This window comes from Cutibacterium sp., from assembly GCF_030525615.1.
GTDB lineage: Bacteria > Actinomycetota > Actinomycetes > Propionibacteriales > Propionibacteriaceae > Cutibacterium.
In genome coordinates this window covers 230,686-288,356 of the sequence record NZ_JAUNEJ010000001.1, presented here as the reverse complement: position 1 = coordinate 288,356, position 57,671 = coordinate 230,686, and the positions used below count along the sequence as shown (strand labels likewise).

Below are 57,671 nucleotides of genomic sequence, written 5' to 3'. Positions count from 1 at the left end.
GAATCGGCGGTGTCGTGAACGTCTGCACCCCCCAGAACCGAAGCGGGAGTGAACTGAGTGCCATGGGCGAGATCCGCCACCTCGGCCTCAACCTTGTCCTTAGCAATGTCGTACAGGGCAACAAGGTCAGCGGACCCGCGAATAAGGCAGGCGTAGGCCAGCGAGGAACCAACCGAACCGGCGCCAACGACGGAGATCTTGGAGGCGCGATGAGTGACGTCAGAAGTGCTCATGACGGCTATCTTAGGGTGGCCTCGCACCTGATCCCCAACGGTGCGCACCAGAGCCGCTCATCTGAACAAGATGCCACCTCAGATGGCCATTTGTGCACGCCTTGACGATCAGGGCATGGCCTTTATTCGTCAGTTCTTATTCCTTGGCTTTGTGCCACGCTTCGACGAGTTCCCGCGCACTGGATTCAGGATCTTTACTGCGACAAATCGCCGAGACGACACTCAGACCGTCACACCCCACCCGAACCACATCGCGGGCATCGGCAGCACTCACCCCGCCGATGACACACACTGGCCACGGGCTGGCCTTGACGACATCGCCTACTTTGGCCAGGCCGAGTTCCCCAGCTTCAGGCTTCGTTCCAGTGCCATGCAGGGCCCCGACTCCCACATAGTCGACCACGCGACGACCGTGGGATAGCGCAGCCTCCACCTGCGCGGGGGTCTGGGCAGACAAGCCGATCAGCAGATCGTCGCCCAGAATCGCACGGGCCTGGTCGACCGGCATATCAGACTGTCCAACATGGGCACCATCGGCTCCGATTGCACTCACCAGATGAACCCGGTCGTCAATAATGAGGGGAACGCCGCTGCACTCTTCTCTTATCCGTCGCCCCAAGGTAACGAATTCGTCGTCGGACAGATCATGGTCGCGGAACTGGACCATTGTCACCCCGCCGGCGATAGCACGCCGCACAGTCTCGACGACCCCATCAGGGCCACCACATTGGGCGGTGTCTGTGACGAGGTACACCGACATATCGAAATCAGGCCGTGACATCGCGAAGCCCTCCTCTCTCGCCAACCTCGTCGGGTGAGACCAGGAACAATTCATCCATGAGAGCTTGCGCAAAGCCTCCCGGGCCGACACTGCGAGCCGCCGCTCGTTCGGCGGCCACACACAGCATGGCGGTCGCGGAGGCGGCGGCAATAACGTGATCGCTCTGCACGGCAGCGAAAGCCGCCGTGAGGGCTCCTAGGGAGCACCCAACCCCCGTCACCCTGGTCATCCACTCATGCCCCGATGAGACGGTGACATGGCGGTGTGCGTCGACGATGTGATCGACAGGACCACTAATAGCGACCGCGGTGCCGTAGCTACGCACAAGCTGAGCTGCGGATGCCAAAGCACCTTCAACGGTGTCTCCTGCCTCCGGACCACGCGCAGAGGCAGCAGTACCAGCCAATGCCAAGACCTCAGAAGCATTCGCGCGAATGACAGCGGGAGCGCCGACGCTTAGAGCGTCAAGAGACACCTGGGTACGCCATGGCATTCCCGCAGCCACCGGGTCAAGCACCCACGGCGTGCCGCTGCTGGCCGCTCCTCGCGCCGCAGCGACCATGGCTTCGGCGGTCTCTCGATACGGAGTACCCGTATTGACGAGAACACCGTCAGCTGCCGAGGCGAATCCTTCAGATTCTTCGGCGTTGTCTACCATGGCGGGAACAGCTCCGGCAGCCAACAACACATTTGCGGTGATATTGGCAACCACGATGTTTGTCAGACATTGCACCAACGGATTATCTCGGCGTAGTCGCTCCACCGATTCGGCCACGAGATTCGACAATTCAGTCACATTAACCACTTCCTTCGCCGGCATAACCCGGACAGGTTCAGGCGGTCGGTGCCTTCCCGGCACCCTCTCAGCCCACAGCGGGCTCCCGCGTCGTTAAGCCATACTCTAGCGCCGCAAGGCGTGCTGGCGATGCCAGGCCCTTTCCGCTCCGATGGAACTGGGGTCCTACGCTACATAACGTTGCTCACCGGACTAGCGAAGGCTTTCAAGTCATCCCAAGAATCAGCACGGGCGGTGTCTTGCTCGTAGGCGATCAGATAGCCCCAGTGCTGACCGGCGTAGGCATTCTCGGCAATCAGGCGGCGCACCAACGCCTCGGCGGCTTTACGCTTGGCCTGCACTTGGGCGTCATCACGGCCCCGCTCTGATTTGCCTTCGATGATCCAGTGCACCCCGTTGGTGTCCAAGGCCACGAAGTCTGGGTAGTAGCGATCTTTCGCGTTGTAATACACGAACGCCTGGTCTTGCGAGTGCAGGCGATGCCACCACACGATCCCCGGCGACGTGTTAAGCAGGCGAGCAAGCTGGTATTCACCGGTGAAGGAATCGAAGGATTCTTCAGCGAATAGCGACTTAAACCAGCCCCGATAGACCCGGCCTCGCACGAACTGGTCACGACTCTCGATCTGGTCATGAATTCTTTCGCCGAGTGGGAGTGTGTAGCTGTCACCGGGCATCAACTTGGGGTGAATGGTCGGTACCTCGCGGGTGGCTCGCAGGGTCTCGGCTGTGTAGTTCTTTATCAGCCCCGCTAACTCATTACGGGCCGAGTCGAGGGATTTGGCGGTCCAGCCAGTGAACGTCACGGCGCGCATGAACTTCGGCACCAAGAACGTGGCGACGTAGCGGGCAGTCTGCTCGGTTTTGGGCACCAGCGACATGTTAATAACCAGTTTGACCAGCGCCTCCTCGGCGTCGACATCGTCGACGTGGACGGAGTCAACTTCGGCGCTTTCTCGATCCTCGGCCCGCAGTTTCTTGCCCCGGGCGGCAATGATCTCTTTGCGTAGCAGCACATCCCCAGCGGAGGTCACTCGCCGGGCGGCTTGCTCAACCTCGGCGTCACTGATTTCTGACAGGTCAATGGGCGGCTGCTGCACTGTCATCGTCGTCACCGGGAACTGGTAGGACACCTCAGCGAAGCTGGAGTTGCGTCCGATCGACACCAACTCCCAGGCGGGCTGATCCTCCTGCTCGGTGATGGTACGAACCCCGACACTAGGCAAACTCGCGCCGGTGTTATCGCCGCTGACGGGAACGGTTCCCGGCCGCGGAGCCACACCACCGGCGACCTCACCACTGACACCGGTACCCGGTTCACAACCGGTTGTCGTCGTTGGTTGGTCACCGCCGGTCGTGGGCGTACCTGTATCCGTGCCGGACTCTTCGGCGGCTTTGCGGATCGCCTCCTCAACCTTGGCTTTGTCGGGTGCGGCGACGGCTTCGTCCAATCCGAACTGCTGCAGCACGTTCTCCGCGTTGAGCAGCTCGGTGAAGGATTGGTGGGCGATGATGTCGAGCTGGTCAATCTGGCCCACACCCGTGTACTTACCGAACGGCAGCCGCAGCCCGCGCCCCATCGTCTGCTGGGTCAGCACCTGTGAGGCCATCGCCCGCAAGGTGACCACGACGGCGATGTTCTTGACATCCCAGCCTTCTTTGAGTTTGTTGACACTCACCACCGCCAGTACCGGCGATTCGGGGAGGTCGAGCTGGTCGAGGCGGCACTGAGTCAACTCATCCTCATGCTTAGAGTCCACCTGCAGCACGGCCTCGTCGTGGCCGAGATATTCAGGGGTACGCAAAAGCTCGGCAACCTGGGTGGCGTGCTCCACATCCGAGCAGACCACGAACGCCACCGCATTCACACGGGGGCGGTTCTGGGAAGCCGCATACGAGTCGTAGTAGACCTGCTTGAGGGTGCGCAGCTGCAGCGCGTCGCGCAACTGTTGCTCCTCGGAGGCTTCATCGGTGCCATATCCAGTCTTGCGGAACGCCAACACGGGGGCCTTGACGTACTTGTCCTGGATGGCGCGGTAGAGCGGGTACTCGTAAATCACATGATCGGTCTTCTTGTCCACCGACGCGGTCAACCCGATCGCCGCTGCCGGATCAAGCTCCTTCAACGCTGCATTGAACGCGACCGCACTGGCCCCGTACAGGTGGGACTCGTCCGCGATCACCACCAGATCATCGAGACCCTTGAGGTAGTCGAAGAGCACGCCGGCATTCTCATCAAACCGGCGCGGCTTACGACGCATCGCATCCTGCGTAGCGCCGTGGGTATCACCCTCAGCGTCCTTCGGGGCGATCAACTGCTGAATGTTAAAGATGAACGCCAACATCGGGGTCTCCCGCCCGAACGCGAGCTGAACCGGACCGTTCTGCCGGGCGATCCACGCCGAATAATCCTGCGGGGTCACTACCTCGGGCGGCACCGCCGCGCCGGTGATGTAACGGGACGAACCAGGCGTGAAATTCTGCACCGTCTTCGCCTGCACCGTCTTGCCTGGGGTGACGATCACGACGTTGCCGACCCCCTGTCGGCGCAGGTACTCCACAAACGCCGCCATCAGAAAGGTCTTACCCACACCGGTCGCCAGGTTGAGCACCTGCATCACAGCCGGGTCATAATCACCATCAAGGGTGAGCACCAGTTCGCGTAGCGCTTCCTTATTCGGGGCACGCAGATCGAACTCGGCACTAATCGACTCCAGCATGTCGGAATCACAACTGATGTTGAGCCTGGCCGCCATCACAGCTCACCACCCTCGCTGTAGCGAAACACATCATCCGGCAGGGCAACCACTCGCGACCCCTTCACCAGTGTGCGTAGATGCTCACGTACCCCGTCCATCACGATGGTGGCGGCCAGTACGATCGTCTCCCCGGGCTTGCTTTGGGAAGCAAGCCAGTCAACGATCTCGGTTGTGGCCGCACCCTCCACCACCTTCAACAAGGCATTGCCACGGCGGGCATCAAAGACGTAATCATCATCCGGGTGCAGCAGTGTGAACCCGAGATTGGCGGCCACCGACTCGATTAGAGTCTGTCCGGTCGCTGCGGCTGTCAGCATCACCCGACCCAACTTGGGGTCATAATCAAAACAGGCCGGCGACAGGTGCGCGACCTGGAAACCACCCCCACCCCGCCAATTCACCACATCTTTCGAACGCTTGGTCTTAGCAGCAGCCTTGAGCGCCTTAATACGAGGATCGTTCTTCGCCTCAGGGTCATCCTTGACCAACTTGTTCAACACGCTCGTGAATTTCGCCGCATCATCCGGGCTCACACCATCAGGCAGTTCCACACCATCAGCAGCAACACGCTGGCCCTTACAACGGGTTACCCCCCCCGATCCTCATCATTGACTACTTTTGTCAAACGCGGCTTCGTAAACCGCTCAAACGTGTCCGCCACCAACTCACACGTCACCCAACGCCGCCCCATCTTCTGCGCCACCGCAGCCGTCGTCCCCGACCCAGCAAAACAATCCAACACAATATCGCCAGGATTAGAACCAATATGAATAATCCGCTCAAGAAGACGCTCAGGTTTGGGAGTGGAGAACGGCACCAGCCCAGGGAAGAGTGCCTTTACCTCCTCTTTCCCTTCTTGGCTGTGCCCGGTTTCCATAGAACCCCACAGGGTCTCAGGTGGGCGCGTATTTGAGGATTCGGCATACTGGCGCAGGTAGGGCTGAAGCCCGTTCCCTTTATCGAGCCAGTCAATCTCAGAGTAGTCAGCCTGAACCTTTTCTCTCTTCCATCGCCAATTGCCTTGCGTCCCATCTGGTTTAATAGGCCAAACCTCCTCCCCGTGAGGGTTACAAATCGGGTACCAGAGATTAGGGCGATCTTCTCGGCGACTGTTTTTGCCCCACTTTCGGAGAGGGTCGGATCTGTAGTGCCGACCGTCTTCATCGACTAGCCGGAATTGGTCAAGATTTGCAGGCTTCTCTATTGCGTTTAAGGAAAACTCTTCGCCTGCGCGATAAACCAAAATTGTGTCGATTCGCTTACTAAATTCCTTTGCATCGCCTCTTGGAGAGTAGACCTTCTCCCATGCCACTTCTGCGAGGAAATTCCCGGCTCCGAAGACCTCATCCATCAGCACGCGCATCCGGTGAACCTCCACATCATCCAGATGGACCCATATAGACCCGTCATCGGCAAGTAATTTCTTCATGTGGAGCAGCCGGTCGCGCATCATGGTCAGCCAGATGGAGTGCTCCAAGTTGTCTTCGTAGCTCGCGAATGTTTGCGCGGTGTTAAACGGCGGATCAATGTAGATGAGCTTGACCTTGCCTACGTACTTGTCAGCCAGCTCGGGCACCCGCGTAAGGGCCTCAAGAACGTCGCCGGATTCGCCGAGTATGAGCAGGTTATCGTCCTGAGGTTCCAGATCGGCGCGCTCGGAGTAGGCGAACTCGTCAGACTTCGGTGTCTGGCTACCTTGCACATAGTCGTCCATCACGAGGGTGTGGGTTTCGCAGTAGCGCGGATCAGAAGGGTCAACCCACGTGTAGCCGTACTTGCCGGTCTCAGTGGGGATGAGAGCCTTGTCCTTGTTGTACCAGGTGAGCTGGAGACGTTGAGCGGTCATCTAGTCAGTCTCTCTCTTCATCTCGGTGGGGACGACCTCGCAGATGTCGGCGATGTCGCAGTCGAGCGCTTCGCAAATCTTCACGAGGACGGTCGTGGTGACGTTTTCGTCGCGGCCGAGCTTGGCGATGGTCGCTCCCGAAAGCCCGGTCATCTTGCGTAGGTCTTGCTTTTGAAGCTCTCTATCAATGAGCAGTTTCCACAAGGGCTTGTAGCTCACCGCGATCGCGGGAGGCTTCGTCATGACTGCTCCTCTTCTGCAACATCGTACACATCGTCCAGGTAGCCGTAACGTCCCCGCATGTTGTTGGAACTCTCGGTAATACGAAGGCCTCGATGTGTGAGTTTAACGCGTGGACACGTACTGGTTGTGGTTGGCGGGCTTGCCCCCGTTGTGATTGGCTGGTTGGCCTTAGTTCCTATGTGATTGAGGTCAGCGAGCCACACAACGACCAATGGAGTGCTGGTCATCGAGTCGCCACCGCATAGGCGGGGGTGTTCTGTCTGTGGGGTGGTCGCACACCCCGAAACACACGCAGTGTCAAACTCGTCGATACACCCTGTTTCGACCAGCCCCAGTACCACTAGTGTGACGCAAGCGAACCTGGCGGCGTGTCGATCCAGCCTGCAGAGTGAAAAGACGACAACCTCGCCCACCCTATCCCCAGATGATTCCGTAACCGCCACAACGGCAAATCGAGCGCTACCAACGACTGTTGAGCGACGAGTGTCTTTACGCCCGCTGCTACACATCCGAAGCCGAGCGCCGCGAAGCGATCGCTGTGTGGGTCCACCACGACAACTATCATCGACCCCACACCGCCTGCAGCGATCAACCCCCGGCCTCACGCCTCCACACCGGCGTCGATAACGTCATGACCAACTACAGCTAGCATAGATATCTGAGTTATGTCCTGCCCGCCTAGGCATTTACGACCTCATGCACGAAGGAGTGCCAGTCATGGCCAAGCTCTCCCTGCCCTCTTGGCTCAGCGCGCCACCGCCGGCTCCGCGCCTGCCCGAAGCCGAGATCGCGAAGCAATACCCGCGCCTGCGATTTCAGGTGTTCATGGGTATCTTCCTCGGATACGCGGGCTTCTACCTGGTCCGAAACAACATCTCCCCGGTGGCGACTCTCCTCATCAAGGACACCGGCATCGACACCGTCGGCATCGGCATCATCGCCAACGCTGTACTGTTCGCCTACGGTCTGTCCAAGTTCTTCTCTGCGATGCTATCCGACCGGGCCAACGCGCGCTACTTTCTGCCACTGGGACTGGCACTGTCGGCCATCGTAAATCTCTTCGTGGCATTCGTGCCGTGGGTCACCGCCTCCGTCGGCATCTTCGCCATCTTCATGTTCATCAACGGGTGGTTCCAAGGCATGGGCTGGCCGCCGTGCGGTCGCGTCCTGGTGCACTGGTTCTCCACCAACGAGCGCGGTTGGAAAACCTCGCTGTGGAACACTGCCCACAACGTCGGTGGGGCCGCACTGCCATCCCTCATCGGCTTGGGCCTAGCCTGGACCGCTCAGGACTGGCGCGCCGCCTTCTGGGTCCCGGCCGTCGTGGCCCTCATCGTCGCCATCCTCGGGTTCTTCCTGGTGCGCGACACCCCCGAGTCCGTCGGTCTGCCTGCCATTGAGGATTACCGAAACGACCCAGCCAAGGTGGAGGTCAAGGAGGACTCCGGGATCTCCGGCCGTGAGCTGCTGTTCAAGTACGTCCTCATGAACCGCACCATCGTCATGCTGGCCGTGGCCAACGTGTTCGTCTACGCCCTGCGTTACGGCGTACTGAACTGGATCACCGTCTTCCTCTCTGAGAAGCACCACATCAAGATCGACGGCGGCCTTGTCGGCTTCGCGGCCTTCGAGCTGGCCGGCATCCTCGGCACCATCCTCTGCGGTTACCTATCTGACAAACTGTTTAAGGGCTACCGCTCCGGCGCCGGAATTCTCTTCACCGCGCTGACTGCCATCGCCATCGCCGCCTACTGGCTCGTCCCGGTCGGCACCCCGCTGCCGGTCCTCATCATCCTCGTCGCATGTATCGGCGGCCTGATCTACGGCCCGGTCATGCTCATCGGCCTGCAGGCCATCGACCTGGCCCCGCACAACATCGCTGGTACCGCCGCCGGCTTCACCGGCCTCTTCGGCTACCTGCTGGGCGCCACCCTGGCCTCCACCGGTGTTGGTCTCATCGTCAAGTACGCCGGATGGGACGTCACGTTCACCGTGTTCGTCATCTTCGCCGTCCTGACCATGATTCTCTTCGCAATCATCGGTCGCGACGAGAAGGAGATCATCGCCAGCCACCACGCCAAGACCGGTTGCGTCCGCTAGTGTGGTGCATCATAATATGAAACAATCTATTGAAAGTTCTTCAGTCAAGACCAAGCAGTATCTGGGGGAGATTGGCTCGGATGGGCGCCGCCAGATGAATGATTTTTAAGATCATCAAGAGAGGAATCGCAATGAAAATAAAAAAATCATGAGCCTGCTGGCTGTGTGTGCGCTTGCGCTTGCAGGCTGTGCTGGCGGAAAAGAGGAGTCTAAGGTGCCTGAGGGCTGGGTGACGGATACTGTGGCAGATTTTGTAGAGTTTGCGTATCCGGAAGATTTCGATTATCCCACTCCACAATTTTTTGGTTGGACGAATGCTCATGCTTCGCAGAATCGTTCGAATTATGTAGCCGGGAACTATTCTGCGGATTTTCCGGAGATTACTGCTGCACAGGCACAATTTGTGGCTCAAGGACTCACGGCGAATATGGCTCTTGGGAAACATGAAGATTTAGAGATCAATGGGCGCAAGACGAAAGCAATTGATTATACCGTCACCACAAATAATTTCCCTGGGCGTGTGTGGTTTATTCAGATTGATGACACAACTGTGGTGAGTATTGCAGCATTTTTTGAGGAGTCTCGTAAGGCTGATTTGGATAAGGTGGGCGAGTCTATTCGTGTGTTGAAGTAGTTCGTGGGTTGTGGAGCTCTGTGAGGGATGAGTATGTGGAGGGGCTTGGTCGGTTGGCGTTGAAGGATGTGTATCGGCCTCGTGGTGAGCGTGCTGCTTTTAATGATCGGCGGTATGTTTTGTGCCTGATCTAGGAGTGACGCCTGCTGCAGGGATTGCGCAACGGTAAGTTTGTGTAGTTTTTGAGTGCTAATCCAGAGAATTTTCCGCTGGTAACGTCCCACACCAAACCTTTTGACGGAGTCCCTGAACAATTTGACGACGCCCGATACTTTTTGACGATGCCCCATACATTTTGACGCGCTTAGGGTCGGGGCGTTCCGAGACGTCTCCCGGAGCCGAGATTGACCACTCGGAGCGCGCCAACGCACCACCCACTGCACCCACCCAGCGGCCAGCCACTCCCCCAGAAACCACCCCTGGCAAGCCAAAACGCTGCCCGTCCGGGCAAAACAAAAAGAACGCCCACTTTGTATCAAAATGAGCGTCCTAGTGGTGGAGCATAGGGGATTCGAACCCCTGACCTCTTCCATGCCATGGAAGCGCGCTACCAACTGCGCCAATGCCCCAAGCGACCTTGTCAGGCCTTCGACATGATCCCCGCCGCAGCATTCACCGCACCGGAGCACCCTGTCTGGTGGAGCATAGGGGATTCGAACCCCTGACCTCTTCCATGCCATGGAAGCGCGCTACCAACTGCGCCAATGCCCCGAAAACAACCCTTAAGGTCATCGTCAGCATTCGCCCGACTGCCCGGGCGACCCGCTAAACATTACCGGACCTTACCCACTTACGCCAACTCAACTCCTATCGAAAAGCCGCAACCACCCAGCAGGACGAACTCAGCCGACCCGCAAAACCGCTACCAATGCCCTCACATCACAGTGGCGTTATACGTCCTCAGCCGCCACCGATCATCCATCCCGCGTCGGTCAGCCTCACCGGAACCAATCCGGTCCAGCACGGTCCACGAGCAGTTCCCCAGCCCGCCGAAGCGCAAAAACTCCGGATACCCGCCACCGAGCAACCACACCACAGCAGCCCGCAGAGCAAACCCGTGAGACACCAGGCACACTGTCTCGCTCGTGTGCTCATCCACCGCGTCCTTGACAGCCCCTATAACCCTCTGAGCAACCTCGGCGGTGGTCTCGCCGTCAGAGCGGCGGAAATCCTCACCAGAAGCCATCAATCGGGTGTAATCAGGATCGTTGCGGTGCAGATCGGGAACAGTCTCCCCCGCCCACTTACCGACGTCGACCTCCTTAAGCCGATCATCAACGTCGACCTCAACCCCGGCAGCCCGACCAATCGTCTCAGCCGTCGCCCGGGCACGCACCAACGGTGAGGACACTATCGCCACCGGATTCATCCCAGCAATCACCGGTGCAACCGCCTCAGCCTGAGCAACCCCCACCTGGGAAAGCGGAATGTCCAGCTGTCCTTGCAACCGTCCGTCGGCGTTGAATTCCGTTTCGCCGTGTCGAACCAGAACGATACGGGTCGTCACATCTGGTCCCAGTCGAGCTGTTCCTCAGGCAGCTGCACATCAATGGCCGGACAATCCTTCCAGAGCCTCTCCAAGGAGTACAGCTGGCGTTCCTCCTGATGCTGCACGTGCACCACGATGTCCACATAGTCGAGCAGCACCCAACGGTTCTCGCGCGCCCCCTCGCGACGGGCGCGGTGAGCCCCGTGCTCGTGCATAGCCTTGTCAATGGCGTCGACGACAGCCGACACCTGGCGTTCGCTGGCTGCCGAAACGACGACGAAAATGTCAGTAATGGCGAGGTGCTCTGAAACGTCGAGAGCAACGATGTCGAAACCCTTCTTATCGAGGGCGGCGTGTGCCGCCACACGGGCGAGCTCGATGGCCTGTTCGGTGGCGCTCAATGATCCTCCGGATTGATCGTGATGTTGTCGCGGTAGAGGCCGCGCTTGTTGATGTACTGCACAATGCCGTCAGGCACCAGGTACCAGATCGGCATGTTCTCTGCGACCCGCTGACGACAATCGGTCGACGAAATAGCCATAGCTGGAACCTCGAGAAGAGTGACCTTCTCGGCTGGCAAATGGGAAATATCCTTGGCTCCCAACGGCACCCCAGGACGTGACACCCCAATGAAATGCGCCAGATCAAACAGTTCCTCAGCCCCACGCCACGTGAGGATGTGACTCAGCGCGTCGGCACCTGTAATGAAGAACAGGTCAACGTCACTGCCACGCTCTCGGCGCAAATCCTTGAGCGTATCGACGGTGTACGTGTCTCCTGGACGGTCAATGTCGACCCTCGACACCGAGAACGATGGGTTCGAAGCCGTCGCAATGACCGTCATGAGGTACCGATCTTCGGCCTGCGAAACTTTGCGTCCCTTTTTCTGCCAGGGCACGCCGGTGGGCACGAAGACGACCTCGTCGAGGTCGAACCTTGCCGCAACCTCCGAGGCTGCCACGAGGTGTCCATGATGAATGGGGTCGAAGGTCCCGCCCATCACCCCGAGCCGGTAACGGCGTCCGTTATGGACCCGCGCCAGCCCCAACTCAACGCTTGGCATCAGGAATGCGGCCGACCTTTGCCAATACCACGGACAATACCGAGCGCAATCAGCAGCACCAGCAGCGTCAAGATCCCGACAACTACAGCCGACGACTCCATAAGAAGAGGAACCATGCTCATGGCGTCTCAGCCTATCCCACAACCACCCAACAACGGCTGTTAACCGATCAAGGACGGGTCTGGCCGTCCCCTCGCAGTACATAAGTCGTCGTCGTCATCTCGCGCAAACCCATCGGTCCGCGAGCGTGAAGTTTCTGGGTGGAAATACCGATCTCGGCACCAAACCCGAACTCGCCGCCGTCGACGAATCGACTAGAGCAATTCACCAAGACCGCCGCAGCGTCAACGCTTGAGGTGAAGAATTCTTGGGAGGCGATCGAGCGGGTGACGATGGTCTCAGAGTGGCCCGAACCGTGCTTGGCGATGTGGTCGACGGCCTCCTCCACGTCATCGACGATACGCAGCGCTAGATCCAGGGACAGGTATTCGTTGTCATACTCGTCGGGGGCCGCCGGAACGATGCGAGGATCGAGCCGGATACTGTCCTCGTCGCCATGCACCGTCACTCCGCGATCACTCATGGCGTCGACCAGCAGCGGCACCGCAGTATCGGCGATTCCCCGATGTACCAGCACCGTCTCGATGGCATTGCACACGCTCGGACGCTGGGTTTTGGCGTTGACGGCAATCCTGATTGCCATCTCCACATCGGCACTGACATCGATGACGAGATGGCAATTACCAGTTCCGGTCTGGATGACGGGCACCTTTGCCCCGGAAACGACGGCGTTAATCAGCCCAGCTCCACCGCGCGGAATGAGCAAGTCGACATATCCGCGCGCAGCCATCAACTCGTCGGTGACCTCGTGGCCACCCTCCACGAGCTGCACTGCTTCGCGAACGTCCTCAGGCAACCGGGAGCGCATCGACGAGATGACGGCCCGGTTGGACTCCAGGGCCGACGAGGACCCTCGCAGCAGACAGGCATTGCCAGACTTGAGGCAGATACCAGCGGCGTCAGAGGTGACATTCGGACGAGCCTCATAGATGATCCCGATGACGCCAATCGGCACCCGAACCTGCTCGATCTTGACTCCCAGCGGAGTGTGCCAACCACGCACGACCTCACCGACGGGGTCGTCGAGACGGGCAACATCTTCCAGGCCGGCTGCCATTGCCTCGACACGTTCGCGAGTCAGAGTCAGCCGGTCAACAAGAGCCGCGTCCATCCCCGCTTTCCGGCCGCGATCGACGTCGGCACGGTTGGCGGCAAGAATGTCAGCGAGGTTGTCGCGCAACCCGGCGGCCATGGCCATCAGCAGGTCGTCTTTGTCGGTACGTCGCAACCGACGCAACACCGTGACGGCAGATCTGGCAGCTGTGGCCTGTTCCATGACTCGCGAACTCATGGCCACATAGTATTCGCGTGGTGGTCACCGTCACGATGATGACCACAGACGATGAGTTACTTCTTGCGGCGACGGGTCAGCACCATCGCGTCGCGATGGATGATCTCGCGGGAGGCCGCTGGACCCATCTCGGCGGCCAGCCAGGCACTTGACCGTCCCCTCATGACGCGCACTTCGTCATGAGAAAACTGGGCAATTCCACGGCCCACGACACGGCCATCAGGGGCGAGAATCGTCACGGGATCTCCTGCCTGAAAATCTCCGTGGACCCGAGTGACGCCCACCGCCAGCAACGAGGAATGGCGTGTTGTGAGGGCTTCGACAGCCCCCTCGTCAATGACGATCTGGCCCTGCGGAGTAGCAGCGTCGGCCAGCCACAGCAGTCGTCGGGACCGTCGCGTAGCTGTCGGGCGGAAGAATGTACCGACGGCAGCCCCGCCCAAGGCAGCTCGGGCATCTGCAGCCGACGCGAGCACTACCGGAATTCCGGCGCAGGTGGCTATCCGCGCGGCTTCAAGCTTCGTCGTCATGCCACCAGTACCGACCCCAGACCCGGCCTTGTGAGTGTCGACATGCAAAGCGTCGATGTCTTCGACAACCTCCACACGTCGAGCGTCCGGGGAATCCGGGTGGGCGGTGTAAAGGGCATCGACATCGGACAACAACATCAAGGCCTGGGCCCGCACCAACTCAGCCACGAGGGCGGCAAGTCGGTCATTGTCGCCGAACTTAATTTCCCCGGTGGCAACAGTGTCGTTCTCATTGACGATCGGCACGACTCCCAACCCAAGCAGCGTGTCGAGGGTGGACCACGCATTGCGATATGAGGTGGGGCGGACCAGATCATTGACGGTCAACAGCACCTGCCCCACCCGCAGCCCGTGGCTGGCAAACCGCGATGTGTAGTGCGCCAGCAAAATGCCTTGTCCGACCGAAGCTGCCGCCTGCTTGCCAGCCAAGGTTCGTGGGCGGTGGGTCATACCCATCGCAGGAAAACCGGTCGCAATCGCCCCCGAGCTGACCAAAACAACACGTTTACCGTCGGCTGCCCCCTCGCTGAGCACGTCGACGAACTCATCGACGCGACGGACATCGATCCCTCCCCCGGGCAAGGTCAGCGAGGACGACCCGACCTTGACAACGATAATGCTGGCCTCGGAAATGGCTCGACGCTCATCAGTCACGGCTCTCGAACCACTCCTCCTCGGCGGCACGGGCACGCCACGACTCTCCTCGCGGATCTCGGCCGACCTGGCCGTACTTCTCGCGGGCTTGATGGTATTGGCGATCCATCTCGCGGCGACGGGTGGCTGAAGGCCGCTCGGTCTCCAGGCGTTGATCCTCCCCGCGACGAGACAACAGCTCGGCACCGGATTCAATCTGCGGGGCGAAGTCGAAGATGACGGCGTCCTCACCACCGACAGCAACGGCGTCACCTGCAATGGCGCCCATGGCCAGCAATTCCTCCTCAACACCGAGACGATTGAGGCGATCCGAGAGGTATCCGACGGCTTCGGGGTTGTTGAAGTCGGTCTGGGCGACCCAACGAGTCGGTTTGTCTCCGGTCACGCGCCACAAGAAGCCACCCTCGCCGTCTCCCTGACGTTTGATGGAGAAGGCTGGACCCTCGTTCTTGGGCTTCGGTCGAATGACAATGCGCTCCGGTTCAGGCTCAGGCTCACGTCCGCGAGCCTTCTCAACCAGGTCGGCCATGGCGAACTTGAGAGAATTGAGCCCCTCCCCCGACTTGGTCGACACACGGAAGACCGGCCAGCCACGCTTGGCAACGTCGTCAAAGACGATATCGGCCAGGTCGGCGGCGTCTGGTACATCAACCTTGTTGAGCACTACCAGACGCGGACGATCTTCCAGGCCGCCATGGGCAGTCAGCTCCCCCTCAATGACGTCGAGATCAGTGAGCGGGTCTCGGCCCGGCTCGTAGGTGGCGCAGTCGATGACATGGACGATGGCTCGACAACGCTCGATGTGACGCAGGAAATCGAAGCCGAGACCTTTACCTAGAGAGGCTCCGGGAATGAGGCCGGGCACATCTGCAACGGTGTACGTCGTCTCCCCCGCGACGACCACGCCCAGGTTCGGCACCAGGGTGGTGAAAGGGTAATCGGCGATCTTCGGCTTGGCCCTCGAAATCGCAGCGATGAGGCTGGACTTCCCGGCGGAGGGGAATCCCACCAGACCGATGTCAGCGACAACTTTGAGTTCGAGCACAACTTTGCGCTCCTCGCCAGCCTCGCCGAGTAGGGCAAAACCAGGAGCTTTCCGCGCCGAGTTAGCCAGCGCGGCATTTCCCAAACCACCACGGCCGCCGGCAGCGATAACCAGCTCGGCTCCCACCCCAACGAGGTCTCCGAGCAGCTCGCCGGAGTTGGCGTCAGAAACGACCGTGCCATCTGGAACACCCAGAATGATGTCGGCCCCATTCGCCCCGGTTTGATTGTCGCCGCGTCCGGGTTCACCGTTGGTGGCTTTGCGAGTGGACTGCCAGTGATAGTCAACGAGTGTCGTCACCTGGGGATCAACGCGCAGGATCACCGACCCTCCATGACCGCCATTGCCACCATCAGGCCCACCCAACGGCTTGAACTTTTCCCGCTTGACGGAGGCGCAGCCGTGTCCCCCCTTGCCCGCCACGGCGGTCAGCGTCGCGCGGTCCACGAAGGACGGGATGGCCATGTTCTGCTCCTCAAAGATGGGGTCGGACCCTCTGATCCACGGGATCACAAGTTTAGACGCCGAGACGCGCCACCCCGTTCAGGTAGCGCGTCTCACCCTGTCAGGCCTGGGCCGGTTGTTGCGGTCCAGCGGCTCGACGTGGCGGGGCAGCCTCAGGTTTCGCGGCATTTGTAGTGTGTCGCGGCTTGTCAGCGTCCTCTTTCTCGGCGTCCTCTTTCTTGGCGTCCTCCGCGTGAGTATCCTCAGACGACATCTCCTCAGCCTCCCCGGAGGCTGCCGGAACCGTCTGGGTAGTTTCGGATGCGGCGCGCATCTGAATACCCGTCTGCTGGGACAGCGGCACGTCCTTAAGTAGGAAGGCCAGCAAGCCGGCTACCGCAACGATCGGTGCCATCCACAGGAACAACGGGGTCAGAGAGTGGACATAAGCCTGGACGATCCCCTCTCGGATCACATCAGGCATCTGGCTGACAGCACCCGGCGTCAGGGAGGCCGAAGCGTCGCCTTGTGAACTCATCGAACCCAGCATCTTGAGAACGACCGGGTCCTTGCTGGTGGCCAGGGAGGTGAACAGGTCGGTGACCCGGTTGCTCAGCCGCGTGGTGAAAGCCACACCAAGGAGGGAGGAACCCAGGCACACTCCGATTTGCCGGAAGAAGTTGTTGTGGCTGGTAGCCGTTCCCAGCAAGGTCGGGCGCACGTCATTCTGCACTGCCATAACAAGCAGCTGCATGAACATACCCATGCCTATACCAAGAATGAAGGTGTCGACCATGACCCACACCACCGAGGAGTTCTGGTTCAGGGCTGACATCATCACCATGGCGACGGCCACAATGATCGGGCCGGCGATGATGAACATACGGTAGCGGCCGATCTTCGAGGTTAGAAAACCGATGATTGTCGAGGATAACAACATACCGATGGTCATCGGGATAAGCAGCAGACCGGATACCGTCGCGGAATAGCCATAGGTCATCTGAACATATGTCGGCAGATAGGCCAACATACCGAACATGGCACCCATAGCGAGCATGCCGATGATCGTCGTGACGATGAAGGTGCGGTTGCGGAACAGCTCCAGCGGCAGGACCGGGTCTTGGACCCGACGCTCCACGACGGGTAGCAGGCCCCACGCCAAGACGGCCACAACCCCCAGGCTGATGATCTGCCAGGACAGCCAGTCGTACTGGGAACCGCCCCAGGTAGCCAGCAGCACGATGGCCACGGCACCGATATCCATCAGCGCGAGGCCAAGCCAATCGATCTTCGTCGTCAGCTCATGCTTGGGCAGCTTGAGAGCAAAGAAGCAGGCAACCCACGCCGCGATACCTAGAGGCAACGCGATCCAGAACACCCAGCGCCACGAAATCGAATCGGTGACCCAACCGCCCAGCAGCGGGCCAAGCACCGACGAGACCCCGAACAACGCGCCCATCGGAGACATGTAGACGGCACGAACGCGCGGCGGGATGATGTCACCGGTGATGGCCTGGGACAAGATGATGAGGCCACCGCCGCCCAGGCCCTGTATGAAGCGGAAGAGGATGAAGGTAATCATGGTGCCAGCAGTGCCACACAGGGCAGACCCCAGCAGAAACAGACCAATAGCGGTGAGGTAGAGGGCCTTTCGACCGATGAGGTCAGAAAGCCTGCCATAAAGGGGCATACCCACGGTGACAGCCAGGGTGTACGCGGTGATGACCCAGGCCATGTGCTGTACGCCGGACAACTCACCGACGATGGTCGGAAGCGCAGTGGCAACAATCGTCTGATACAGAGACGACAGGAACATCACCAGCATGAGACAGACGTAGACAACCCAGAACCGGCGGTCTGGCTTGAATTTGACGATCTCGGGAGAGGCAGCGGTTGCGGTCATATAGCAGCTTTCTGTTGTTGAACGGGAGCGCGTTGCCGCGCAGGTCATGAATTGTCAGTAGCCGGATCATGGGTCCGAAGCTGGCACCGGGTAACCAGCCAATACAGCGCACAGCTTGATCCAGACCTCAATAAGACGGTCAAGGGTGGTGACTACCTCGGCAGAACTCGCCCCGACGTGAACCATCACCGCCTGGAACGCGGAGCGTTCTATGGCCTGGATGGTGCCCACGAGAGCAACGACTTCCAGAGAGTCCTCAGAGCGGTCCAGTCGGCGAGCTGCGGCCGTGGTAAGGGCGGCACGTTCGCATTCAACGTTTTCCTTGAGGGCCATCCGAAGCTCGGTGCTCTCCCCGTTGATCCTCATGAGTTCGCGCAAATCGTCAAGGCTGACATCGGAGTTCTGCCATCTGGCATCAAGCAGAGTGCCAATGGCGTCGGCCAGCGAGGTCGAGGTGTCTGTCGCAAAAGCCTCGAGGGCCTCCTTCGGGTAGGCGACCACTGGAGGCAGGTAGACGTCGTACTTGGACGGAAAATGATTGAACACGGTGCGTCGCGACACTCCGGCACGTTGAGCGATGTCGTCGACCGTGACCTCGTCCACCGGCTTCTCAACCGCCAATTCCATCGCGGCACGGCGAATGACGCCTTGAGTGCGGATTGCTGTTGGTGAAGTCACTTGCTTAATTATGCACCGAGTGCAGTTTTTACATCAAGTGCAGAACCTGCACTGAGTGCACACAAACTCACGCCCTCAGTGAACGAGGGCGTGAGAAGGAGGTCACCTCAGGGCGTGCCAGGCAGCTTTGAGGTATGGCCAGGCGCGTTGCGCTGATTCCTGCCACTGCTGCAGCGAGCCAGTGGCCCGATGTACCCACGATCCGACTTCTTGGCCTGCTGAGGGTGCCAACCACAGCACTCCGACGACAACGGTAAGCACGCTCACGACGAGAGCCACTGTGACCATCCGAGTCCACATCCCTCGTCGCTGACGGGCCCCGGACACACTGTTATGGGTTCGGGAAAACCACCGCGTGAAGACGGCGCCTCCCAGGGCAATGACGAGACTGGTGACAGCAGCGCCAATCATCGTTCCGCCGATTCCCAGGCCTCCCACGACTCCGGTCGCGACCGCCGAGGCGCACGCGCCAGCAGCCACCTCATATAGCCGTGGCCAGCGCTGTCGAGGCTCCGCCTTCTGCCCGTGGTGCTGAGGTGTGTGAGCATGAGCAGCACGACGAGAAGGACGAATCGGTGCGGTGATCTTCGGTAGCGACCCCGTCGACACCAGGGTTGGCGCGTCCGACCCGGACTCGATCCGATAGAGCCACCTCTCGTCCTCGCTAAGCGTCCGATTGTCCATGGTTTTCTGATCTCCCATCATGACAGGGTCAATAACCATCAACTTTTGAGAGTAGGTCGCCATATCGTCACTTCCAGTGATCCCAACACACTGACGACCACAGTCGTTGCGAGGGTCTGACGACAGTCGTAACTCCCCCTCCAGACAACGCTGCATCGTGAGCAGACAGAAGGTTCTGTTGTGCTCACGCATTCTTTCCAGACGCAGGTCGGCCCCCACCTCAATGGCGGGGGCCGACCAACATCTATGCCGTGGGGATTCAGGCCTCGACTGGGACCTCCACAGGGGTCACGTTGACGACCTTGCGGCCACGACGGGTGCCAAACTCGACATTGCCCGCACGCAGAGCGAAGAGGGTGTCATCGCCACCGCGACCAACCCCGTCGCCGGGATGAAAATGAGTACCGCGCTGACGAACGATGATCTCGCCAGCATTGACCAGCTGACCGCCGAAACGCTTCACGCCAAGACGCTGAGCGTTCGAGTCACGACCATTGCGCGAAGAAGACGCGCCCTTCTTGTGTGCCATGTCTGTCTACCTCAGCCTTCGATTCCGGTGACCTTGACCTGGGTGTACTTCTGACGGTGCCCCTGGCGCTTCTTGTAGCCGGTCTTGTTCTTGTACTTGAGGATGCGGATCTTCGGGCCCTTGGTCTCGCCGAGAACCTCAGCGGTGACCTTGACCTTTCCGAGCGCGTCCTTATCGGAGGTGACGGACTTGCCATCAACCACGAGGAGCGGAGTCAGCTCGATACTGCTGCCCGCTTCGTCGGCGACCCTGTCAATCTCGACGACGTCACCCACTGCCACCTTGTGCTGGCGGCCGCCACTACGCACAATCGCGTACACGCCTGACCTACTCTCGTTCTTGTCGTACTTTTCCGGGGCCGGAACCATCGGCCCCGGGCAAACCTGACCGACGACTCACGTCGGACCGGCTGCCTATTTTACATTTGCCGTGGTGGACGGTCAAAACGACCATCCACCACCTTCATATGGGCCTGTCCTCACTTGGAATGGGACTTACTTGAGGAGCTTCTGCGACCGCGCCCCCGACCCTTGGAACGCTCGCCGCCATCAGCCGGAGCCTGGGAATCCACCGGCTTGTCAAAGCGGTGGTAGCCACGACCACCACAGGCCTCGCACTCCTCGGTGAAGGCCTCAGCCAGGCCGGTGCCAATCTTCTTACGGGTCATCTGGACCAAACCCAGCGACGTCACCTCGGCGACCTGATGGCGGGTGCGATCCCGGCCCAAGCACTCAGTGAGACGACGCACTAACAGCTCACGGTTCGTCGGCAACACCATGTCAATGAAATCGATGACGATAATCCCGCCAATGTCACGCAGGCGCAGCTGACGGACGATCTCCTCAGCCGCCTCCAAGTTGTTGGCGGTGACAGTGGCCTCGAGGTTGCCAGCAGACCCAGTGAACTTACCGGTGTTGACGTCGATGACAGTCATGGCCTCAGTGCGGTCGATAACCAGGGACCCACCCGAAGGCAGGTAAACCTTACGCTCCAGAGCTTTCGCTATCTGCTCGTCAATCCGATACTCAGCGAAGGGGTCCTTGTCAGCGTCCTCCCAATGAGTTAGCCGCGAGGCCATTTCCGGGGCAACGTGGTCAACATAGGCCTTGATGGTGTCGTAGGCGTCATCCGGACCGCCATTGCCGGCGATCACCAGCTCGGAAAAATCAGCAGTGAACAGGTCACGGATAATACGCACCGTCAGATCTGGCTCGGAGTACAACATGAGCGGAGCCCGGCTGGTGCTGACCTTGCGCTCGATAACCTCCCACTGAGCCTTGAGACGGTTGATGTCACGGACCAAATCCTCCTCGGTGGCCCCTTCTGCGGCAGTGCGCACGATGACAGAGGCATCCGTGGGGATGTTGTTTTCGACGATCTTCTTGAGACGCTTGCGCTCAGAGTCAGCGAGCTTGCGGGAAATGCCCGAAAGGTGGCCGCCCGGTGAATACACGACGAAGCGTCCGGGCAGCGAAATGTGGCTGGTCAGGCGAGCACCCTTGGCACCCACTGGGTCCTTCGTGACCTGCACCAAAACTTGGTCTCCGGACTTCAACGCGTGTTCAATGCGCTTGTCCTCGCCCTCTTTACCGTACTTGGCCCAGTCGACCTCGCCGGCGTACAGAACAGCGTTACGGCCACGGCCGATGTCGACGAAGGCAGCCTCCATCGAAGGCAAGACATTCTGGACCTTGCCCAGGTAAATGTTGCCGATGGAGGAAGCCGCCGAGGCGCGGTCAACATAGTGTTCGACCAGGACCCCGTCCTCCAGCACTGCCAACTGGGAGTAATCGTCGGACTGGCGGACGACCATCTTACGATTCACCGACTCACGACGGGCCAAGAACTCTGCGTCAGTGATGACAGCGCTGCGGCGACGACCGGCGGCACGCCCCTCACGACGTCGCTGCCTCTTGGCTTCCACCCGGGTAGAACCCTCGATACCGGTGACCTCGTCAGTCACCGACTGATGTGAGCGTGGCTCGCGAACCTTGATGACCACCTCGCTGGGATCGTCGTCAGAACCACTGATGTCCTCGCCACGACGGCGGCGGCGACGACGGCGACGGTGAGTGGTGTCGGAGTTGTTGGACTCCGAACCATTGCTGGACTCCGAACCATTGTCGGTGTTGTCCCCCGACTCATCCTCCACCGAGGTGTCCTCATGGTCCTCGCTGCTGCGACGACGACGTCCACCACGGCGACGGCGACGACGGTTCTGACCGTCCTCTTCGGAAGAGTTGTCCTCGGCGGTCAGCTTCTCCTCGACCGGCTCCGTGGTGTCATCATCGGACCCCTTACCGGAGTCCTTGCGGTCCTTCTCCGGCTCGGTCTGAGGGGTTTCCTCAGTTTTCTCGGCGTGTTTTCCAGCTTCGGAAGGACGAGTGGCGCGACGACGACGCTTCTTCGGCATCGCAGCCTCTCCCCCGCCGATCTCGGCAGCCAGAGAGTCGAGGATGTCACTGGCAGAACGCTCCTCACCGTCTTTAAATCCGAACGGATTTGCCAGAGTGCCCTCAACCTTGCGGCTGCGAGTCCGAGCTTTAGCCTTGGCCAAGGCAGCGTCGATGGGATCGCCATCCGATCCTTTGTCCTTGCTGCTGTTGTCATCGTTGACGACCTTGCTCGACGCCGCGTCCCCACCAGCGCCCTCAGACTTGGTAACAGTCCGAGAACGACGGGTGGCACGGCGATGTTGGGTGGTTCCACGCCCAGCCGCAACAGATGGGGCAGTCTCGGATGCGCCACGGCGAGTCTTACGGTCGGTGGTGGATTCGGCAGTGTCGTTCGACGCAGACTCCACCAACGTCTCATCCTCGCTGGTCGAACGAGCTTTCCTAGTTCGGGTGGACTTCGTAGCAGAACCGCGACGAGTCCGAGTGCGACGCGGCTTCTCGGTCTGGGAGGTCGTCGCCACCTCAGAAGTCGCGTCCTTAGTCTGTGCCTCGACAGAGTTGCCAGCCTTCCGCTGTACCTGGGTTTTCTCGCCCGTGGAAGTCTCGGCCTTGGCCGCCTTGCGACGGCGTCCCATTGGGGGGCGCGGAAGATCTGATACCTCAGTATCAGAGGTAATAACAGAACTACCGGTACCAGCGGCGGTAATCGTCACCGGGGCGCTGCTCATCTCAACCTGGGCAGGAGCCCCGGCCGGACGGGAAACGGCCCGATGGTGTCGAGAAGCGGAAATCTCAACGGTGGAATTCTCGTCGGAATCCGATGTGGTGTTGTTAGTCTCGTCGAGCACTGTGCTCTCCTTAGCCTTTCGGCACGGTCCGTGCCCACCCGGGTACGAACCTGCGGAAATCCTTTCCGCACACGTGTAAACCGTCTCGCCCTGTAATGGCGACGTCATCTCCCGGCATGGGCCAAAGCTTGCGGTGAACCCTCGAGTCCCCCGCGGTCGCCTCTCGGCGTCGCGGTATGAACCGTCGAGTGGGGTGGCACCCCGTTCACCTAGGCCCCAGTATGTCACGTCACCGGAACCGATGCCAGAAACCGCACAGCGACGCAGGCGTCACCACACCCTCACAGCAGCCCCGGTGAACGGGTCAGCCAGCGGCGTCGATACCCCGCTGGCGTCCTCATCACAGCGCCCCTGGGCAAGCCGCGTCACCCGGGCCGCGTCGAGGCCTGGACACGTCTGACCCAAGGCACGCAGCACGTCGTCAGGACGCACCAATGGAGTGACGTGGCGCAGCATGAGGCGCATATTCCCGTCTGAGACGTCTAACCCAATCAGGGCCGCCCGAACGTCAAAGGTACGCATACCGGATTTGGTCATCCGCTCCACGTCGACCGTATCGGCAGCCATGACAGCACGCACTGCCTCAGCCAGCCCTGCCACCTCATGAGCGGGTTCGATAAGCCAGGCCGACGCCGTCAGCAGTTGGGGGAAAGGGATGCGATCAGACTCGACGACCTCCAAGATCTCCATACCGGGTGGCATTTGCTCACCCAATACGATCCGCACCTTGTCCGGGTCGCATACCTCGGCCAGGGCCACCTCGAGGTACTCAGCTTCCGAGGCCGCACCGGTGGCTGAGGCATTCGCATAAGAAATACGCGGGTGCGGACTGAATCCTGACGAATACGCCATGGGGACATGAGCACGATTGAGGGCTCTCTCGAAAGCACGAGCGAAGTCGCGGTGAGAGGTGAACCGGGCGGTACCGCGTTTGGCGTAACGCATCCGCAACCGCTGTTTCGGCGGAGCCTGCTGTTCGGGCTGCTTCTGAGCGCGCTTGGCCATTGTCAGACCTCCTTCGTCGGGGCAAGATCCGGCTTGATCGGAGTCAGCGGAATGAGCGAGTGACCCGACGGACCGACCTGGATCTCGGTGCCCATCTGCGGACACACCCCGCAGTCATAGCAGGGGTTCCATCGGCAGTCATCGACGGCCACCCCGTCCAGGGCGTCCTGCCAGTCGTCCCACAACCAGTCACGATCCAAACCAGAATCAAGGTGATCCCAAGGCAGCACTTCCTCGTAATCACGCTCGCGGGTGGTGAACCAGTCCAGGGAAACGCCAAGCGGTTCAAGTTCCTGCTCACAGCAAGCCACCCAACGGTCGTAAGAAAAGTACTCGTTCCACCCATCGAAAATCCCCCCGTCGCGCCAGACAGCCTCAATGACCTTGCCAACCCGACGGTCACCACGCGAAAGCAGCCCCTCGATAATGCCCGGGCGCCCGTCGTGGTAGCGCATACCGATAGACCGACCGAACCGGCGGTCTGCGCGAATGGAGTCTCGCAACAACGACAGCCGATGATCGACCTCATCAGCAGACGCCTGGGCGGCCCACTGGAAAGGGGTGTGAGGCTTGGGAACGAATCCCCCAATGGACACTGTGCAACGAATGTCCTTGCGTCCGGCGGCGGCCCGACCAGCCTCGATCACATGGGAGGCCATCTCATGGATTCCCAGCACGTCGTCGTCGGTCTCAGTGGGCAAGCCGCACATGAAGTACAGCTTGACCTGACGCCACCCGTGGCCAAATGCCGTGGCGACGGTACGAATGAGATCGTCCTCGGTGACCTGCTTGTTGATGACCTGACGCATTCGCTCCGAACCGCCCTCGGGGGCGAAAGTCAGACCGGAACGACGACCATTGCGGCTCAGCTCATTGGCCAGGTCGATATTGAAGGCGTCAACACGGGTACTCGGCAGGGACAACGACACATTTGTCCCTTCATAGCGGTTCGCAAGGCCCTTGGCGATCTCGGAGATCTCGGAGTGGTCCGCGCTTGACAGGCTCAGCAGACCGACCTCCTGCAACCCGGTAGCCTCCAGACCGTCGTTGACCATCTGGGCGATGGTGTCGATGGACCGCTCACGAACCGGTCGAGTAATCATGCCCGCCTGGCAGAACCGGCAGCCACGGGTGCAGCCGCGAAAAATCTCTACCGAGTAACGTTCGTGGACGGTCTCGGCGACCGGGACAATGGGGTGCTTCGGGTACTGCCATTCATCGAGGTTCATGACGGTGTGCTTGGAGACTGTGAAAGGTGCCTCCGGGCGGTTGGGAGCGACTCGACCGATCGTGCCGTCATCGAGATACTCGATGTCATAGAAAGATGGCACGTAGACCCCGCCAGCCTCGGCGAACCGCACAAGCAGCCCTTCACGTCCGCCGGGGCGGCCCTCCTGCTTCCACCTTCGGATGATCTCGGAGATCTCTAAGCAGGCCTCCTCACCATCGCCGAGGACGGCGGCGTCGATAAAGTCAGCGATGGGCTCGGGATTGAAAGCAGCGTGACCACCGATGAGGACGATAGGGTCATCGTCCGTGCGATCGGCCTGGTGAACGGGGATACCAGCCAGGTCAATGGCGTTGAGCATATTGGTGTAGCCCAACTCCGTCGACAACGAAATCGACATGACATCGAAGTCGCGAACTGGCCGGTGGCCATCGAGAGTGAACTGGGGAATCCCAGCGGCCCTCATCTGCTTCTCCATATCCGGCCACACCGAATAGGTGCGCTCAGCAAGAATCCAGTCGCGCTCATTGAGCACCTCGTACAGGATCGCCACTCCCTGATTGGGTTGGCCAACCTCGTATGCGTCGGGGTACATCAGCGCCCAGCGAACGTCAGCGTCGTCCCAATCCTTGACGACGCTGTTGTGTTCTCCGCCCACGTATTGAATGGGCTTATTGACTCGGGCCAGCAGCGGTTCAATCCGACCGAGGAGATCCTGGGTGCTCACGAACGGCCATGGTAAACGGTCCGGGCTGGATCACGGAATCAAGCCACCAGATCGGGGAACCAAATGCCGATCTCGCGCTCAGCGGATTCCGGGCAATCAGATGCGTGGACCAGATTGTGATTTGTGAGAGTGCCGTAGTCGCCACGAATGGTACCGGGGGCAGCCTCGGCGCAATCGGTCTTGCCATTCATGGTGCGAACAACCTGAATGGCCTTGCGTCCTTCGAGCACCAACGCAACCAGCGGCCCAGAGGTGATGAACTTCTCCAGCGGCGGGTAATAATCACGTCCGACGTGTTCGGCGTAATGCTTGGAAGCAGTCTCAACATCAATCGTGCGCAGCTCCATCGCTCGCACAATCAGCCCCTTGGCCTCGTATCTGCGGATGATCTCACCAATGAGATGACGCTCGACGGCGTCCGGCTTGAGCAGGACCAGGGTACGTTCCGTGTCAGTCATGGACCCAACCTACCGCAGTACGGACCGAGATCTCAGCGCACGTCAGGGGTTCCATCAAGACGCCTGCCCAACACGATGATTGACACCCAGATTGCGGCGAAGATGATCCCGACAACGTACATCATCGGGGTGGCAAGACCCAGCAGGATTGCGAAAACCTGAAGAACCCACGCCAGCAGGTATCCCCAGGTGCGGGGAACACCGACTGCGCAGACAATCGAGACAGCCATCCCGATACATCCCAAGACGACCGACATAGCGACGCTCATACCTGAGACCAGGATCATGCCCGGAATCGCCAATCCAAAGACGATGACTTCAAAGGCCAGGAAACTCACCACAACCTTGGTCATCGGGTTGCCTGACGGCAGGCCGAGGGCGTTACCCCTCCCGCCTCCGGGCTGAGCAGTCATCGTCACCAACCTCCGTCGTCGTCATTCATATCGGGGTCATCCTCGGGCAGCGGGGCAAGGCGCTGACCCTCCATTGCCTCGATCTGTTCCTCGGTGAGGTGCGGGGTCTCGACAATGGCGGTTTGTGGGGGGTCAAGCATGGTGCCGTCGGGGCGCAAGATGGCCCTGGCGCGACCAGCGAGAACGACCGACCCCGCAATCAGGACGCCAGCCCCTGGCCCGCAGACATCCGCAATGCGGAAGGCCTCTTCGAGGGCCTCGGGCACGTCGGCAGCCTGGGTGAGGTGGTCACTATCCCAATGAGTTGACGCTTTCTCTGCCAGATCATCGACGCTCAAGGCTCGCGGAAGGTCGGGCATCGAGGTGACAACGACATAGCTGACGGATTCTGCCAGTTCCGCCAGCACTCCATCGATATCTTTGTCAGCCATTGCTGCCACCACCGCGATGAGCGGCTCAGTCTGGAAGGATTCGCGGACCCCAGCCATCGCCGACCTCGCCCCGTGGGGGTTGTGGAAGGTGTCGAGGATGACAAGCGGAGAACGTCTGACCACCTCAAGGCGTGCCGGAGCCTCGACAGCAGCCAATCCTTGCTCAATGATGTCAGGTTTGAGTGCCCCGGTCAGGGCCTCGGCAGCGGCGACGGCTTGGGCAGCGTTGTGGGCCATATGTTCGCCGAACACCGGAAGGAACAATTCCCCTAATGGGCCGGACGCGGTCTGCAGCCGTAGCACCTGACCCCCGATAGCTCTGCGCCGGTCCAAAAGACCCCAGTCAGGGCCCTCTAGCAGCGGCTTGACGCCGGCGTCAGTGCACTGGGCCAGCAGAATGGGGGCGGCTTCCGGGTCCTGACCGGCGATGACAGGAGTGCATCCAGGCTTGATAATTCCCGCTTTCTCGGCGGCGATCTTGTCGATGGTGTTACCCAGGATGTGCATATGATCCATAGCAACCGGGGTGACGACGGCAACCGTTGCGTCAGCAACATTGGTGGCGTCCCAGCGTCCCCCCAACCCGACCTCAACGACAGCGACGTCAACCGGGGCGTCAGCGAAAGCTGCGAAAGCCATACCTGTCATGACCTCGAAGAAGGTCATCTGTATCCCGTCGATGTGCTGACCATCGACCATGGCCACCATCGGCTCGATCTGACGCCACGTCTCGTCGAACAGCTCATGACTGATGGGGCGACCATCGATACAAATGCGCTCGGTGACGTCAACCAGGTGCGGGGAACAATAACGTCCCACCCGCAGACCGGCAGAGCGCAACAGTGAGTCGATCATGATGGCCGTCGACCCTTTGCCGTTGGTGCCAGCGATCTGAATGACGGGGCAGGCCTGTTGAGGATTGCCCAGCAGGTCGAGAAGCGCACGTTCCCGGTCAAGGCCGGGACCGATACGGTGCTCGGGCCACCGAGCGGTCAGCTCTGCTACCAGCTGGTCATGGCTGCTCAATAGATGACCTCACCATCACGGCGACGCTGACGCAGGTTCTCCAACGCCTCGGCGAGGATGGCAGCGGCCTCGGCCTCGCTGCGACGTTCCTTCACATAGGCCAGATGGGTCTTATATGGGACGAACTCCGGTGGAGGTGCCGGATGGGCCTTGTCACGGTTGGCCGGCAGTCCACACTTTGGGCAGTCCCAGGTGTCGGGAATCTCTGCCTCGATCGAAAAGGCGGGGCGGATTACGTGGTGGTTTGCGCAATAGTACGTGACGTACTCACGAGGGGCAGCCTCGCCGCGCTCTGCCTCTCCCATGGGGCCAGCACCGACGCGACTTCCACGGATGGCGCTTCCACCTGACATTCGTTCACTCTCCTCGAGGGGTCACAAAGCTGCTTGAGGGCAGCGTTACTAAGGGCTGAGAGGACCACGCCTCCCGTATGCTCGGTGCGGCAGACGACCGCTGGATTCCGGCTCAGGAATGGCTGTAGAGCACCAGCAAGACAACGATGGCGACCAGCCACAGCAGACCGATGACGACCGTCAGACGGTCCAAGTTCCGCTCGGCCACGGAGGTGCCACCCATCGAGGTCGACACACCTCCACCGAAGAGGTCAGACAGACCGCCGCCCTTGCTCTTGTGAAGGAGGACAAAGAGGGTGAGGATGACGCTCAACACGCACAGGATGATGGACATCGTCAGCACGGGCCAGGTCATGAGGGGAGCCGAAATCACGTGGTACAGGGTAACTCACAGGTCGCAACTTCCCCACATCGAGACGCGAGCCCATGCGCGAATTGTTCAGATAAAACTGTGCAGGGACGGAAAATGACCCCCGCGCCACGTGGCGCGGGGGTCGTCAGTGAACTTGTCGCAGATCAGGCCTGGTAGAAGGTCACGATCTTGGAGAAGTCGCCAGCCTTGAGTGACGCACCGCCCACGAGGGCACCGTCAACGTCTGGCTTGGACATGATCTCGGCAACATTGGCCGGCTTAACCGAACCGCCGTACTGAATGCGGACGGCCTCGGCGGTCGGAGCGTCGTAGAGCTCCTTGATAGCCTCGCGGATCGCCTGACACACCTCCTGGGCGTCGTCAGCGGTGGCGGTCTCGCCGGTGCCGATAGCCCAGATGGGCTCGTAAGCGATGACGAGCTTGGCAACCTGCTCAGCAGGAATACCGTCGAGGTCGGCCTTGATCTGACCGACGGTGTGTTCGACGTGCTTGCCAGCCTTGCGGACCTCGAGAGCCTCACCACAGCAGATGATTGGGGTCATACCATTCTCGATGACCTTCTTCGCCTTGGCATTGACCACTTCGTCGGACTCGTTATGGTACTCGCGACGCTCGGAGTGACCAACGACGACGTAGGAGCAGCCCAGCTTCGACAACATGGTGCCGGAGACCTCACCGGTGTAGGCGCCATCGTCGTGAGTGGAGATGTCCTGGGCACCGTAGGCGATCGGCAGCTTGTCACCCTCGATAAGGGTGGCCACAGTGCGGATATCGGTGAACGGCGGGATGACGACGGCCTCGGACTTGGAGGAGTCGTATCCGGCAGCCTTGAGGGCCTCACCGAGATCCTGCACGAGGGACGTCGCGGCAACGTGGTCGAGATTCATCTTCCAGTTGCCAGCCATGATCGGGGTACGAGACATCAGTTGTTCTCCTTAAGGACTGCGATTCCGGGCAGCTCCTTGCCCTCCATGAGTTCGAGGGAAGCGCCACCACCGGTGGAAATATGACCAAACTGGTCATCAGCGAAGCCAAGGGCACGAACGGCAGAGGCGGAGTCTCCACCGCCAACCACCGAGAGACCGTCAACCTCGGTGAGAGCCTGGGCAACGGCCTTGGTGCCGAGCTCAAGACCTTTGATCTCGAACACACCCATCGGGCCATTCCAGAACACCGACTTGGCACCCTTAATGGCTTCGGCATAAGCCTTCTCGGTCTGCGGGCCGATGTCGAGACCCATCTTGTCAGCCGGGATGGCGTCGACTGGAACGACGTCGACCTGGCCGACGGTGTGGGCGTCGAAGTCGACGTCTGAAGCGACGCGCACGTCAGAAGGTAGCAAGATCTGCTTGCCGGCAGCCTTAGCGGCCTCAAGGTACTTCTTGCAGGCATCGACGGAGTCATCGTCGACCAGCGACTTGCCAACTTCCAGGCCCTGGGCCTTAAGGAAGGTGAACAACATCCCGCCGCCGACAACGAGGGTGTCAGCAACCTTGAGCAGGTTGTCAATCACGGCGAGCTTGTCGGCGACCTTAGCGCCACCGAGCACGACGACGAACGGACGCTTCGGATCAGCCGTCAAACCCTCGAGGACTCCAACCTCCTTGGCGACCAAGGACCCGGCAGCGTTGGGCAACAGCTTGGCAACGTCGTAGACGGAGGCCTGCTTGCGGTGTACAACGCCGAAGCCGTTGGAGACGTAGTACTCACCGAAAGCGGCGTATTTCTTAGCCAGTTCGGTACGCTCAGCCTCGTCCTTGCTGGTCTCACCCTTTTCGAAACGGACGTTCTCGACCAGAGCGATCTCGCCGTCGGCGAGGGACTCGGAAGTCTTGGTAGCCGACGGGCCGACGACGTCCTCAGCAAGCTTGACGTCGAGGTTCATGAGCTCGCCCAAACGCTTGGCAACCGGCGCCAGGGAATACTTGGGATTGACGGAACCCTTGGGGCGACCGAGGTGGGCGAGCACGGTAGTGCGCGCGCCGGCCTCGTGCAGCTGGGTCAAGGTCGGCAGGGCGGCCTTGATTCGACCGTCATCGGTGATCTTGTCTCCGTCGAGTGGGACGTTGAAGTCGCAGCGGATGACAACGCGCTTACCGCGCAGGTCTCCGAGATCCTCAACAGATTTCATGTAAAAGCCCTTTCTTGAAGTCAAACGACGTTTCACGGGCGTGTGCCCGGGTACGGATGACGGCCCCGCGCCCGCATGGGCACGGGGCCGTCATCAGCTCACGATGGTGAGATCAGGCAAGCTTGCTGGCGACGAGCTTGGTGAGGTCAACCAGACGGTTGGAGTAGCCCCACTCGTTGTCGTACCAGGAGAGAACCTTGACGAGGTTGCCGATGACCTTGGTTTCGGTGGCATCGAAGATCGAGGAGTGCGGGTCTCCCTCGATGTCCTTCGACACGATCGGATCCTCGGTGTAAGCCAGGATGCCCTTCAGCGGACCCTCAGCAGCCTTCTTAACAGCGGCCTGAACCTCCTCAACGGTGGTCTCCTTGGAGGTCTGGAAGGTCAGGTCAGTCAGGGAGCCGGTCGGGGTCGGAACGCGCACGGCGAGGCCGTCGAACTTGCCCTTGAGTTCCGGCAGGACCAAGGCCACAGCCTGGGCGGCACCGGTCTTGGTGGGAATCATGTTGAGGGCAGCAGCGCGGGCACGACGCAGATCCTTGTGCGGGGCGTCCTGCAGGCGCTGGTCACCGGTGTAAGCGTGAACGGTGGTCATAATGCCGCGCTCAATGCCGAAGGCGTCGTTGAGAACCTTGGCCAGCGGAGCGAGGCAGTTGGTGGTGCAGGAAGCATTCGAAATGATGTTGTGCTTCTCGTTGTCGTAGTCGTCGCTGTTGACACCGATGACAAAGGTGCCGTCGACGTTCTTGCCGGGGGCGGAGATGATGACCTTCTTGGCACCAGCCTCGATGTGGGCCTTGGCCTTCTCGCCATCGGTGAAGAGTCCGGTGGACTCGACAACGATCTCAGCGCCGAGCTCCTTCCAGGGGAGGTCAGCGGGGTTGCGCTCGGCGAGGACCTTGATGGTCTTGCCGTCAACGGTGATGGAGTCATCGTCGTAGCTGACCTCACCGGAGAAACGACCCATGATGGAGTCGTACTTCAGGAGGTGGGCCAGGGTCTTGGTGTCGGTGAGGTCGTTGACGGCCACGACCTCGAGGTCAGCACCCTGCTCAGACAGGGCGCGGAAGAAGTTACGGCCAATGCGGCCAAAACCGTTGATACCAACCTTGACGGTCATTAAAAGATCTCCTCCAGATGAGGTTTGTGCGTTCAGCACTCGGACGTCTTCAAGCATAGCCACCAAGGGCACTCGACAAAGCTCAGGGGCCGTTTTAAGGCAATGCGTCGACCGAACGATCACGAAAGTCGATCAGATCACCGCACAGATGACCAGTGAGTGATGCTAATCCCACCCCTAGTCGAGGCCGAAAGATGTCGGGACGACGATCATCTACGGTCGTCGCGCATCTCGGGAGGAAGACTCTCCAAGGTGGTGGGTTCACCGTTGTTACGGGCTGTCTTGTCCGCAAGGGCCAACAGCCGACGTATCCGACCGGCAATGGCATCCTTCGTCAGCGGCGGCTCGTGCAACTTGCCCAATTCCTCCAGACTGGCATTTCTGTGCTCAAGGCGAAGTCGGCCAGCAGCGAGGAGATGTTCCGGAACGGAATCTCCCAAGATTTCCAGCGCACGTTCCACCCGGGCGCTGGCGGTGACGGCGGCTCTGGCGGAACGAAGCAGGTTCGCGTCGTCAAAATTAGCAAGACGATTCGCCGAGGCCCTGACCTCTCGGCGAAGACGGCGATCCTCCCAGGCCAGCACTGATTCGTGGGCACCCATGCGGGTCAGCATGGCGGAAATGGCGTCACCGTCACGGATCGTCACCCGGTCGATGTGGCGAGATTCCCGCTGCTTGGCCTGGATGTCCAGCCGACGAGCCGCGCCAACCAGAGCCATCGCGGCCTCCTCGCCGGGAGCGGTGATTTCCATCGCCATGGAACGACCGGGCTCGGTCAACGAACCACGGGCCAGGAAAGCTCCGCGCCATGCCGCCGCCTGGCAGCACCGACCGCCGCCGACAACCGGGACCGGAAGTCCCCTAACTGGACGTCCACGGCGATCGAGTAACCCTGTCAGGCGAGCCAGGTCAGCGCCGCCGCGTACCATCCGCACCAGGTATCGGGTGTTGCTGCGCAAACCGCTGCCATTGACGACAACGAGATCGGTGTCTAACCCAAATACCTCCTGAATGGACTGGCGAAGGCGTCGTGCTGCTCCTCCAGTGTCTACCTCGGCCTCAATCGTGATGTGTCGGTGCTGCACCAGATGGATACCACCCGCGAAGCGAAGGGTGGCAGCGATCTCGGAACGGCGGCAGCACAGCTTCTGCACCGGCACCGTCGCGAGTTCGTTCTTCACCTGCAGGGTGAGCGCCATGTGGTTCTAGCCTCCGAAAAAGGGGATAAAAGGGGTAACTACGGTGATTTTAGGCGACGATCAGCGAGGCTGGACGCCCATGATGTTGGCGTAGGCCGATGCTAACCGCAGGGGGTCGTGCCGAGCCGATCCGTCACGCATCGCCAAATCATCGACGACGATTTCAGCTCCAAGATTTTGGGCAAACGATTCCAGATGGGGGTCCTGACCGGCAAATCCGCGATCAACGAGCACGACGTCAAAACGCATTCGCGGCTCGTGTTCAGCGATCACCTCGAGATGACGAGCCGGACTGAACCCATCGGTTTCATCGGCCCCTGACACGTTGAGAGTAAGGATCTTGCGCGCCTTTGACTCTAGAATTGCGTCGACGATCTCAGGTACTAAAAGGTGCGGCATGACGGAGGTGAACCACGACCCCGGGCCGAGGACAAGGTTGTCAGACTCACGAATCGCCTCCAAAGCCTCGGGACAGGCCTCCGGCTCGGACGGCTCCAACCTCACCTTGAGCACCTCAGCCCGGGTCTTGGCGACCGTCGCTTGGCCGGTGAGGGTGTACTCCTCGTCCGGCTGATTCGGGTCGAGTCCGACGACCTGGGCGCTGATGTCCAGCGGGGTCAAGGACATTGGCAAGACGCGGCCTCGAATGTCAAGGAGCTGACCAACCATGTCCAAACCGGACACCGGATCGCCAAGTTCCTGCCACAGACCCGCGATGAGGAGGTTACCGATGGCATGGCCGGCGAGTTCGCCGGTGCCGTTGAAGCGTGCCTGGAGCACCTCGGCCCAGGTACGCCCCAGATGATCGTCAGCGCACAGCGCCGCCAACGCCCGACGCAAGTCCCCCGGGGGCAGAATGTCGAATTCCTCGCGCAGCCGACCAGAGGAGCCACCGTTGTCGGCGACGGTGACCACAGCGGTGAGGCGGTCAGTGAGACGCCGTAAAGCGCGCAGCGACACAGCCAGACCATGTCCACCGCCGAAGGCCGTGACAGTCGGCAGCTTCGAGGGGGTTGACACCATCGTCATTCCTTCCCGAGATCTCGGTGCAGAACAGCGGTGCGATGTCCCCGAGCCGCTAGACGGGCGGACAATTCCTCAGACATTGCGGTACTTCTATGCTTCCCGCCAGTACAGCCAACAGCCACCGTGATCTGCTTCTTGCCTTCTCGAAGATACCCCGGGGCCATGCCAGCCAACAGCTCAGTGACCCGATCAATGAACTCGGCTGCACCGGCCTGCGCCATCACATAGGAGGCCACATCGGAGGACAAACCGGTTTTGGGACGAAGTTCGGGAACCCAATATGGGTTGGGCAGGAAACGCACGTCAAAAACGAGATCTGCGTCAATCGGCACCCCACGTTTAAAGCCGAATGACATCACTTGGAAGGCCAGGCCCTCGTCAGTTCCTTCAGCGAAAGCGTGGTCAATGCGTTGGGCAAGCTGACGTGCCGTGATGGAAGTGGTATCGATGACGAGATCAGCCTCTGCGCGCAGGTCGGAGAGCATACGACGCTCAAGGGCCACGGCGTCAAGAAGATGACCTCCTTGCTGCAGCGGCAGCGGGCGACGGCTGGACTCCTGCCGACGCACGATGGTCTCGTCAGAGGCTTCCAGGAAGACAATGGCGGGGTTGATACCGCGCTCGTCAAGGGCGTCAACGGCTACGCCCAGAGTGTCGAACATGGTTCGGCTCCGGACATCGAGGACAACTGCCAGGCGATCAATACCATTGGCGCCGATCTCATCAACAAGGGCTCCCAGCATGGCCGGAGGCAGGTTATCGACGACGTACCATCCCAGATCCTCCATGGCATGGGCCGCAGTACGACGGCCAGCGCCAGAGACGCCGGTGATAATGACAACTCGCGGGGTCTTCGTCGTCTGCTCGTTACTCACGGGTCAAGGGTAGTGCCGTTGCCGGAGCCAGCCAGATCGTCGGCGTTGACAACCTCACCAGTTGCCGTGTTGATCGCCTCGCCAGGCGTATCCTCGGACAAGGCCGCGACCACCGTTCCTGCCAGTTTCGGACCAAAACCTGGAACTTGGGCAATGTCCTCGACGGTCGCCTTACGCAGCGCACGCACCGATCCAAAATGAGAGACAAGGGTCTTGCGACGAGTCTCCCCCAGGCCCGCAATCCCATCCAACACGGACTCCACCATCGCCTTGGACCGCTTGGAGCGATGAAAGGTGATGGCGAACCGGTGCGCCTCGTCACGTAGACGCTGCAGCAGGTAGAGCCCCTCTGAGGTGCGCGGCAGGATGACCGGCCACTCTTCCCCGGGAAGCCACACCTCCTCCAGACGTTTAGCCAACCCACATAGCGCAATTTCATCGTCAAGGCCGAATTCCTCGAGGACTTCCTGGGCGGCATGTACCTGAGGCGCGCCGCCGTCGACGACGATGAGGTGCGGAGCGTAGGCGAACTTGCGAGGTGCGCCGGTTGCGGGGTCAATAAGAGAACCGACGTCACCGTCCGAGGTTTGAGCTTTCGCCATGGCGTCACGGTCCTCGACAAGGCGACGCAGCCGTCGCGACAGCACCTCGTGCATGGCAGCGAAGTCGTCAGATCCCCTGAATCCCTTGATGATGAATCGTCGGTATTCCGATTTTCGGGGCATACCATCTTCAAAAACGACCATCGAGCCGACGACATTGGTTCCCTGAATGTGGGAGATGTCGTAGGACTCCATTCGCAACGGAGCACGGTCCAATCCGAGGGCCTCTTGAATCTCCTCCATGGCGCGAGTGCGCGTGGCCAGGTCGGACGCCCGCTTCAGCTTGTGCTGAGCAAGAGTTTCCTGAGCGTTGCGAGTGACGGTATCCATCAGAGTGGCCTTGTCGCCGCGACGCGGTACGCGGATTTCGACATGAGAGCCACGCTCAGAACTGAGGATCGTCGATATAGCGTCGGGGTTGGTGGGTTTTGTAGAAACCAGCACCAAAGGCGGAACGGCATTGCCGTGACCGTCGTCCCGGACCTGGCCGTCACTGGCATTAATGCCATAGAGCTGGGTGAGAAAGGTCTCCATGAGCTCGGCATCGTTGGCGTCGTCAGCGCGGTCGGCCACCCAGCCACGTTCACCACGGATACGACCTCCTCGGACGTGAAATATCTTCACGCCCACCTCTAAGGGGTCAACGGCCATCGAAATGACGTCGGCGTCGGTACCGTCACCAAGAACGACGGCATTACGCTCCAAAGTCTTGGACAGCGCACCCAACGAGTCCCGAATGACGGCGGCTCGCTCAAATTCCAGGTTCTCTGAGGCCTGCGCCATCTCGGACTCCAGCCTTTTGACGATTTTCGTCGTCCGGCCAGCCATGAAATCGCAAAACTCGTCAGCGATGTCACGGTGGGCCTCTGGGGTGATTCGGCCTACGCAGGGGGCTGAACATTTGCCGATGTAGCCGAGCAGACAAGGACGGCCCTGGTTCTTCGCCCGATTGAATACCCCGGTCGAGCAGGATCGCATGGGGAACACCCGCAACAGGGTCTCAACCGTGTCGCGGATTGCCCAAGCCTGACCAAACGGGCCGTAGTAGCGCCACCCTTTGTGATGAGCGCCACGACCGACAAAGACACGTGGGTACTCGTCGGTCCACGTGAAACACAGCCACGGGTAGGACTTGTCGTCGCGATACATGACGTTGAACCGCGGATCGAATTCCTTGATCCAGGTGTATTCAAGTTGGAGGGACTCAACCTCGTTCTGCACCACCGTCCATTGCACATGGGCCGCAGTAGTGACCATCCGTTGCGTGCGCGGGTGAAGGGCTGAAATGTCCTGGAAGTAAGAGTTGAGCCGGTTACGCAGATTCTTGGCCTTGCCGACGTAGATGACCTGACCGTGCTCGTCACTGAAGCGATACACCCCCGGCTGGGTCGGGATTGTTCCCGGGGCAGGACGGTAACTCGACGGATCGGCCATAGGGTGAACTCTATGCGCCCCTTACTTGTTGTCGCTTCCTGCTCATGTCATCGGCGTCTTTGCAGCTCTGCGCTACGAGTGTTGTGCTACCCGAGGTGACAGATGTGCCGGCCACCTGAATAGCTGGTCGTCATTGGCTCTGCCAATTGAAGGTTTAAGTGACTCTTCGCACTCGAGGATGTAGGGGGTGTGAATCCTCCAATGATAGGGTGCTGTCGTGGATCGGGTTACCACCCCCCAAATACCTCCACGCCCAACCACCGGTCTACCTCCTCAATTACGAAACGACTCTAAAACATCAAGAGACCATAATCTCTACGATCGTGCTGGCTCGGCACGCTTCAGATAATAGACCGCCACACATGCTAGCATGACAACAATGACCCACGATATTTCATAGGCGAGCCTCCCGGTGGACTCATTATCATTGAATGCCATAGCAACGATTGATGTCGTCAACGGGATAAACATCGTCGAGGACAGCGATTCGACAATGACGGAGGAGCTTGCCATCTCCTCAATAGTGATACCGTCTGAAATTGCTGGGTCCTCGAAAAAGATGTTCATCGTATCGAGATACGTTAAACCCATTCCTACCCCAGCGGTCGACCACAAGATGACGAACACGACCGTCGGGGACCAATGGCCCCACTGAAAAACAAGCCACGCAACAATCACGGATGACGACGTGACAAGTAACGCCATACCAATGGAGGATCGTATCCGATAGCTGCGTTTAGTTGTCGCAGGTTTAGCCCCACAGAACACTCCAAGAACCGCCCAAGCTAGACCTCCTCCGGTGAGGATATATCCGAGAGACTCTGCACCAACATGAAAAATGTCATGTACCGTTAAGCTGACGAGTTCATTTGCCACAAAATAACTGCCTGTCAAGAAGAACATTCCCGAGAGAGCCGCCCTTCGAGGTGTGCGCTTGATAAAAGTCCCCTCAGGCATAAGCAATACGGCAGCGCGACCAAGAATAACAAGCCCCAGCAGTAGAAGTATGATCTTGAAAGCACCAGCAGCCGGAATAATGGTAAGGCCAACGCCCGTAATTATAAGAAAAAGAACTACAAGAGACAACGGTGCATCATTTTTAGTATCATGATTTTTGAGGTTCAGTGCAACTACTATTCTGGCGAGTATTAAGAGTGGCAAGTATAGGATCATAGCCCATCGCCATGACAGTAGATGAGTGACCCAAGCGGCATAGGTTGGACCAACGACTGATGAAATCACCCAGCTTGCTGAAGAAAAAGCTAGTGTCAGTTGTCTTGCTCGACCAGATAGTCCGAGCGCTACTGCTCCAATGGAAGTCATTGCGAGAATAGAACCAGCTAGGCCGCGAATAAATGCCCCCATGATGTACACCACGATATGTGGAGCAAGGGCACTTGTAACTGCTCCAACGACGAGAAGAGCCGTTGCACTCAATAAAAGCCGTGATAATAATATTCTATTCATCAAAGCTGCACCGATAGGCAAGCCAGCCATAGAAGCAATGGTTGAAACTCCCAAGACAACGCCATACGAGCTTTGAGCGTCGAGATCCTGAGCCATAATAGGGAGGATCAGTTGATTGAGATAACTCTGCATACCCCCAATGAGCTCAAGGATAACAACCGAAACCGCAATTAACAGCCCAGATGATCGTTTGGCCATGATGTCCTTCTAGCAATGGGGAAGAGGATACACGTTGAGCTTGTCGAGAGAAGTTGGTTCCTTCTGATACCCCAGTAGTACGGGCTCGTTTTGGATGACATGATTCCCTAAATGAAGATCCCCTACAGCAAAATTTGGAACTAGGCCAGGGACAATAACTCGAATAACTGAGATTTGTAGAGTCTGAACATCGGGCGATGTCACGTCAATCATGACAGGTTCTAATGACATACTATCGAGAATTTTGACGTAATAGTTTAGCTCATCATCAAGGTTCTCGAAATGGCAATCAGGGTAAAAATACCCGCGTGCAGTCTGCTGGGGGAACAGCCACGGACGTACGCGGCTTAGTAGCCGCCAATCAAGATAAACTTGTTGCTGAAGCATCAGATCGTTCATTGTCGAAAAATCTGATAAGTAATAATCAAGATACCTTCGATCTTGTCGCCACGGTTTTGCGATACCCTCCCAGAGTTCACCGCGCTCAATTGCCATGAACAGTTCACCAGACGGATTGAGTAAATCAAAACTGCCGGCTTGAAGCGTACATGCTTCAGTAAGCGCTTTTAATATTGCGGCTTCATTGGTTAGTCTACAACCAAAACCTGTGTTAACAATTCCAGACTCCACGTTGAGGACTGTAGCGGCATAAATTGGCACATGGAAGCGGTTTTCAATGTTGACAATCGAAACGACATTGCCCTTATTCTCAAATTCTGTTACAAGATTTCCTATAAAACTATCCTTTTCAACAGACAGCCGAACACCATGTGGTGGATTGTGCCACCAACACATAGTAGCATGGCGTTCCATCAGTTCTTGCAGAGCGTTGACACATGCCGACGTCACTGTTCTGCCTGCAGAAATCCCCGCGTAGGCGGGAGCATTAATATGTGGAAGGGGGTAATCTCCAAGCTTTTGAAGCCGACGGTGGTTTACAAAAACCATGGATACTGGGACAAGTTTTTCCTCTCCCTTAAAGGTCTTTCCAGTGGTCCATGTCGTAACGGTCTCATTATGAAATCCTTCGAACCTTCCACCAAAGTTGTGAATTTGCTCGGGCGTAAAAAGTACAAAATCACTGGGGTTGACGGGGGTTAGCCCATTACGTTTAAGGGAATTTGCACTACCGATTACAACCTTGTACGGATCAATGATATTGACACAATACCTTTCGTATGCTTCACCTAATGCCGACAACTCCGCATTATGTAGATTATTGAAAGAACTCCCCTGACATACGGTATTGTTCGCCCAGCAGGAAGCGGAGCGAAGGTCAGCAACATCGCTCTGGACGGTTATTAGTGATGAAGGCAGCGTGGGATGATTCTCAATTCTGCGGAGTCTTTTAACGATTCCGTGGCGTGGATTCTGACTGGCGGCCTCCGTGTAATCGGATGGAGCCAGAGGGATCGCCCTGTTTCCAGTTAATCTGAATGGGATTAAATCAGAATGAATGAAAACCTGAGATAAAACATCATACTCTGAAGCCGAGTAACTTGCACCGTCCTGTTTTTCCGGAAAACAAACCTCATTGTGCAATATAAACTGCTGCAGTATATAAAAGGTCAGCTTATCTAAGGATGTTAGGTACGACTCCTGAGATAAGATCTCATAGATATCTTTCCTGGGAAAATTAGTTTTCCGCCTTGATACGATGTCAGCGTAGGTTAGACGCCCTGCCGTTAAAGTCGGACTTAAACATGATATAGGAAGCGTAACTTCGAGAATTCTGGTCTTCTTTGAAGAATTAACCCCGCATTCTGCTAAAGCCCCTTTTCGTTCGACCGAATCAGATGCTGTCACTATTAATATGTTAGAATCCGATGTGCCTTTAGTCAGCTGATGTAACCGGCATACCGAATCGCTTATAGTATCATTCAAGGAGTCAACGAAGCATAGAACTCCGCTAGGGATGAGAATGTCGGTGGGTTTTATTGTCTCGTTAATCGGGGTGAACAGGCGGATGTTTTTGGATGCCTGGATTCGTTTTTTCGGGATGTACAAATCTCCCGTCGAATCTCGCACAAGAGTGATGACCCCTGAGTCTTGCCAAACACTAACTACCTTCATGCTCGCCAACTCTGTTACGGTAAACCTATGACGGACTTGGGGAAGGATGATGGTTTCCGTTTGGAGCGAGGATATTCTCTCCTCTGGGGTCGAGGTCAATTCTCACAAAGTCATCAGAATTGAGTTCAATATTCATTACCCCTCCTAATCTCTGCCAGTTTCATGCTTTTTCTGATTGGATCGGGAATGACTAGGATACCTGTTGTTACTAGTGTCGTCAACGGAGGGGCAACTACCGCGATCGGACACCCTTCTGGGCGAAGAGCCTCTCGTTAGAGCTACCCACGTTAACGCACCCGGATTCCAGAGAGGTGAACTGTACTGGGTTTTCTGGGGGCAACGAATACACGGAACGGCTACTGTCATGCGTGTTCGGAGGACGTAGATTGAGGAGCTGCGGGAGCGGGCCATCTGAATGGCTGTGAAGGCCAACCGGGATTTCGGAGAAGTCTAAGAGCGCAATAAGAAGAATCGCCCAGGAGCTGGGCGTCTACCCCGAGGTGTTGCGCACTGTAGTCACGAAGGCCGCAGTCGACACAGACGCCCGGTCGGGAACCGCCAGTCGAGGCCCAGCGGATCCGGGAGCTGGCGAATGAAGCACACGATGCTCAACCGACTCGAGAACACAGACTAAGGCATGTGCCTTGCTGCACCGTCGAGCGGCTAATACGGGCCACGGGCCTGCACGGCATCCGCCGCGCCAAACCGTAAAGGACGACCTGGTCGAAGGACGCATGCCCTGTGGACCTGGCCAAAAGAACTTCAGCGCGTTCAAGTCTCACGGGTTCTGAGCTGATATAAACCTACGAGCCAACCTTGTCGGGATGGGTACACGTATCTTTCATCACCGACGTGTAGTCCCGGAGGATCTGGCAGGCTTTTACCAGCCTGTACACCAACCTGGCTGGACACCCTACGCATGGGTATCTAGCAGCACGGGCGCTAGGGTGCAGACCTGAAGGGGGCTGATCCACCCACCACTCCCGGTCCAGTACCGAGCCATCCCGTGCAGGAATCATCGCTAGGCTGGTCAGCGTGCATCTTCTCCTCATCCGCCATGGTCAGTCCGAAAACAACGCCGCCGCTGCGCAGTCCGTCGAGGCTTACCAACGGGGCCGCAAACCAGACCCTGAACTCACCGAGCTGGGTCAACGTCAGGCTGAGGCGCTAGGGGCATGGATCGGATCAGTCTCCCCGCGACCGACCAAGCTGTATTCCTCCCCCATGATGCGCACCATCCAGACGGCAGCCCCGGTCGCCGAAGCCCTCGACCTACCCATCATCGTCAATGACCTCATCTTTGAGCGTCCAGGCCCAGTTGAGATTGTTGACGGAGTTGAAACCGGCCATCCAGGGTCATCGCTGTCAGCTTTGTCTGCCATCACCGATCGCGCGGTCTTCCCGGAATCAATCACTGAGCACGGGTGGCGCGAGGCCCGCATCGAAACCGCAGCTGAGGCGGCAACTCGTGCCGGTCGTATCGCTGAATGGGTTCGTAACGCACACGATGACCACGATTGCATAGCCCTGGTAGCCCACGGAGCTATCGGGTCCATGCTCCTACTCCATCTGATAGCCCCACAACTTGCCGCTGACCTGCGCAATTACCCCATCGGGAGCGAACCCCACTGGATCGGTTTGCAGAACACCGCCACGTCGATGATTGAGCTTCACCCGAACGGATACGAGATTCACTGGATTAATCGGGTGGATCACCTCATTGAAGCCGGTATGGTCCACGGCGCCGTTGCCGCCTCTACCGGTAACCCCGGCACCCGCTGAGCAACGAAAGAGAGATTATGTCCCCCACTCGACGCAAGATTCTGCGCACCGCTGGCAGCGTCGCCGCCCTAGCTACTACCGGAGCGATTGCTGGGTGCAATACTTACCAAAACTCCAACGACGTTCACTCCGGGCCGGCAACCATCAAAACTGCGGATGTGCCAGTCGGCGGCGGAACCGTCATCGACGGCACGAACTTCGTCATCACCCAACCCACCAAGGGCACGTTCAAAGGCTTCGTACGAGTGTGTCCGCACGCTGGATGTCAGGTCGATGAAGTCCGGGACGGCTCCCTGCTGTGTCCTTGCCATGATTCCACGTTCGACATCAGTGATGGCCACGTGACCCAAGGCCCTGCAACTGCTGGTCTTGGCAAGGCCAAGGTGACCGCAAAGGGCGATTCCTTGACCGTCAGCGGTTCCTGAGCCGCTTAGCGGGTCTTCTTGCCGGTGGTCCTCTTCGCGCCCTTCCTCTTAGCGCCGGGCGGCTCGGCAATGAGAGCCGGCTCATCACCAACAGGAACTTCTCGCCCGGCCAGTATGTCTGCCAGGAACTGCCCGGTGTAAGACTCCTCGACGGCGGCTACCTGTTCTGGGGTTCCCTCTGCAACGACCACCCCGCCACCGTCGCCGCCTTCGGGTCCCATATCAATGATCCAGTCGGCGGTCTTGATGACGTCAAGGTTGTGCTCAATGACCAGAACGGAGTTGCCTTGGTCGACAAGCCGTCCCAGCACCAGCAGAAGCTTGCGAATGTCCTCAAAGTGCAGACCGGTCGTGGGCTCGTCTAGGACGTACAAGGTTCTTCCGGTGGAGCGCTTCTGCAGCTCTGAGGCCAATTTGACGCGCTGGGCCTCGCCACCTGACAGAGTGGTTGCTGGCTGGCCCAGCCGTACATAGCCCAATCCGACCTCGACGAGAGTCTTGAGGTGACGGTGAATCGACGTGATCGGTTCGAAGAAGGTGCATGCCTCCTCGATAGGCATGTCGAGCACCTCCGCGATCGTCTTGCCCTTGTAATGAACCTCCAACGTTTCTCGGTTGTACCGCGCACCGTGACACACCTCGCACGGTACATAGACATCCGGAAGGAAGTTCATCTCAATCTTGATGGTGCCATCGCCCTGGCAGTTTTCGCAGCGTCCGCCCTTGATATTGAACGAAAATCGACCCTGCTGGTAACCGCGCACCTTGGCCTCAGGAGTCTGGGCAAACAAGGCACGGATCTTGTCGAAGACTCCGGTGTAGGTGGCCGGGTTCGACCTCGGCGTCCGCCCTATCGGAGATTGGTCAACATGGATCACCTTGTCGATCTCCTCGACCCCAGTGATTGTCCGGTGTTTCCCAGGCACGGCTCGAGCACCGTGAATCCGGTGCGCCAACGATGTGTAGAGAATCTGATTGACCAAAGTCGATTTACCCGAACCGCTCACTCCTGTAACGACGACGAGCTGACCCAACGGGAAGGTGACGTCAATATTGTGCAGATTGTTTTCCCGAGCACCCTTGACAACCAACTGCCGTCCGGTTCGGGGACGTCGGGTCGCCGGCAGGGGGATGGATCTCTTTCCCGACAAGTAGGCTCCCGTCACCGACCTCTCATTCGCCACCAAGTCGTCGACAGTGCCTGAGACGACGATCTCTCCGCCGTGCTCACCTGCTCCCGGACCGACGTCGACAACCCAATCGGCGACACGGATGGTGTCCTCGTCGTGCTCGACGACGATAAGGGTGTTTCCGAGATCTCTCAGCCTGACAAGGGTGTCGATGAGACGACGATTATCGCGCTGGTGCAAGCCGATAGAGGGTTCATCAAGGACGTAGAGCACACCGACGAGTCCGGAACCGATCTGAGTTGCCAGCCGGATGCGCTGTGCCTCTCCACCCGACAGCGAACCAGCCGACCGCGACAAGGTGAGGTAATCCAGGCCGACGTCTACAAGGAACCGAAGTCGTGCCCTCACCTCCTTGATGACCCGCTCGGCAATGGTCGCTTCACGCTCGGTCAGCGTTAAAGCATTGAGAAATCGCGAGGCCTCCCCGATGGACATATCGGAAACTTCCGCAATGTTGCGGCCGCCGACCGTCACGGCAAGACTCGTCGGCTTGAGACGCTTGCCATGGCAATCGCGGCAGGGCACCTCGCGCAAATACTGGCCCCACCGGGAGCGAGCGGCGTCGGTTTCGGCCTCGTCATAGCGACGACGCACGTAGTGCAGCACTCCCTCGTAGTTCTGCGCGTAGGTACGAACCCGACCAAACCGGTTGCGGTACGAGACCATGACCGGATCACCATCGCCATGCAGGACCAGTTTGCGAGCTTTGGCTGGAAGCTCTGACCAGGGCAAGGTGACGTCAAAACCGTGGTTCTCTGCCAACCCGGCAAAGACGTGCTGGTAATGGTTGGCGACTCGCGGACCCGACCATGGCGCAATGGCACCGTCAAGCAGGCTCAGCCCCGAATCGGGAACCACAAGTTCGGGATCGACCTCAAGGGTTGCTCCCAGACCTGAGCAGGTCGGGCAGGCTCCCCACGGGCCATTAAAAGAAAACTGGCGAGGCTCCAACTCATCGATGTCAATGTCATGCTGATTGGGGCAAGCCATCGTCTCAGAGAATCGGCGTTCGCGATGCGGGTCAGATCGATCACGATCAACGAAGTCGATACCCACAATTCCGTGGGCCAGACCAAGGGCGGTCTCCACCGATTCCGTCAGACGCTGCTTGGCTGACGATTTGACCGCGATTCGGTCAACAACAACATCGACGTCGTGTTTGCGTTTCTTGTCCAACGGCGGTACCTGACCGAACCGATGAACCTCGCCGTCAACACGTACACGGGTGAAACCGTCAGTCGTCAGCTGTCGAAAAAGCTCAACGTACTCACCTTTGCGGCCACGAATGACCGGAGCCAGTACTTGGAACTTCGTGCCCTCTTCCAGGGCCATCAACCGATCGACGATCTGCTGAGGTGTCTGACGGCTGATGAGCTCACCACACACTGGGCAGTGGGGTTTACCGATACGAGCCCACAGCAGGCGCAAGTAGTCGTGAATCTCAGTAATCGTGCCGACTGTCGAACGGGGGTTGCGTGACGTGGACTTTTGGTCAATAGAAACGGCCGGGCTGAGGCCCTCGATGAAGTCGACGTCCGGCTTGTCCATCTGCCCCAGGAACTGGCGGGCATAGGACGACAAAGACTCCACATACCGACGCTGGCCCTCAGCGAAGATGGTGTCGAAGGCCAAGGACGATTTCCCCGAACCTGACAAACCTGTGAACACAATCATCGCGTCCCGAGGAAGGTCCAAACTGACGTTACGTAAATTGTGTTCTCGGGCACCGCGGACGATGATGTGGTCACTCACAGGCTTCATGGTAGAGGCCCGGAAAGACAGATCTGCGTCTCTGCGCGATCGGCATAACGGAACACAAAACCTCCTCAAAACCCATGAAATTGCGATCAGCAGGCTTGCCCAGTGTCCGTTTGTCTGGAAACTTCGGCGAACTGCCAGTAGGTTAGGCGTCATGAGCGCAGTCACACGACCTCCAGGTCTGTGTCCCAGCACTCCCCCACACATCATTCGCGCCGCCAAGCGGGAAGCCACCCAACGTCTCCTCGGGGCCACCATGGGTCTATCGGATGAGGAATGGCAGGCTCCCAGCAGGCTGGCTGGATGGACTCGTGCGCATATTGCGACCCATATCGCCCGGAACGCCGAAGCTCTCGAAGCGGTGGCCAAGGCCATCGTGGCTGGCCATAAAGCTCCCCGCCTCTACCCATCGGACGAAATCCGCGATCGCGACATTGAACGCGGGTCTGAACGCGACGGAGTGGAGTTACAGATTGATCTGGACACCACGGCAGGTTCACTCAACGCGGCCTTTGACTCCCTTGACGATGTGGAACCGGGTACTGCGGTGTGGCTCACTGATGACATTCGTGTCGACGCTACCGACCTGCCAGCGCTACGACTTGCCGAAATCGCACTCCATCACATCGACCTCGATCTGGGTATGACCGTCGATGAGCTCCCCGATGTCGCAGCCCGAACCTTGTTGGAATGGGTATGTTTCCGACTACGTGACCGTTCAGAAGTACCGGCCATACGTGTCGTCTCCGATTCCGGGCTGATCGACCGTATTGGCGGGGTCGGATTCGCCACGACAGTTCACGGACCTGACGGCGCGCTGGCAGGATGGCTGTCAGGAAGAGGAGGGACCGCACGTCTCACCGGCACCGACCAGCTCGTCGTCCCTATGCTCATCTAGCGGGATCTCCGACGGAACACCTGCTCATTTGAGGAAGGAATCGTCATGCCGCTCTACCACGTCGATCCCGGATCCGAGGCCGCCCTCATCCGGGTCAACAACAATGTCGAACTCATCAAGGTGTCGGTGGGCACAATGGACAACAACGCCTACCTCATTCATCCCGACACTGGCCCTGCCATCCTCGTCGACGCAGCAGCGGAACCCGAACGACTCAAAGCCGTCATCGGCGACGACGAGGTCGGCGCTGTCATCACGACCCACCGTCATTCCGACCACACCGGGGCTCTCGCCGAAATCATCGCGACGACGGGAGCACAGCCATGGTGCGGTGCGCCCGACGCCGAGGCCATTGAAGCCGCCACCGGCGTGACCTGCCGCACGATATGGGACGGCGATCTCTTCCGCCTCGGCGAGATCGAACTTGACGTCATCGGTCTGGTGGGCCACACCCGTGGGTCCATTGCCCTCCGCCTGCGTGGTAACCCGAACGACCACGTTCTAACGGGAGATTCCCTTTTCCCCGGCGGCGTCGGTAAGACCAGTGGGAGCCGGGAATTCGAACGGCTCTACAACGACGTCTGCATGAAAATCTTCGCGCCGCTGGCCGACACGACAATCATCCATCCCGGACATGGCGACGCCACAACGGTTGGAGAGGAGCGTCCCAACCTCCCGTTGTGGCATGCCCGCGGCTGGTGATCTCACCTCACATCAAGCCTCGATCTTGGCCTTCGCGTCGTCTCTCTTGCTTTTGATGATGCTTGCGACGGTGGTGACGACCAAGGTCGCAATGATGACGCTCAGAGACACACCAATCGAAACCTCGGTACTGACGCCGAACCATGCCTGATCCAGCCCGTAGTGGTGCATGGCATGACCGATGAGCTTGAGCGCGATGAACCCCAAGATGACGGCGAGGCCCAAGGACAAGTACACCAGGCGTTCGAGCAGATTTCCGATGAGGAAGTACAGCTGGCGTAGTCCCATGAGGGCGAAGACGTTGGCGGTGAAGATGAGGTAGCTCTCGCTAGTCAGACCATAGGAGGCCGGGATGGAGTCCAGCGCAAAGAGCAGGTCAGTCATCCCCAAGGCTACACAGATCATGAACATCGACGTGGCCAGAATCTTGCCATTCTCACGCACGAAGAACTTGGTACCCCGATAGTCCCCGGTCGTCGGAACCGTGCGCTTGAACCACGCCATGAAGCGACCGTCTTCACCTGCGTCCTTGTCTTCATCATCTCGATGGCGGTACTCACGCACCTGGTCAAACGCTGAATACAGCAGGAAAGCACCGAAGATGAAGAACACCCAAGCCCAGGCTTCCAAGATGGCCTGGCCCAAAGCAATGAAGACACCTCGGAAGATTAAGGCGACGATAATGCCCACCAGCAGGGCGAATTGCTGCAGCTTCGATGGAACGTTGAACTTCTCCATGAGGATGAGGAAGATGAACAGGTTGTCGATGGACAAGCTGTACTCGGTCAACCACACTGCGAAGAACTGTCCGCCTGCGGAATGCCCTTGAAGGCCCCACACCCCCAGACCGAACAACACTGCCAGCCCGACAAACACACCAACAAAGATGGCGCATTCCTTCGGGGAGGGGACGTGAGGTTTTCGTCCCAGGATTATGACATCGAAGAAAAGCAGAGCCCCCATCACCAAGATGGTGATGATCCAGACATACGCGTGAACGTGCAAAATCGAGCCTCCGAAGGAGTAGCGAAAAAGCCTGGAGGTCTCGTCCGCACCAGCACGGCATATGCCGCTTTACCGGGGCTGTGTGGCCGGACCGTGATGGCACGATCGTGATGACGACCACACTTTTCTCAAGAGTACTCCCCTCCAAGAAAGTCTATCTTTTCACACCCACAACGTCATATGCGAGTCTCGCTCGCGAGTGGACTAGCGATTGGCCTCCACCATCTGACGCAGTTCCTTCTTCAAGTCCGCAATCTCATCGCGCAACCGAGCCGCCACCTCGAATTTGAGTTCGCCAGCAGCCGAGCGCATCTCATTGGTGAGCTCGACAATCAAGTTACCCAAATCCTCTTCAGCCATCTTCGACACGTCCAGACGCTGACCTCGGGCAGCCCGCTGCTCATCAGTAATCATCGAGCTGTAACCCCGATGGCCCTTTCCATAGTTGAACTTCTCGACCAGAGCGTCAGTGTCAGCCTCCTCACGAGCCAACATCTCAGTGATGTCTCCGATCTTCTTGCGAAGCGGCTGCGGATCGATCCCGTGTTCCTTGTTGTAGGCCATCTGAATCTCGCGGCGACGATTCGTCTCGTCAATCGCAACCCTCATCGAGTCGGTGATCTGGTCGGCGTACATGATGACCTGCCCGTTGACGTTTCGAGCCGCACGGCCAACAGTCTGGATGAGCGAGCGCTCCGAGCGTAAGAATCCTTCCTTGTCAGCGTCCAAAATGGCCACCAAAGATACCTCGGGCAGGTCGAGTCCCTCTCGCAGCAGGTTGATACCGACCAGGACGTCGAACTCCCCCATACGTAGTTCTTTGAGCAGCTCAATGCGCTTAAGGGTATCGATTTCCGAGTGCAGATAGCGGGTGCGGATACCGTGCTCCATGAGGTAGTCAGTCAGATCCTCCGCCATCTTTTTGGTAAGGGTCGTGACCAGGACACGGTCTCCCCGCTCAACTCGGGTGCGAATCTCGGCCATCAGGTCGTCGATCTGGCCGCGAGTGGGTTTGACGATGATCTCAGGATCAACCAGTCCGGTCGGACGGATGATCTGCTCAACGACGCCATTGGCGCGCTCGGTCTCATATCTCCCGGGCGTGGCGGATAAGTAGACGGTCTGTCCAATCCGCTGGGTGAACTCGTCGAATTTGAGAGGACGGTTGTCTATCGCGCTGGGCAGTCGAAAGCCGTGCTCTACGAGGGTGCGCTTACGGCTCATGTCGCCCTCGTACATACCCCCGATCTGCGGCACGGTGACGTGGGACTCGTCTATGACAAGTACGAAGTCCTCGGGAAAGTAGTCGAGCAGACAATTCGGGGCTGAGCCGGGAGCGCGCCCGTCGATGTGGCGCGAGTAATTCTCGATACCGGCACAGGCACCGACCTGCTGGAGCATCTCGATGTCGTAGGTGGTACGCATTCGCAACCGTTGCGCCTCCAGCAATTTCCCGTCACGCTCCAGGACTGCTAGGCGCTCCTCCAACTCTTTCTGAATGGACGCGATCGCCCTCTCCATGCGCTCCGGCCCAGCGACATAGTGGGTGGCCGGGAAAACGTAGACCTGCTCCTCCTCACTGATGACCTCACCGGTCAGAGGGTGCATCGTTGTCAGAGCCTCGATCTCGTCGCCGAAGAACTCCACACGCACGGCGTTCTCCTCGTAGACCGGGAAAATCTCCAGGGTGTCGCCGCGAACTCGGAACGTGCCACGCTCCCCCGAGATGTCATTACGGACGTATTGGTTGGTGACGAGATCTCGCAGCAGCTCATCGCGGTTCCACTCCTGACCGACTTCCAACGGGATCATCCGATCGACGTATTCCTGAGGAGTGCCCAGACCGTAGATCGCTGAGACCGTTGACACGACGATGACGTCTCTCCGGGTCAATAGCGAATTCGTTGCGGAATGGCGCAGTCTCTCAACCTCGTCGTTGAGGCTGGAATCCTTCTCGATATAGGTATCCGTCTGCGGTATGTACGCCTCAGGTTGGTAGTAGTCGTAGTACGAGACGAAATATTCAACGGCGTTGTCCGGGAAGAAATTGCGTAACTCCTGGGCAAACTGAGCCGCCAGGGTCTTGTTGGGCTGCATGACGAGCATCGGCCGCTGCAGTTTTTCGGCCAGCCATGCAACAGTAGCCGTCTTGCCAGTGCCAGTGGCACCGAGTAAGACAACGTCCCGCTCTCCGTTCTTAATCCTTTTCTCCAGCTCGGCAATAGCCTGCGGCTGGTCACCCGATGGTTGAAACTCACTGACGACGTGGAAAGGCGCAACGCGGCGGGTGATGTCGGTAACTGGACGCATGGTGCCAACCCTAGTTCGAGATACCCGGGATAGGTTCCGCTGAAAGCATGTACCCGGCTCCGCAATGAGAACCTGGTGATAAATCTTCTACACGATCTCGCCGTTGACGGCAAAGTCATACTCATTGCCACCCACAGCGACCGGGTAGCGAGTCGTTGTTCCCGGGTGCTGTCACTGTCGCCAGACAGTCTCACAGCGAGAACCGGGGCGGATGACCCGCAGGAATTCTGGACCATACGCGGTTGACCTCAGTCGGAAGATCCTCCAATGGGCCACTGGTGTCAATGACGATATCCGCGATATCCAGTCGCTCCTGACGAGATGCTTGAGCACGAATTCTCGCCCGCGCGTCCTCCTCAGAACTCCCGTCTCGCTCAACCACACGCCTGATCTGTTCGGCAGGATCGACATCGGTCACGACAACCGTGTCGAATTCGCCTGCTCTTCCGGTTTCGACCAACAAGGGAATATCGTGAACGACCACAACTCGTTCATCCGCCGCCCGGGCTTCGTCATCAATCCGTCGGGCGGCCTCCTCGACGAGAGGATGGATGATTCCTTCCAAGCGTCGCCGGGCGGCAGGATCAGCAAAAACGATCGACCCCAATGCCGAACGGTCCAAAGAACCATCGTCGGCAAGCACATTCTCACCGAAAGCCTCAACAACTCGACGAAGTCCTTCGGACCCGACCGCGACGACAGCACGGGAAAGCTGGTCGTAATCGATGATGACGGCCCCGTGCTCAGCCAGCAGCCGGGAAACCGTCGACTTGCCACTGGCGATCCCCCCCGTCAGGCCGACCCGAACGATACTGGGTTCTTGACCTCGGGACGACATCAGGCTGGCGTCTTATCGTCAAACGGGGCCACTAGCGCGGCGTCCATCGCACCTCCATGAGTCACAGCACCAGCATAGGCGACCTCACCCTAACGACATCGGTTCAACCACACGTCCCTTATCCATGACGACAACCTCCCCACCGTGGTCATGGCCATGACTGATCTCCACCACCGTTACCGCCGGCAGACACCGTGCCAAGTTTGCTCGGATTTCTCCAGCCAGTCGAGGATCAAGAGAGGCGGTGAACTCGTCGAGCACGAGAACGCTAGGCCGCTGCAGGATTGCCCGTGCCACCGTCAGTCGCTGGGCTTGTCCTCCCGACAACCTGGTGCCACGTGGGCCGATCATTGTGCCCAGCCCCTGCTCCATCCCTCGCACCTCAGCGGCAAGACCCACCTCATCAAGCACACCCCATAATTGCTCATCAGTGGCACCCGGAACCGCCAGCCTCAAGTTGTCAGCAATCGACGCGTTGAGAAGCTCGACCCGCTGAGATACCACGGCGATGGAGCGACGTAGGGAGTCCAGGGTGAACGACGAGACCGGCTCGCCATCGAGGAGAACTTGGCCACAATCGGGGTCGTAATGGCGCAGCAGCAAGTTGACCAATGTCGTCTTACCTGATCCGGACGCTCCCATCACAATGACGTGTCCGCCGGCGGGAACCCTGAGGCTCACGCCCTCAACAGCAGGAGGCAGAACTGTTCCATCCGCATCACGGTAGGAAAAACTCACGTCGCGCCACTCGATGACCGGCGAATGATCGAGATGGAGTTCTCGCGGACCATCCGCAACCTCCGTGGGTGCGTGACTGATCTGCCACAACCGCCGGGCTGACGCCAGAGAATGGTCAAGATACCCGACGGCATCCTCAATTCCACGCGGTCCCTCAACGATTCTCAGCCCAGCGGCGGCTAGGGCACATACTCCGACGGTACTGAGCCCCTCGTGAATCGCCATCAAGGACACTGAAACGACAATGACGATCTCCGCCGCCACACAAGCGGATCGTCGGACAGCCACGTATCTACGAGCACGGGCCGAACTATCGGCAATCTGGCTGTCGATATGAGCCATCTCAACCATCCGATCGTGCTGGCGGCCGTATCCGACCACTTCAGCGGCACCAAAGACCGAATCAGTGACGTGTGCCGCAAGTTCTCGACGAAGTCTCAAGACCTTATGGGTGGCGTCCAGACTGGATCTGGTTCCGACAACCAGCAGGACCGCGATGAGAACCACGAGCACGGCAGCAGGTATCGCCACGACTGACCATCCGTAAAGAACTCCACCGGTAACGACAGCTATCAGCGGGGCAAGAAAAGCTGCCACAACGGGAGCAAAGGTGTGGGCGTAAACGACCTCGATACGGTCAACATCTCGGGTCAGGCTGGTCAGAACGTCGCCGGTACGCGAATGACTGACCACAGCCGGAGCCTTGGGCCACAGCTGGGAAAAGGCATGGGTTCTTAGCACCTCGAGGGCCTTGAACGCCACGTAATGACCGCTGAATTGTTCCAGGTAGAAGGTCACGGCCTGCGTCAAGGCCAGCCCGACCAACCACCCCAGCCAGGCCCACACCGACCAGCCGGAGGTGACCACAGCGACCATTCCGCCGGCCGCAACTGCGAACAGCCCCATATCGGCAACCAAATGAATGACCCTCATGACGGCCGAGAAGTAAAGGGGCGGATGAACCGGACGGGTGATCCCGGTCAGCCATTTCACGACCTCGCGTGTTGATGGTTCAATCATGCTCGGTCCTCACTCCCGGCTCGCTCCAGATCCTCGCGGGTCACCTCGTCGGCACAAACGGGGACCAAGGTGCCGTCCGCAACCCGGTATACCTTGCTGGCCAGGTCTAGGAGACGGCGGCGATGGGTGACCATGACGACCGTGGTGTCTGCGCTAATCCTGGAGATGGCGTCGATGATCCGCTGCTCAGAATCAATGTCCACGTGCGAGGTGGGCTCGTCGAGAAGAAGGATTTTCCGCCCGGATAGAAAAGCCCGTGCCAGTGAGATGCGCTGGGCTTGGCCCCCCGAAAGCAGGCAGCCCTGTTCACCAACATCAGAGTCCAATCCACGAGGCATTGAAGCAACATCGTCAGCGACATCTGCACGTTTCAGTGCTTGCCACATCTGTTCAGCAGTGGCATGCGGATTGGCGACAGCGAGATTGTCAGCGATTGTCCCGGCGAATAACCACGTCCGCTGATTGACCGACGCACTTACTCCCCGGATAGCACCGACCCCGGCGATGTCGGCGTCTAAACCGTCGACCACGACTTTCCCAGTGCGCGGGTGCAGCGTCCCTGTCATGACTCCAAGAAGAGTCGACTTACCAGCCCCGGAGCGCCCCACGATGGCAATACGGGATCCGCGCGGAATAGCGAGGTCAATACCGTGCAGAATGTCCGAATCTCCATATCCGACGGTAACGTCACGAAGCCTAATAGCTCCTGAACCGTCACCGGTGGTGGGGCCGTCACCACCTGCAGATACGGCCCTCGGTGCCTCCTCAAACCACCTGCTGATGGCCTTCTTCGAGGCTATGCCGCCCATCCCGATATAGAAGAAGGCTGAGACCTGGTGCAGCGGCTCCAGCAGCAGGACCGACAACAGCACGATGATGATGGCCGCCGTCGCCGAAATATGGCCGTTCTGCCATCGCGTCATGGCCATTCCTGCCGACATGACAATGAACAGCAGGGAAAACAGGCCGTCTATAACGATGATGACGACCTGGTTTCCCGCCAACAGCTTCATGATTGTTCCGCGGTTGGTTTCACCACGCCGACGCAGATCGTCTTCGACTCGTTGCCCAGCTCCCAACATTCTTATGAGAACCAGGTTCGAAATGGCATCCAAGTAGCGAGCAGTCAGGCGCGCTCTCTCCCGTCGAGATTCCGAAGATCTCTTGCGAAACAGCCTAAGAAAACCCGCGATCAAGGCCGGAATCACAGGGCACATCACCAGCAGGACGAGTCCGGTGAGCCAATCCAGGCCGACGAGGATCCCAAGGCACACAATGACGGGGGTGGCCAAGGCGGCGATCATGTCCGGATAGAACACTTGGCGGTACTCGCTCACCCGCTCCGCGTTGTCGCCGACCAACGTGACGACCCTGCCGCCCTCGTCAGGAGCTGGTGGCGCGGAGAGGGATCGCCGATAGAGGACGTCGAGGATCCGGGGATGAAGGGCAGATTCTTCGGCTCGAGCATGACGCCCTGACATCCCCATGGCGACGCCTGCGGCTGCCGCCGCCACGACACCGCCAACTCCCATCGCCCAGTACCACCCAGGATTGACGACAAAGCCCTCGAGATGACCACCGATGGCCTGTCCTACGGCAACGAGAACAAGAGCCGTGGCAACAATCTCAACAAGGTGTACCGCACCCACCATTCGAGCCCGGTGGGACGATCGGGGCGACATCACCGATGGTACAACTGTGGGCATGGTGTCCTTCGTTCGGCGCGGGTGGAAGTCCGGGGCCGCCTGGGTAGTACAACGAGTTCCCCGGTCGGCAGCGTGATGACGTCAATGGGCCATCCGTACACGGAAGTGAGGTTACCCTCCGTGACAACCTCCTCGGGTTTGCCGACCGCCACGAGCTTCCCTTCAGAAAGCAGGGCGATCCGATCACAACAGGCCGCCGCCAATCCCACGTCATGCATCACCGCGACGACGGCGCACCCCGCTGAAGCGAGTTCATGACAGATTGCCATGGTGCGTTCCTGATGACAGATGTCGAGGGCGGCAGTGGGTTCATCGAGAAACACGCAGGGAGCATCTTGGGCCAATACCCGTGCCAAGGTCACTCTGGAGCGCTCTCCCCCAGAAAGTGCGGTGACCTCTCGGTCCGCAAGTCCGGCGACCTCGGTACGCTCCATCGCCGCCTCGACGAGAACCTCGTCCTCCGGACCCCTCTGGTGTGGCGATCGACCCATCATCACGATGTCGTGAACGAGATAGGAAAACGGGAACTCACTGAACTGCGGCATCACGGAGCGTCGCAGCGCCAAATCAGGACGCGTGATCTTCTGAAGCGGGACACCATCGAGTTCTATAGTTCCCTGCCACCCGTCGAGATCTCCGCACAGCACACTCAGCAGAGTCGTCTTGCCAGCCCCGTTGGGGCCAAGCAAGCCGACGAATTCTCCGGCATGGATGTCCAGATCAACACCATCGAGAATCGTCCGTTCCCCGTACCAGAAGGAAACACCACGGGCACGAATCATCACAACGCTCTCCCCCGCCGCATTCCCCTTCGTAGCAGGACGAAGAAGGTAGGCCCACCGACAATGGCCGTGAAGATGCCGATGGGAAGATCGGCGTAGGGCACCAGGGTGCGAGCAGCAACATCTGAAAGAGTCACCAACACACATCCGCCCAACAACGATGCCGGAATGAGCCAGGTGTTTTTCGGACCGATGACCAACCGAAGGACATGGGGCACGATCAGCCCGACGAAGGTGATGACCCCAGCGTAGGCCACTGCGGCAGAGGTGAGCAGGGCGGTCAGCGCAATTGAGGACAGCCTTAACCGATTGACGTTGACGCCCAGGTGACCGGCGGCCCTTTCGCCCAAGGCCAAGGTATCGAGTTTGGCAGCAATGAATACGGCCCACAGGATACCGACTGCAGCCACCGTTCCGACTGTCGCCACCTGATTCCACGTGGCACCGTTGAGGGACCCCATCTGCCAGAAGACGATCTGGTCTCGTGCGGTCGTCGGGGCGACATAGGTCGACGCCGAAGTGATCGCCGAACAGATTGCAGTCACGGCGATACCAGTCAGTACCAGCGTGGTTGATTCTGCTTGTTGTCCGGAGCGAGCCATGACGTAGACGGCACTGGCAGCCAATAATCCCGACAGAAAGGCGGCGGCAGGAACACCGAACCCGGCCAGGAAGGTGGGAGCCGCCACAATCATGATCGACGCCCCCACTGCGGCCCCCGAAGAGACACCGATGACACCGGGCTCGGCTAGAGGGTTCGAAAACAGAGCCTGCATGACAGTTCCAGCCACTGCAAGGCTGGCTCCCACTAGGAGGCCCAGGACGATGCGTGGGAACCGAATCTGCCACAAGATCGACTCAGCCATCGGATCAGTCAGTGAACCACCAAAGACGGCTCTGACAACGTCGGTTCCTGCGACTCGATACTGTCCGACCATTGCCGAGACCAACACGAGGCAGCAGACCACGACAACCAGGATGCTGAAGGTAATGACTCTGGTACGGGCTCGTCGAGTAAGTCCCGTCCGCGCAGTCACAGGGTGGGCAAGAGTACTCATTTAACCCCATACAATGCCTTGGCAACCGAGGTCAGCACCTCACCGGTCTGGGGGCCGAACGACAGGGAGATACCATCCGGGATGGCAATGACGCGCTGGTTCTTGCCGGCAGTGGTGTTGGCCACTCCGGCCCTCTTCAGCAAGCCCTTCATGCCTCCGGTGGAGGCCAGCCCATCCTTCATGACGAAGATAGCGTCTGGGTTGAGGGACACCAAGGATTCTGCATTTGCGGGGGCTATGCTCTTGATTCCCTT

At 59.1% G+C, this 57,671-nt stretch carries 49 protein-coding genes, 2 tRNA genes, 2 pseudogenes and 1 riboswitch (2 of these 54 only partly in view); of the genes and pseudogenes, 7 read left to right on the top strand and 46 right to left on the bottom strand.

Translation table 11 applies throughout. The annotated features are described in order from the left end of the window. The 6 genes and pseudogenes from Q4B98_RS01325 to Q4B98_RS01300 form a co-directional block, all read right to left on the bottom strand. Positions 1-242, bottom strand: the beginning of a protein-coding gene (locus tag Q4B98_RS01325; RefSeq protein WP_303195561.1) for an L-lactate dehydrogenase. It extends 727 nt beyond the left edge of the window; only the first 242 of its 969 coding nucleotides appear in the window; its start codon is at positions 240-242; its stop codon lies off the left edge, out of view. 127 nt (positions 243-369) lie between these two features. Next, positions 370-1,014, bottom strand: a complete 645-nt coding sequence (gene thiE / locus Q4B98_RS01320) for a thiamine phosphate synthase (RefSeq protein WP_303194895.1) — start codon at positions 1,012-1,014, stop codon at positions 370-372. Continuing rightward, positions 1,001-1,834, bottom strand: a complete 834-nt coding sequence (gene thiM, locus Q4B98_RS01315) for a hydroxyethylthiazole kinase (RefSeq protein ID WP_303194893.1) — start codon at positions 1,832-1,834, stop codon at positions 1,001-1,003. The genes thiE and thiM overlap by 14 nt, the downstream gene beginning before the upstream one ends. Beyond that, positions 1,803-1,909, bottom strand: a riboswitch (TPP riboswitch). Its footprint overlaps the gene before it by 32 nt. Positions 1,910-1,980: 71 nt before the next feature. Beyond that, positions 1,981-4,566 carry a DEAD/DEAH box helicase gene (locus Q4B98_RS01310; protein WP_303194891.1) on the bottom strand — a complete coding sequence of 862 codons (2,586 nt, stop codon included), beginning with the start codon at positions 4,564-4,566 and terminating at the stop codon, positions 1,981-1,983. Continuing rightward, positions 4,566-6,415: pseudogene (locus Q4B98_RS01305) on the bottom strand (site-specific DNA-methyltransferase). The gene Q4B98_RS01310 and the pseudogene Q4B98_RS01305 overlap by 1 nt, the downstream one beginning before the upstream one ends. Beyond that, positions 6,416-6,640, bottom strand: a complete 225-nt coding sequence (locus tag Q4B98_RS01300) for a helix-turn-helix domain-containing protein (RefSeq protein WP_368492292.1) — start codon at positions 6,638-6,640, stop codon at positions 6,416-6,418. 466 nt (positions 6,641-7,106) lie between these two features. On the opposite strand from Q4B98_RS01300, the pseudogene Q4B98_RS01295 reads away from it, so the two are divergent. The 3 genes and pseudogenes from Q4B98_RS01295 to Q4B98_RS01285 form a co-directional block, all read left to right on the top strand. Continuing rightward, positions 7,107-7,307: pseudogene (locus Q4B98_RS01295) on the top strand (integrase core domain-containing protein); the annotation flags it as partial. A gap of 68 nt (positions 7,308-7,375) precedes the next feature. Beyond that, positions 7,376-8,758: an MFS transporter gene (locus Q4B98_RS01290; protein WP_303194887.1), complete on the top strand. Its 1,383-nt coding sequence runs from the start codon at positions 7,376-7,378 to the stop codon at positions 8,756-8,758. A gap of 148 nt (positions 8,759-8,906) precedes the next feature. Beyond that, a complete protein-coding gene (locus Q4B98_RS01285; protein ID WP_303194886.1) occupies positions 8,907-9,392 on the top strand; it encodes a hypothetical protein in 486 nt (161 codons plus the stop codon). A 493-nt stretch (positions 9,393-9,885) separates the two neighbouring features. Here Q4B98_RS01285 and Q4B98_RS01280 read toward each other — a convergent pair. From Q4B98_RS01280 to Q4B98_RS01130, 31 genes are all read right to left on the bottom strand, one after another. After that, positions 9,886-9,961 (bottom strand) — tRNA-Ala (locus tag Q4B98_RS01280). 66 nt (positions 9,962-10,027) lie between these two features. Next, positions 10,028-10,103, bottom strand: a tRNA-Ala gene (locus Q4B98_RS01275). A 163-nt stretch (positions 10,104-10,266) separates the two neighbouring features. Then, positions 10,267-10,899 carry a histidine phosphatase family protein gene (locus Q4B98_RS01270; RefSeq protein WP_303194884.1) on the bottom strand — a complete coding sequence of 211 codons (633 nt, stop codon included), beginning with the start codon at positions 10,897-10,899 and terminating at the stop codon, positions 10,267-10,269. Beyond that, a complete protein-coding gene (gene rsfS, locus Q4B98_RS01265; RefSeq protein WP_303194883.1) occupies positions 10,896-11,282 on the bottom strand; it encodes a ribosome silencing factor in 387 nt (128 codons plus the stop codon). Before rsfS ends, Q4B98_RS01270 begins: the two co-directional genes overlap by 4 nt. Continuing rightward, the gene (nadD, locus tag Q4B98_RS01260) at positions 11,279-11,944 is read right to left on the bottom strand and encodes a nicotinate-nucleotide adenylyltransferase (protein ID WP_303194881.1); all 666 of its coding nucleotides are present in this window, start codon (positions 11,942-11,944) and stop codon (positions 11,279-11,281) included. Before nadD ends, rsfS begins: the two co-directional genes overlap by 4 nt. Continuing rightward, the gene (locus Q4B98_RS01255; RefSeq protein WP_303194879.1) at positions 11,944-12,066 is read right to left on the bottom strand and encodes a hypothetical protein; all 123 of its coding nucleotides are present in this window, start codon (positions 12,064-12,066) and stop codon (positions 11,944-11,946) included. The genes nadD and Q4B98_RS01255 overlap by 1 nt, the downstream gene beginning before the upstream one ends. 47 nt (positions 12,067-12,113) lie before the next feature. Further along, positions 12,114-13,361 carry a glutamate-5-semialdehyde dehydrogenase gene (locus Q4B98_RS01250; RefSeq protein WP_303194877.1) on the bottom strand — a complete coding sequence of 416 codons (1,248 nt, stop codon included), beginning with the start codon at positions 13,359-13,361 and terminating at the stop codon, positions 12,114-12,116. A gap of 50 nt (positions 13,362-13,411) precedes the next feature. Continuing rightward, positions 13,412-14,539 carry a glutamate 5-kinase gene (gene proB, locus Q4B98_RS01245; protein WP_303194875.1) on the bottom strand — a complete coding sequence of 376 codons (1,128 nt, stop codon included), beginning with the start codon at positions 14,537-14,539 and terminating at the stop codon, positions 13,412-13,414. Continuing rightward, complete coding sequence (gene obgE, locus Q4B98_RS01240) at positions 14,532-16,049, bottom strand: GTPase ObgE (protein ID WP_303194873.1); 1,518 nt, start codon at positions 16,047-16,049, stop codon at positions 14,532-14,534. Before obgE ends, proB begins: the two co-directional genes overlap by 8 nt. A gap of 100 nt (positions 16,050-16,149) precedes the next feature. Beyond that, positions 16,150-17,931: an MDR family MFS transporter gene (locus Q4B98_RS01235; RefSeq protein ID WP_303194872.1), complete on the bottom strand. Its 1,782-nt coding sequence runs from the start codon at positions 17,929-17,931 to the stop codon at positions 16,150-16,152. A gap of 66 nt (positions 17,932-17,997) precedes the next feature. Beyond that, positions 17,998-18,609: a TetR/AcrR family transcriptional regulator gene (locus Q4B98_RS01230; RefSeq protein ID WP_303194871.1), complete on the bottom strand. Its 612-nt coding sequence runs from the start codon at positions 18,607-18,609 to the stop codon at positions 17,998-18,000. 102 nt (positions 18,610-18,711) lie between these two features. After that, complete coding sequence (locus Q4B98_RS01225; protein WP_303195559.1) at positions 18,712-19,332, bottom strand: hypothetical protein; 621 nt, start codon at positions 19,330-19,332, stop codon at positions 18,712-18,714. A 220-nt stretch (positions 19,333-19,552) separates the two neighbouring features. Further along, positions 19,553-19,822: a 50S ribosomal protein L27 gene (rpmA, locus tag Q4B98_RS01220; protein ID WP_303194870.1), complete on the bottom strand. Its 270-nt coding sequence runs from the start codon at positions 19,820-19,822 to the stop codon at positions 19,553-19,555. A gap of 11 nt (positions 19,823-19,833) precedes the next feature. Further along, positions 19,834-20,142, bottom strand: a complete 309-nt coding sequence (rplU, locus tag Q4B98_RS01215; protein ID WP_303195558.1) for a 50S ribosomal protein L21 — start codon at positions 20,140-20,142, stop codon at positions 19,834-19,836. 158 nt (positions 20,143-20,300) lie between these two features. Further along, complete coding sequence (locus tag Q4B98_RS01210; RefSeq protein ID WP_303195556.1) at positions 20,301-22,946, bottom strand: Rne/Rng family ribonuclease; 2,646 nt, start codon at positions 22,944-22,946, stop codon at positions 20,301-20,303. 390 nt (positions 22,947-23,336) lie between these two features. Then, a complete protein-coding gene (locus Q4B98_RS01205) occupies positions 23,337-24,071 on the bottom strand; it encodes a TIGR03936 family radical SAM-associated protein (RefSeq protein WP_303194869.1) in 735 nt (244 codons plus the stop codon). 2 nt (positions 24,072-24,073) lie between these two features. After that, entirely contained in the window at positions 24,074-26,026 is a 1,953-nt protein-coding gene (locus Q4B98_RS01200; RefSeq protein WP_303194867.1) for a TIGR03960 family B12-binding radical SAM protein, read from the bottom strand. 38 nt (positions 26,027-26,064) lie between these two features. Beyond that, complete coding sequence (ndk, locus tag Q4B98_RS01195) at positions 26,065-26,484, bottom strand: nucleoside-diphosphate kinase (RefSeq protein WP_303194865.1); 420 nt, start codon at positions 26,482-26,484, stop codon at positions 26,065-26,067. Between the two features lie 32 nt (positions 26,485-26,516). Next, on the bottom strand, positions 26,517-26,903 hold the full coding sequence (locus Q4B98_RS01190; protein ID WP_303194863.1) for a DUF4233 domain-containing protein: 387 nt from the start codon (positions 26,901-26,903) through the stop codon (positions 26,517-26,519). Beyond that, positions 26,900-28,354 (bottom strand): folylpolyglutamate synthase/dihydrofolate synthase family protein, encoded by a 1,455-nt coding sequence (locus Q4B98_RS01185; RefSeq protein WP_303194862.1) that lies wholly within the window; start codon positions 28,352-28,354, stop codon positions 26,900-26,902. The genes Q4B98_RS01190 and Q4B98_RS01185 overlap by 4 nt, the downstream gene beginning before the upstream one ends. After that, positions 28,351-28,707, bottom strand: a complete 357-nt coding sequence (locus Q4B98_RS01180; protein WP_303194860.1) for an RNA polymerase-binding protein RbpA — start codon at positions 28,705-28,707, stop codon at positions 28,351-28,353. The genes Q4B98_RS01185 and Q4B98_RS01180 overlap by 4 nt, the downstream gene beginning before the upstream one ends. 112 nt (positions 28,708-28,819) lie before the next feature. Continuing rightward, a complete protein-coding gene (gene secG, locus Q4B98_RS01175) occupies positions 28,820-29,062 on the bottom strand; it encodes a preprotein translocase subunit SecG (protein ID WP_303195555.1) in 243 nt (80 codons plus the stop codon). Between the two features lie 161 nt (positions 29,063-29,223). Continuing rightward, positions 29,224-30,003 carry a triose-phosphate isomerase gene (gene tpiA, locus Q4B98_RS01170; RefSeq protein ID WP_303194859.1) on the bottom strand — a complete coding sequence of 260 codons (780 nt, stop codon included), beginning with the start codon at positions 30,001-30,003 and terminating at the stop codon, positions 29,224-29,226. Beyond that, positions 30,003-31,211 carry a phosphoglycerate kinase gene (pgk, locus tag Q4B98_RS01165; protein ID WP_303194857.1) on the bottom strand — a complete coding sequence of 403 codons (1,209 nt, stop codon included), beginning with the start codon at positions 31,209-31,211 and terminating at the stop codon, positions 30,003-30,005. The genes tpiA and pgk overlap by 1 nt, the downstream gene beginning before the upstream one ends. A 112-nt stretch (positions 31,212-31,323) precedes the next feature. After that, positions 31,324-32,331 (bottom strand): type I glyceraldehyde-3-phosphate dehydrogenase, encoded by a 1,008-nt coding sequence (gap, locus tag Q4B98_RS01160; RefSeq protein ID WP_303194855.1) that lies wholly within the window; start codon positions 32,329-32,331, stop codon positions 31,324-31,326. A 209-nt stretch (positions 32,332-32,540) separates the two neighbouring features. Next, positions 32,541-33,530 (bottom strand): DNA-binding protein WhiA, encoded by a 990-nt coding sequence (whiA, locus tag Q4B98_RS01155; protein ID WP_303194854.1) that lies wholly within the window; start codon positions 33,528-33,530, stop codon positions 32,541-32,543. Between the two features lie 60 nt (positions 33,531-33,590). Further along, the gene (gene yvcK / locus Q4B98_RS01150) at positions 33,591-34,559 is read right to left on the bottom strand and encodes a uridine diphosphate-N-acetylglucosamine-binding protein YvcK (protein WP_303194853.1); all 969 of its coding nucleotides are present in this window, start codon (positions 34,557-34,559) and stop codon (positions 33,591-33,593) included. Beyond that, positions 34,556-35,431, bottom strand: a complete 876-nt coding sequence (gene rapZ, locus Q4B98_RS01145; RefSeq protein ID WP_303194852.1) for an RNase adapter RapZ — start codon at positions 35,429-35,431, stop codon at positions 34,556-34,558. Before rapZ ends, yvcK begins: the two co-directional genes overlap by 4 nt. Continuing rightward, a complete protein-coding gene (uvrC, locus tag Q4B98_RS01140; protein WP_303194851.1) occupies positions 35,428-37,467 on the bottom strand; it encodes an excinuclease ABC subunit UvrC in 2,040 nt (679 codons plus the stop codon). The genes rapZ and uvrC overlap by 4 nt, the downstream gene beginning before the upstream one ends. Before the next feature lie 315 nt (positions 37,468-37,782). Further along, positions 37,783-39,132 (bottom strand): MFS transporter, encoded by a 1,350-nt coding sequence (locus tag Q4B98_RS01135; protein WP_303194849.1) that lies wholly within the window; start codon positions 39,130-39,132, stop codon positions 37,783-37,785. Positions 39,133-39,141: 9 nt separating this feature from the next. Continuing rightward, entirely contained in the window at positions 39,142-40,938 is a 1,797-nt protein-coding gene (locus tag Q4B98_RS01130) for a YcaO-like family protein (RefSeq protein WP_303194847.1), read from the bottom strand. A gap of 1,302 nt (positions 40,939-42,240) precedes the next feature. Between Q4B98_RS01130 and Q4B98_RS01125 the strand changes: the two genes are divergently transcribed. After that, the gene (locus Q4B98_RS01125) at positions 42,241-42,987 is read left to right on the top strand and encodes a histidine phosphatase family protein (protein WP_303194846.1); all 747 of its coding nucleotides are present in this window, start codon (positions 42,241-42,243) and stop codon (positions 42,985-42,987) included. 17 nt (positions 42,988-43,004) lie between these two features. Further along, on the top strand, positions 43,005-43,412 hold the full coding sequence (locus Q4B98_RS01120) for a Rieske (2Fe-2S) protein (protein WP_303194844.1): 408 nt from the start codon (positions 43,005-43,007) through the stop codon (positions 43,410-43,412). Between the two features lie 5 nt (positions 43,413-43,417). Here Q4B98_RS01120 and uvrA read toward each other — a convergent pair whose 3' ends face one another. Beyond that, the gene (gene uvrA / locus Q4B98_RS01115; protein ID WP_303194843.1) at positions 43,418-46,363 is read right to left on the bottom strand and encodes an excinuclease ABC subunit UvrA; all 2,946 of its coding nucleotides are present in this window, start codon (positions 46,361-46,363) and stop codon (positions 43,418-43,420) included. Positions 46,364-46,616: 253 nt separating this feature from the next. Here uvrA and Q4B98_RS01110 point away from each other — a divergent pair, with 253 nt between their 5' ends. Together Q4B98_RS01110 and Q4B98_RS01105 are read left to right on the top strand one after the other, a co-directional pair. Continuing rightward, entirely contained in the window at positions 46,617-47,258 is a 642-nt protein-coding gene (locus Q4B98_RS01110; RefSeq protein WP_303195554.1) for a maleylpyruvate isomerase family mycothiol-dependent enzyme, read from the top strand. Between the two features lie 45 nt (positions 47,259-47,303). After that, the gene (locus Q4B98_RS01105; protein WP_303194841.1) at positions 47,304-47,960 is read left to right on the top strand and encodes an MBL fold metallo-hydrolase; all 657 of its coding nucleotides are present in this window, start codon (positions 47,304-47,306) and stop codon (positions 47,958-47,960) included. A gap of 12 nt (positions 47,961-47,972) precedes the next feature. Here Q4B98_RS01105 and Q4B98_RS01100 read toward each other — a convergent pair whose 3' ends face one another. From Q4B98_RS01100 to Q4B98_RS01065, 8 genes are all read right to left on the bottom strand, one after another. Next, positions 47,973-48,965, bottom strand: a complete 993-nt coding sequence (locus tag Q4B98_RS01100; RefSeq protein ID WP_303194839.1) for a TerC family protein — start codon at positions 48,963-48,965, stop codon at positions 47,973-47,975. 204 nt (positions 48,966-49,169) lie between these two features. After that, the gene (gene uvrB / locus Q4B98_RS01095) at positions 49,170-51,275 is read right to left on the bottom strand and encodes an excinuclease ABC subunit UvrB (RefSeq protein WP_303194838.1); all 2,106 of its coding nucleotides are present in this window, start codon (positions 51,273-51,275) and stop codon (positions 49,170-49,172) included. Positions 51,276-51,465: 190 nt separating this feature from the next. Continuing rightward, on the bottom strand, positions 51,466-52,113 hold the full coding sequence (gene coaE / locus Q4B98_RS01090; RefSeq protein WP_303194836.1) for a dephospho-CoA kinase: 648 nt from the start codon (positions 52,111-52,113) through the stop codon (positions 51,466-51,468). A gap of 84 nt (positions 52,114-52,197) precedes the next feature. Next, positions 52,198-53,871, bottom strand: a complete 1,674-nt coding sequence (locus Q4B98_RS01085) for an amino acid ABC transporter ATP-binding/permease protein (RefSeq protein WP_303194835.1) — start codon at positions 53,869-53,871, stop codon at positions 52,198-52,200. Next, complete coding sequence (locus Q4B98_RS01080; protein WP_303194833.1) at positions 53,868-55,553, bottom strand: ABC transporter ATP-binding protein/permease; 1,686 nt, start codon at positions 55,551-55,553, stop codon at positions 53,868-53,870. The genes Q4B98_RS01085 and Q4B98_RS01080 overlap by 4 nt, the downstream gene beginning before the upstream one ends. Next, positions 55,553-56,359 carry a heme ABC transporter ATP-binding protein gene (locus Q4B98_RS01075; protein WP_303194831.1) on the bottom strand — a complete coding sequence of 269 codons (807 nt, stop codon included), beginning with the start codon at positions 56,357-56,359 and terminating at the stop codon, positions 55,553-55,555. The genes Q4B98_RS01080 and Q4B98_RS01075 overlap by 1 nt, the downstream gene beginning before the upstream one ends. Continuing rightward, a complete protein-coding gene (locus Q4B98_RS01070; protein ID WP_303194829.1) occupies positions 56,359-57,417 on the bottom strand; it encodes an iron ABC transporter permease in 1,059 nt (352 codons plus the stop codon). Before Q4B98_RS01070 ends, Q4B98_RS01075 begins: the two co-directional genes overlap by 1 nt. After that, positions 57,414-57,671, bottom strand: partial view of a hemin ABC transporter substrate-binding protein gene (locus Q4B98_RS01065; RefSeq protein ID WP_303195553.1) — the 3' portion only. 642 nt of this gene lie beyond the right edge of the window; only the last 258 of its 900 coding nucleotides appear in the window; its start codon lies beyond the right edge, outside the window; the stop codon is at positions 57,414-57,416. The genes Q4B98_RS01070 and Q4B98_RS01065 overlap by 4 nt, the downstream gene beginning before the upstream one ends.

Coding starts and splice junctions, on each gene's coding strand:
- thiE (WP_303194895.1), bottom strand. CDS start 1,014: ATGTCACGGCCTGATTTCGATATGTCGGTGTACCTCGTCACAGACACC.
- thiM (WP_303194893.1), bottom strand. CDS start 1,834: ATGCCGGCGAAGGAAGTGGTTAATGTGACTGAATTGTCGAATCTCGTG.
- Q4B98_RS01310 (WP_303194891.1), bottom strand. CDS start 4,566: ATGGCGGCCAGGCTCAACATCAGTTGTGATTCCGACATGCTGGAGTCG.
- Q4B98_RS01290 (WP_303194887.1), top strand. CDS start 7,376: ATGGCCAAGCTCTCCCTGCCCTCTTGGCTCAGCGCGCCACCGCCGGCT.
- Q4B98_RS01285 (WP_303194886.1), top strand. CDS start 8,907: ATGAGCCTGCTGGCTGTGTGTGCGCTTGCGCTTGCAGGCTGTGCTGGC.
- nadD (WP_303194881.1), bottom strand. CDS start 11,944: ATGCCAAGCGTTGAGTTGGGGCTGGCGCGGGTCCATAACGGACGCCGT.
- Q4B98_RS01255 (WP_303194879.1), bottom strand. CDS start 12,066: ATGAGCATGGTTCCTCTTCTTATGGAGTCGTCGGCTGTAGTTGTCGGG.
- obgE (WP_303194873.1), bottom strand. CDS start 16,049: ATGGCCATCCCGTCCTTCGTGGACCGCGCGACGCTGACCGCCGTGGCG.
- Q4B98_RS01235 (WP_303194872.1), bottom strand. CDS start 17,931: ATGACCGCAACCGCTGCCTCTCCCGAGATCGTCAAATTCAAGCCAGAC.
- Q4B98_RS01225 (WP_303195559.1), bottom strand. CDS start 19,332: ATGGTTATTGACCCTGTCATGATGGGAGATCAGAAAACCATGGACAAT.
- rpmA (WP_303194870.1), bottom strand. CDS start 19,822: ATGGCACACAAGAAGGGCGCGTCTTCTTCGCGCAATGGTCGTGACTCG.
- Q4B98_RS01210 (WP_303195556.1), bottom strand. CDS start 22,946: ATGAGCAGCGCCCCGGTGACGATTACCGCCGCTGGTACCGGTAGTTCT.
- Q4B98_RS01205 (WP_303194869.1), bottom strand. CDS start 24,071: ATGGCCAAGCGCGCTCAGAAGCAGCCCGAACAGCAGGCTCCGCCGAAA.
- ndk (WP_303194865.1), bottom strand. CDS start 26,484: ATGACTGACACGGAACGTACCCTGGTCCTGCTCAAGCCGGACGCCGTC.
- Q4B98_RS01180 (WP_303194860.1), bottom strand. CDS start 28,707: ATGTCAGGTGGAAGCGCCATCCGTGGAAGTCGCGTCGGTGCTGGCCCC.
- secG (WP_303195555.1), bottom strand. CDS start 29,062: ATGACCTGGCCCGTGCTGACGATGTCCATCATCCTGTGCGTGTTGAGC.
- tpiA (WP_303194859.1), bottom strand. CDS start 30,003: ATGTCTCGTACCCCGATCATGGCTGGCAACTGGAAGATGAATCTCGAC.
- pgk (WP_303194857.1), bottom strand. CDS start 31,211: ATGAAATCTGTTGAGGATCTCGGAGACCTGCGCGGTAAGCGCGTTGTC.
- gap (WP_303194855.1), bottom strand. CDS start 32,331: ATGACCGTCAAGGTTGGTATCAACGGTTTTGGCCGCATTGGCCGTAAC.
- whiA (WP_303194854.1), bottom strand. CDS start 33,530: ATGGCGCTCACCCTGCAGGTGAAGAACGAACTCGCGACGGTGCCGGTG.
- yvcK (WP_303194853.1), bottom strand. CDS start 34,559: ATGACGATGGTGTCAACCCCCTCGAAGCTGCCGACTGTCACGGCCTTC.
- uvrC (WP_303194851.1), bottom strand. CDS start 37,467: ATGGCCGATCCGTCGAGTTACCGTCCTGCCCCGGGAACAATCCCGACC.
- Q4B98_RS01135 (WP_303194849.1), bottom strand. CDS start 39,132: ATGGCCAAACGATCATCTGGGCTGTTAATTGCGGTTTCGGTTGTTATC.
- Q4B98_RS01120 (WP_303194844.1), top strand. CDS start 43,005: ATGTCCCCCACTCGACGCAAGATTCTGCGCACCGCTGGCAGCGTCGCC.
- uvrA (WP_303194843.1), bottom strand. CDS start 46,363: ATGAAGCCTGTGAGTGACCACATCATCGTCCGCGGTGCCCGAGAACAC.
- Q4B98_RS01110 (WP_303195554.1), top strand. CDS start 46,617: ATGGGTCTATCGGATGAGGAATGGCAGGCTCCCAGCAGGCTGGCTGGA.
- Q4B98_RS01105 (WP_303194841.1), top strand. CDS start 47,304: ATGCCGCTCTACCACGTCGATCCCGGATCCGAGGCCGCCCTCATCCGG.
- uvrB (WP_303194838.1), bottom strand. CDS start 51,275: ATGCGTCCAGTTACCGACATCACCCGCCGCGTTGCGCCTTTCCACGTC.
- coaE (WP_303194836.1), bottom strand. CDS start 52,113: ATGTCGTCCCGAGGTCAAGAACCCAGTATCGTTCGGGTCGGCCTGACG.
- Q4B98_RS01085 (WP_303194835.1), bottom strand. CDS start 53,871: ATGATTGAACCATCAACACGCGAGGTCGTGAAATGGCTGACCGGGATC.
- Q4B98_RS01080 (WP_303194833.1), bottom strand. CDS start 55,553: ATGTCGCCCCGATCGTCCCACCGGGCTCGAATGGTGGGTGCGGTACAC.
- Q4B98_RS01075 (WP_303194831.1), bottom strand. CDS start 56,359: ATGATTCGTGCCCGTGGTGTTTCCTTCTGGTACGGGGAACGGACGATT.
- Q4B98_RS01070 (WP_303194829.1), bottom strand. CDS start 57,417: ATGAGTACTCTTGCCCACCCTGTGACTGCGCGGACGGGACTTACTCGA.